Origin of the sequence: Lancefieldella parvula, from assembly GCF_963547875.1 — a bacterium.
Classification (GTDB): domain Bacteria; phylum Actinomycetota; class Coriobacteriia; order Coriobacteriales; family Atopobiaceae; genus Lancefieldella; species Lancefieldella parvula_D.
Window position 1 is genome coordinate 1 of the sequence record NZ_CAUUSI010000011.1, and the last position, 49,860, is coordinate 49,860.

Sequence of the window (49,860 nt, forward strand, 5' to 3'; positions counted from 1 at the left end):
AACTATACGGGGAAGCCCTGTATTATTCAAGCAGAAATACTAAAGAAGCCCGAGAACACCACGAACAAGGCGCTCAAGATCATTTGCGTACTTCTCAGATGCCTCTTGAACACTCTTATGTGTAGTTCCATGAGCGCCAGCTGGATTTGCTGCAAGCGTCAGGGCTAACACGTTCATATCAAGAGCGCGGGCCATAATGACTTCAAGAGCTGTGGAAACGCCAACGTATGAGACGCCAAAGCTACGAAGCATAGCAACTTCTGCAGGAGTCTCAAAGTTTGGTCCCAAAAGACCAGCAAAAACACCCTCATTGAGCTCAATCTTAAGGTCATCTGCTACGCCACGTGCTAGCGTTCTTAGATAAGGCGAGAAGGCATCATTCATATCAACAAATGGGGTCTCAACATCGCGAAGACCTGCCCACTCTGCAAGCGGATTGGTTCCGGTGAGGTTAATCTGGTCAGTAATAACACCAAGACCAGTCTTTGCGTTTCCAGAAACAGCACCCGTTGCACCTGCAAAGATAATATCTTTGCAGCCTAGGTGATGAGCATGCTGAACAAGAGAGGTTACCTCAGCTGCAGAATAACCCTGATAGAGGTGAACGCGGCCAGGATAGACAACTACAGGCACGCCATCGATAGTACCAATGGTTGCCTCAAAGCTGTGACCTGCCATAGGAGAAGCGTCAACAGGGAAACCTGGAATGTCACGATAATCAATACGACGAACTGGCTTTACCAGATCGGCAAGATGGCCAAGTCCGGTTCCCAAAATAAGAGCAACAGGATGCTCAACAGATGGGCTTACATTCTCAATGGTTTTCTCGGTAACCACGCAAATCCCCTCCTCTAAGAGGTGACGAGTAAGTGTTCCCTCGCCAGAAACAAGCTTTCCTGAGTACGTACCATCATAAATCTCATGCACGCCACAAGACGGGCTCTTTGCCTTCAAAACGGCGAGCGTGATGTCAGAAGACGTAACGGCACTAAGAGCAATCTTAGAGCCACGTTCAAAGTCCTCGGTGACATCTGAGCCGTCCTTGAGCCAAACACGTCCTTCTCGCTGTTCCGCGGGTGGACGTGGCACAGGCAGGCCCGAGGAAGTCTCGGGGCAAATCTTTATAACGTTTACTTTTTGAGCCAATCTTTGTACTGCAGAAACAGGCTTGGCCCCTCCGTCATATCTGACGGGGAGGCCAAGTAAACAAGCGCTAATAGCAACTTTCATTGCTTTTCAAATCCTAGAGAGCAAGAGAGTAAACAGCAATAGATGCCTTACCAAGAATCTCGTTAATCTTCTGTGACCACTCCTGAGATGCCTTGCTTGCAACAGCAGAGTACTTGCTCATTGCAACCTGATAAGCGGTCTGAGCAGCTGCATAAGAAGCAGAATCGTTGGAGATTGAGTAAGCAGAGAGCTGCTTGTAGTAATCGCCATCCTGGGAAGCCCAAGTGTTGTTCTTAGCATCCCACTCATCACCAGCAAGACCAATGATGTACTGAGCGTACTCCTGGCTTGTAGTCTCAGAGTTGCCGTCCTCAGGTGCAGTTGGTGCCTGTGGAGCATCTGGAAGGGTTGTAGTCAGAACGCTATCACGATACTTCTTCATAATGACAGCATCATGGATGAGCTTCTTTGCAACGTCTTCAGAGAGCTTGTATGCAGAAGCAACCTGGCTAACATCAGTAGTCTTGAAGTTGGTCTGCATGTAATTGTTGACCTCGTCATCAGTGACGGTAATACCCTTGCTCTGAGCCTCAGCAACAACAAGAGCATTGCGAACATAGCCAATGATCTTATCGGCTGCTGGAACAGCATAGGTGCCGTCAGACTGCTTTGCTGCGTCAAGACCGGAAGTATTCTCAATAACCTCACGAGCAGTTACTTCTTTGGTCTGACCGTTATAGGTATAAGAAGCAATAGGAGTGTTGAGTTCACCCTCAGAAAGTGTGGTGCGACCGTTCAAAGAACCAGTAGCTCCGCCGCCGCCCAAAAGGAAGCGACCGATGACAATACCAAGAGCAAACAGTACAACTGCGCCTACTCCGATAAAGATCTTTGAGTTCTTTTTTACATCAATAGATGGCATATCCTTGCCTTTCATCGCTTAATGCAACTATGCGTACACAATACAAACCTGTAGTTTACTCTTATTAGCATGCATAAAACATACAACCAGTAAACTCCCCCGTTTGTACACAGTCGTTTACAAGCAAATCAAATTACTTGGTAGCTGCAACAATCTCTTCCGAATACTGCTTAATGTATCCCGTGGCATTTTCCGCATCAAACTTCATACGCTGCGACAATGCCTTCTTCACGTCCTTAGAAATAGTTCCATGTGCTAAGGCGAGAAGACCCTGGAGCATGTCATGGTACTCAGCATCTCCGTGATAGCACTGGACTGCCTCATCCAGAAGTGGCCATGCCTCATCAGAATGCTTTGCAGAAGTTGCGCCGTACTGGCAGAGGAACAAAAATGCTGCTAGACGCACCGTTGCCGAGTCGTCATCAAACAAAGAAGCCTCAGCAGCATCAAATGCTTTGAAGACCTGGTCACCAAAATGCTCGCTCAAATGAGCAAGAGCATCAAGCACTTCCCAACGAGTCTGAGCCTCTGGTCTATACAGTGCATCAATTAGAGAATCGATGTGCTCTTCAAAGGCAAGAGGAGCAACATGAGCAAGCTCTGCAAGCTCATGAGACGCATCTTGACGAGTGCGCCTACTAGCATCAGACAAAGCGATGACCAGTGCATTCACTTTTTTCATCTGTGCCATAGTTGGCTTTTTTGTAGCCTTCTTAGCAGGTTGCTTTTCTTGTTTTGGCGCCTTTGTAGAGCCCGCTTTTGCGGTTGCCTTAGTTGAAGCCTTTTTTGGCTTCTGAGCAGTTTCTTTCTTCTCTGCCATGAAACCTAAATCCTTCCTAAAACACCCTTTATTCTCTAAATCCGTCTACGACAACGGTGCCGCTTTTTTGATCCTCATGAATTTTAATAAATCCAAGGCTTGATGCTTCACGTAAAAGAGAAGTAAACGAACGATATCCATAAGTTGCCTCAGCAAACTGTGGACGCTTCCTTCGCATGGTCTCCTTTAAGCGCGATGCATAAATAAACGTTTCGCTTTCGCGTTCCAAAGACTCAATGGTCTCAAATAAAAGCTGATAGCAGTCGTGTTTCTCGACAGGTACCTTCTCTTTAAAGTCTGGAATTCTGCCAGAACTCAAAATATCCTCGTAGAAGATAAACTCGTCACAAACTTCAGCAAGAAGCGAGCTGGTAGATTCCTTCATGCCAACGCCAATAACTGTTTTACCAGCCTCTTTAAGCTTTGCCACAAGTGGCGAGAAGTCCGAGTCACCAGAAAGCACAGCGAATGTGTCAATGTGATCTTTAGTCAGACACATCTCAACTGCATCTACCGCAAGTCTAATGTCAGCGGAGTTCTTGCCGGTATAAGCTCTATCGGGAATCTCAATGAGCTCAATGCCAAGCTCATGCAGGGGTGTAATTGCATTTGGAAAGCGCTGCCAATCGCAATATGCGCGCTTAGCAGTAATACGGCCCTTATCAACCAACCTCTCCATAATGAGCTTCATCTCTGGAAGATGACCTGGTTCTTGGTGGCCGTTTTTCTTTCTTTTACCTGTTCCTAGTGCCAAATTTTCATAATCGATGAAAACCGCAATAGAGCTCTGAGGAGTAGAAATATCACTCATAACCTGGGTTCCTTTGCGGCTAGCACTTAGTGGCAGCAGTGGCCGTCATGACCGTGCTCGTGACCTTCATGCTCATGATGATGCTCATGATGATGTCCGTGACCATGGCACTCGCACTCGTGATCACCATCTTCGTGGTCGTGGCCACAGCAGCACTCGTGCTCACCCTCATCTTCCTGGCTCTCAAGAAGAGACCAGTCAAGACCAGCTGCAGTGCTCGTAGCCTCATCAGCATAAAGCAGCGAGATTGCCTGAGTGCCCTTGCGAGCGCCACCAATCTGGCAAAGCATGTCATACAGGGTAAAGGCGGTCTCTGCACCAGGAAGGGTAATCTCAAGGTCCTCAGACTGAGCAAGAGCAAGTGCAATATCCTTGCGGAAGTGCTCAGCCAAAAATCCTGGTTGGAAGTCTCCCTCAAGCGACTTAGGAGCAAGCTCTTTAAGTGCGCGAGAAGAACCCATGCCACTAGCAACAACCTCAAGCATCTGCTCAACGTCAAGTCCACCCTGCTCTGCCAAGGCCATTGCGTCTGCATAGCCAATCATGCATGATGCAAGAGAAACCTGGTTGCAAAGCTTTGCAGTCTGGCCCTTACCAGCGCCGCCCATGCAGAAAATCTTTGACGAGAAGGTCTCGAGAAGAGCGCGTACTGGTTCAACATCATTCTCAGTTGCGCCGACAATCAGCGTAAGAGTACCGTCCTGGGCGCCTTTCTGGCCGCCCGTAACCGGACAGTCAAATGCATGTTTTCCCTCAATTTCAGCAGCATCGTGAATATCGCGAGCAAGCTGAGATGAAGAAGTGGTCAGATCAATAAGGTACGCACCCTTCTTAGCAACGCGGATAAGACCATCTGTTGCCAAGTAAACGTCTTCAACGTCAGTTGGATAACCAACCATAGTAAAGACAACATCAGCGTCTTTTGCAGCATCTGCCACACTCTCTGCAGTGTGAGCACCCAATGAGACAAGCTTTTGTGCTTTCTCTGGTGTTCTGTTGTAAACAGTAACGTCATAACCAGCAGAAATAAGGTGCTCGGCAATAGGAGCGCCCATAATGCCTGTTCCAATAAAAGCAACCTTTGCATTCTTGCTCAGTGCCATGTATGAGTCCTTTCAGACTGAAATAAATATACAAACTGGGGCCGCTCCAAAGAGCGACCCCATACCTTGTACCCGTTAATTAGATTTACGAACCCTGTTAGCAATTCGGTCAGAAAGCGAAAGCTTCTCGCGGCGGTCAGTTCCCCAGAAGACAATAGCCACCATGCCTGGTCCAACGTGAGCACCAATGACTGGTCCTACCTGGCTGTGAATAATGGTGAGTCCCTCACAGCCCTTCTCTTTACGAATCTGAGCCTCTAGCCAATTAGCGTCCTTCTGTGCGTCTGCAGAAATAATGCCAACAGGAAGCGAGGTGTCATGAGAATAGCTATCTCTAAAGTCCTGGATAAGAGACTTGAGCGCCTTCTTGCGGCCTCTGCACACTGTCTTGACGGTAAGAGCTCCTGTTGAGTCATAGGTAAGCTCTGGCTTTACATCAAGCTTGCCGCCAATATTTGCTGCAGCAGCAGGAATACGACCGCCCGCAGCAAGAGCATCCAAGGTCTCAAGCGTTAAGTAGCCATGAATATAGTTACGTGCATCTGCTGCCCACTCGGCAATCTCTTTTGCCGAGAGACCCTTGTTGGCTTGGTGAACTGCCTCAAGTCCAAGCAGCTGGGCTGCGGACGAAGGCGCACCGTTGTCAACTACGTAAATCTCAAAGTCTGGATATTTCCCTCTTACCATATCTGCTGCTTGTTCAGCTGCATAGTAGGATGAAGAGAGCGCAGAAGTAAAGCAAAGATACACCGTTGGTGTGCCCTGTTTTGCAGCACGCTCAAAGACCTCAAGGTAATGACCAGGAGTAATCGCAGAGGTGGTGTAGTGCAGCTTTTTGTCTTTGCGCATGCCCTCAAAGAACTCATGTGCGCTAATGCTCTTCCAGCCGTCATCATAGTGCTCTCCGTCTGGTCCCACATAAGGGAACTGGATGATATCAACACCTAACTGTTCAGCAATTCCTGGAGCAAAGTCTGCGCAGGAGTCCATGATGATTCGAACGTTACTGGGCTTATGATATGCAGCTGAAAGCTCAGTAGGCTCAAGGTCTTCAAAGGCAACCTCGCTGATTTCTTCTTCGGCCTTATCTTTTTTATTGAACATCTGGTTCCTCAATCTTAGGTTTGATAATTCCGTATCCACCATTTTTACGATGGTAAATGACATTAGTCAAACCAGTGGAAGAATTAACAAAGACATAAAAATCATGGCCGAGAAGGTCAGTTTGGACAAGCGCCTCCTCTTCTGTCATTGGCTCAAGATCAATGTATTTCTCGCGAACAAGCTGGTCATCAAGGTCTTCAGCTGGAATCTCAATGAGATTGGCAAGATCTTCTTGTGTAAGAGCAACTCCGCGCTCAGACTTTACATGATGACGGCGCTCAACAACTTTTGTCTTGTACTTGCGTAGCTGTCTGGAGACTTTTTCTGCTGCTTCATCAATAGCTACATACATATCGTCAGAGCTGGCAGTGACACGAACAACATTGTTACGAACAAATACCGTAACCTCAGCTGTCTTTCTATCTGGATTTGAAGGGTTTTTGTCTACTCTGAGAACAACATCGCAAGACATAGGAGTGATGTCAAATACCTTAAGAGCATCACCGATTTTCTGGTCTACGTGTGCGCGCAAAGCCTCAGAAATACTTACCTTGCGTCCCGAAATTTTGATGTCCACCATGGGAGCCTCCTATCGGATACACGAGACATCTTCTATCTGATGTCTGTATAACAACAATACCCATTTGTCGGTCAATCATTCCATAAAAAGTTGAATTGAGCGGTAAACGGTTAGAGACTATTTCTCTTTATGTGCAATTAATTTTGCTCAGAGGAAGATGTAGCTGAATCAGCACTGGTAGATTGTGTAGAAACTTCTACAAGACCAGAAATCTTGTTGGTAGTTGAGAGGTGTGGCAAGGTACCAATCCACTTGTTTCTAATAACTCCCTCGACACCGTTAGATTGAATAGCTGAAAGAGCTTGCTGAATTTGTGTAGCGAGAGCTTTGTTACTAGTTGCAACAGAAATACCAATCGTGGATGGAACGTCAACGACACCAACCATAGAAATATCTTTGTTTGCTGCTAAATAAGCACCAGCATATGCATCACAGGCCACATAATCAATGGAACCATTTTCAAGTGCTTCAAAAGCATCATTTAAGTTAGAAAAACCTTGCACAGACATACCGGTGAGCACCTGACCCATTGCTCTCTCGGACAAAGAACCCGTTTGAACGCCAACAGACTTTCCACTCAAACTATCAGCAGTAATGTCTGTTTCTGAACCCTTATGGAAAAGCGCTGTTGTGGACTCAGCATAACCAGAAATGAGCGTGCTTGTTGAATCTTCGCCGCTTCTGACATCCATGACAATATCGCAGCCTGCTTGCAGACCATCTACTGGACCATTGACTGACACAAACTTAACGTCTACGCCCAACTGATCTGCAATCGCAGAGGCCACTTCAACGTCAATTCCTTGCAGCGTTCCGCCTTCCGAGGCCACAATCATAGGAGCGGTCACTGACTGTGTGCGCAAACCAACCGTAAGAGTTCCAGCCGTATGCAATGCAGAATCAGGAATCTTCTGCTGACGGGCTTCTCGCTTCTCTTGAATTGCCTCTTGCACCGACTTGACGTGGAACCATTTGTCCAAATCAATGTTGATAGGACCAATGGAGCATCCTGTTAAAACAACAGCTAGTGCTATAAGAAGTAACACCTTAAGAGAGCTTTTAACGCGTGTCATCAGAACTCCTTCTTCTAAACAGGTGTCTTTTCAGCTGACCTGGTATTTGACCCCACACTCGCATACTGGAACGTTTGCTTTGCTACCGCAATAGCTCCACTACTAGTTCTCTCGCCTGCGAGACCCTTTGTCTCTTTGATATAACAGGCGGTATGGCTTACTTCTAGGACGAGCCATGATCGTTTACGTGCGCACACGTAAACTTACGTGGATCCCTTTGACCTCGTCTGTCATGGACTAAAAGCTCACAGAGAACTTCGCAACCACAGACCTGAAAAGACTTATCAAGTATAGCCGTTTGCAACCATAGGTAACTCACCATACGCGAGCTAATGCGCCTACGGTTACAGATTGCACGCCTGCGGCACAAAGTACTCTTGTGGCTTCTCTAATTGATGCTCCGGTAGTTACCACATCATCTAAAAGTAAAATATTTGATTGGTTAACTGGTACGGTACAAGCAATACTTCCTTTCAAATTGATTTGTCTTTGAGCAGATGAGAGCGTTCTTTGATCCTTTGCGTGTGGGCGTATAAGCACGTCATACAAAGGCAGACCTGTAAGCTGGCAAAACGATTGAGCTACCAGCTCCATATGATCAAAGCCTCTGCGCGCGTATGCCTCTGCAGTTGCTGGAATAAAGCAAACGCCATCAATTTTTGAACTATCAAAGCGAGAAGTGCCATCACGAGCACTCCATGCTGAAGCTTCTTCAAGCGCACATAAAATAGCTGCGGCAATTACCGGCGCCAGTCGAAGTTCATGGCCGTCTTTGAGTGTCAAAATCAACCGTGCAGGAGGGCCTTTAAATCCCATGGCACAGATAACTGCCCTACTCTCCCACTGAACGGGACGCTTCTTTTTATCAGCGCACTCTGAACAGACGAGTTTCCCATACGGAGCACCGCAATTAGGACACGCCCATTGCTGAGAGATCCACGGCAGCTTTTCCCGACACTCATCACAGAGAAGCTGACCGGGTTTCTCGCACACAACGCAGCGTGTAGGAGCAAGCAGCTCAAGTGTTGAGTTTGCCGTTGCGGCAAGGATAGATGTAGGTTGCATTTTTACCCCCAAATCTGGGGGCTGACAGTGAATACAGTCTAGGTCAAAGGTCGCAAAATGGAAGGTATTTTAGGTAAACGGAAAAAGATGGATTATCTAAAGCTCCTACCAGTGAGATTGTATTTTGTGAGGATTCGGCTAACGGATGTTTGCCACGGAAGCCATAACAAAATCAAGAAAACAAGCGTTGCCACGCCGTGTGTTAGATCAAGCGGAATCGAAGCCGCAAACGCGAGAAGAGCGGATTCAAGCGTTAAAGGATGTACAAATCCAATAACAAAGTACACATTCATTACAAGGCCAAAGAATGGTCCAGAGATAAACGCCCAGATCATAAGCAAGAAAGGTGGAAGTTTGTGGGGTTTCTCGCCTTGTTGGACGGATGTGCGTTTAGAAGATGCAGGGCGAGCTGAGGTAAAAGTTGCAAGAAGGCCTCCCAGATAGCCAACAAGACCCCACGCATACATCTGCCATGGCGTCCACGAGCCCTGGCCAAAGAAAACGTTTGAAAGAAGCGCAGATAAGGCGCCTACTAAAAAGCCCGCATGCCTGCCAAGAAACGCTCCCGCGAAGATAGCAACTGCGGAAACAGGCTTTACATATGCGAGAGGTGCAAAGGCAATTCTTCCCGCAGCCCCCAATGCGCTAAAGACGGCAGTAGGTACCAAATTGGCAACTGAAGGCTTTTGGGTCTCAAAACTTAACATAAATAATGCAACTGAAATGATTGCTAAAATAATTGAAGATATCGCAGTAAAATCGGGAAAATATATCATTTCAACAGCAAGGATAATAGGAGTAGCAAGGAGTGCTACAACCTCTAGAAGAATTGATAACGTGTGCCGATTACCCACGAGAACCTCACGCTTACCGTCAAAATAAAAATATCGAAAAGGTCTGTCTTATTTTGGCATAAGATGATTTGAAACTACAACAAGGAGGTCTCATGATCTATCTGGGAAACTTTAGTTATAACGACGAGCTTGATGCTACTGACAACTACTGCCTTATGCCTTGTATTGTTGAGGCAGATTCCACAGATCATGCGCTTGAGCTTTTCTCAGAGCACCTTATTGAGGTTGCAAAGACATCTGACCTGCTTGATGGAGCAAAAGAGATTTTCTTAGATTCCATTGTTGAGCTGGGAGAAGTTCCTACCACTCCTCTGATTGCTCAGTGGCAAAAGATTATGCCTGCAGGAGTTGGTCTGTGCAGCATCACCAGCGCTCTTCCTACACTTGAGTTTGATGATGAGACGGCCAATGCCTACGGCTTCAATGAGCATACTCACGATCATGAGGAAGATGAAGAAGAGCATGAACACGAGGAGTTTGGCGACATCAACGATCTTGACGATGAGCTTCTTGAGGAGCTTGGCCAGGATGAGGAGCCGTTCTTAAGGTTCTAGCCACCTACTCCGCCGACCACACCCAAGAGTTCTCAAAGAACTCTGAAGTTGGCTCTGTCAGAGAAATCTGACCATCAAAAACTAGAGAAACGTTATCAGCAACGCGCGATATCAACTGCATGTCGTGCGTTGCTATTACTATGGTTGCACCTTCTGACTGAGCGCGAGAAAGCAAATTGACAACAGCATCTTTGGTTGGGGCATCCAGGCCTTTTGTTGGCTCGTCAAGAATAAGTAGGCGCGCCTTTGTGAGCATCACTTTTACCAGCGCCAATAGTTGCTGCTGTCCCCCAGACAAGTCGTATGGATGAGAAGACATTAGCTTCTGATATGTTGTGCGAGCAAGAAGTCCCGAAGCTTCCAGAAGCTCTTGAACATCCTGGTCAGAATAGGCACCGCTCTGCTGCCACTGGGTAAGCTCCTCGCCCACACTTTGGCAGGTAAAGAGCAGCTCGGGATCTTGCGGGATGTATCCCTGGGATTGCTGGAGCTGGTTGTAGACGCGGCCTCTCCTTGGACGAAGAATACCTGCTGCAAGCTTTAACAGCGTTGACTTACCAGAACCGTTGCCGCCTACGAGCGCACGAATTTCTCGCCCCGTGACCTCAAGTGAGCACTTGTTGAGTACCAACTGCTCTCTCTGAGGATATGCAAACGTCACGGCGCTGAACTCGAGCACGGGCGAGTTGTCGGCCACGGTGGATGCTTGGTTGGGCGCGGGGCTGCGAGGACAGAACGCCTGGCGAGAAGGGCTGTCTGCTTGGAGTGCATCGGGTTTCTCGCCGTCGAGGCAGATGCGGGTATCTGCGAGGTGCTCAAACGCGGTGACGTCGTGGGTGGCAACAAGCACGGCAACATTGAGCTCGCGCGCCACTCGCTCCAGGAGCGCGGTGAAACTCTTCTGCGCAAACGGGTCTAGCTGCGAGGTTGGCTCATCCAGCAAAAGCAGCTTTGGCCGCATGACAAGCGCTGCAGCAAGGGCCACTAGCTGCTGTTCTCCCCCGGAAAGCTCGTTACAGCGCTTGTGCAAAAGCGATTCCATGCCAAAGAAACTGACCGTCTCAAAAATACATCGGCGCATTTCTTTCTCTGAAACGCCTCGATTTTCCAGGCCAAAAGCCAGCTCTTTCAAAGGTGTCTCACACACAAGTGCTTGTGAGGTGGCTTGTGGCACAAATGCAATGGTGTCTACGGATTGCGCCTGCGTCATCGTAGAAACCTCTTGGCCGCAAACAATAATTGAACCATCACGTCTACCTTGAGGCGCAATCTCGGGCTTGATAAGGCTCAAAATGGTGGACTTGCCTGAACCAGTTGGTCCCAGTAAAAGACTAATTTGACCAGCACAAACCTCACAGGAAAAATCTTCTACGACGTTGCGGTCTGGAGTTAGAGCATACGCAAACGAGAGATTTTGAATAGCAAGAACTACTTCTTTACTAACTGAAGTAGTAAGTGAATTCTGAATATAGGAAGAATGCTCACTCATACAGACTGCTCCCATAAGACAGTATCAATACGCACAAAAATTGCTGGTAAAACGGTAAACAGCACTACGCCCAGATACCAAAAGCTCACTTGGAACTCTGGCATAGTAGGATAAAACTGCCAGGCTTGTACCAGCATATACAAAGAAACCGCAGCTATAACGCTTAAGAAAGTAAATACCAGCAACGCCACAGTATCATAGGCGTCAAGCACTTCAGCGCTCCATCTACTCCTGTGCCCTGCCATTCCCCAACCTCGAGACACAATAGACTGAAACGTACTTATCGACTTCTCCAGCGCACTCATGCACACTGCGTTAATGGTGGTAGCTGATTGCGCAATAGTTTTTCTCGCGCTCAACAGACGGCTTTGACTTGGAACACGGCTTTGCTGATGTGACTGTACGGCAGAATCGCACCTTCTAGCTGCGGTATTTGCTGACTGGATTTGGCGGGCTGTTGTCAGATCAGAAAGTAGCTGTGGCATAAGCTGCACAGAAAGACTCAAGACCAGCTGTAATCCTGGAAATCGCACGCTTGATCGCTGCAACATCTCGAGCGGCGACACTACTGCAAACAGGCACTCAAGCCAGCTCAAAGTACTTACAAGCACCAGACCTGAGGTAACTCCGTACACCAGACTTTCTGCGTACAGCTGTGTGTGTCCAAAAGAATACAAAACGGTAGAGCCAGATGCCGAGAAAAACGGATTGATTATCGCCATCAATATAATAATTGGAGCATACCAAACAAGCTGTTTAGCAGCATGTTTGGTGCCAAACAACTGGATTGTACAAAGCTGCGCCCCTAGAAAAGCAATCAGCGCACAGAGAGGTTGAAAAGAAAATGCGGCAAGCACAACCTCGCATCCAAACAGCACAACCGTAGCAAGTGGATGAAGACGAGAAAAGCTTGTGCGCGCGGGATTCATTAGTTCACCGCGTTAACGTACGTCCAAACAACCGAATCGCCATCATGCAGAACATATGCATCTGACGTGTAGTTAGGCTGAACACCGTTAACTGAATATACCCAACCGCTCTGTGGACCGTGGTCACGCTCTGCAAGCCCATTAATAGCCGCAACGTATATACCAAACGACGTGCTACGTGCATTTACCCCGGCTCCACTTGCAAGCAACGCGTCATAGACTGACGTACCCTCTTGCACCTGGAGGTTGACGGTAAATGAAGGCCCTTTGGCTGCAGAGCCATCAACCGTAACACTTACAGAAAGCGCACTATTCTCTTTATGAGGAGCAGCTACAGCGTTTGTTGAGTTACCAGTGTTAGAAGGTTCCGACGTTTTCTGATTAGAAGAATCCTGCGTTTTAGACGCATCAGCATTTGATTGAGCGTCTGAACTAGAGCTCCCTTGCGTCTGTGACGTCTGAGAGTCTGTTTGCGTGCCAGAAGTACCTGCTACCGTCTGACCTTGTGCGGTAGGAGCTTCTTGAGCAGAAGTGCTTGAAGCGGGCGTAAAGAAATACTGGACTAATGTCCATGCAAAGAAAAGCATGAACACAAAAGATACTATTGATGCTGCCAAATAGAGAATCCGTTTGGATTCTCTTGTGAGCTTAACCACTATCTCACCTGGCCTCGGCCATTGGAAACATGGTGAATTGCAGCAGTTTCTTTCTTAAGCAACACTACAAACACTGCAAGAACTGCACCAGAAGCAAAGAAACCAAAGACACTCAGAAGTGGAATGGTAGGCGCAGAGGACACCTGCTGTGGGGCAGCGGCCTGCTTATTTGAGTATTCAGTAGGTGGAAGCTGCTTCTCGTCAGAGTTAGTGTCTGCAGTCTTGTTCTCAGATGGAGCCTTTGTAACCTCCTCACCAGCACTCGCAGCGGTGGTCGAGGAAGTTTCATGCGCAGCTGGAGATGAAGGATCTTGAGCTGGCGCGTTTGTAGATGTGGAATCTGTCCTGCTAAAAATGTCTACAGATGGCTGGGTATTCTCGCCAGAAGGTTTCTGATTAATAAGCGAGAAAAGCGTGCCGGAGTCGTTGGTGTAGTAAAGATTGCCCTCAAAATCTGCAATGACCGACGATGTGGTGTAGTTCTGGTGATCTTTATCAGGAGTGTAAATCTGAGCTGCTCGGCTGGTGCCCAACTTGTATACCCATACGCCACCAGGTAGACCGTTTACCGTGAAATAGGCATAGGTACCGTTTTGCTGAACAGAAACAAGAGGAGTGCTCTGAGACTTACCCTTGCCAGCACGAGCCTGGTCAGTCACCGTAAAGGTGTCAAGAGAAATCACAGAGATAGTTCCGTAGCCCTCAGCATCAACGCCGTTAACAAAGACGTTAGAACCGCTGATAGTTGGTGTAGAGGTAGACTCTGCTGCAAATTTGACTTGCTTCTCCTCAACAAGAGAAGAACCGTTTCTTCTAATCAGGTGCAGCGTACCGTCATTTCTGGTTACAGCAAGATAGGTTCCATTACCGTTTTGATCAACGGAAACAGGAACAATACCTGCGCGAATTGGCGAGCCAAGGTTAAGCTCAGCCTCAATGGCACCGGTTGTACCGTTGATAAGCCTGACAGAGGAGGACTCGTCGCCAATCATAAAGTCAGAGCCAGAAGCCGCTGCGCCAGACCAGTAATAACCTGAAGGCTGACCAGAGGTTGCTCCAGGAATATTTGCAGGCTGTGCATTCTGCTTCCAGCGAAGTGCGCCAGTTGTAGCGTCAACAGCAACCATGTAACCACCAGCTGCGTCAAATCCGCTCATCTTAGTAAACTCAGCCAAGATGGTGCCGTTATTAACCGTCAGGCTAGAAACAGATTGCAGCGCATTGGTGGTATCCAGCGGCTCTGTCTTCCAGATGCACTCCATAGTTGTTGCCGAGAATGCGGTAAGGCATCCATCATCGGTAGCAACAACAATCATGCCATTAACGTACAGAGGACGTGCAAAGTACGAGACCTTGGAGCCAATCTGTGCCTCGGCAATAAGGTTACCTGTTGCAGCGTCAACTGCTTTGAGAGTAGAACCGCTTACGTAATAGACCGTATCATGAACAATGACCTGATCAGAAACAAATCCAGGTGTATTCTGAGTTCCTTCAGTCACACTCCAACGAAGAGCTGCAGAATTAATGGGGGTACTCTGCGTAGTAGTGGAACCGTTTCCGCTACCAAAACCGCTCCAAGATGCCTCGTAGTTAGGGTGCTCAGCAAATGGATTGATGACCAACTCATGTTGAGGAGTTGGAATGGAGCTATCCTGACCACCATATGTCCAGGTAATGGTAGTGTTTTCGTCCAAGGTAACATTGTTTGCCATCTTGTCCGAAAGCTGACCGTTTACAAAGAACTGCCACCATTTATAGGCGCCATCTACCTGCGCTGTTGCAAGCGTAAGTCCCTGTGAAGGCGACGTAATAGAAGACAAATAACCGCCTGCTGCATCATAGGTTAGGCCATTATTCTTCAGGTAGTCATACGTTACCTTGTCAGCAGTGGTACCCTTACGAACCTCAATAGTCTGAGTAGGAGCCCAGTGCTGAGGCTTACCGTCTTTATCAAGACCTACTACAGAAAGAGTGACGGAAACAAGCTGACTTGGATCTGGGTCTTCCTCTACAGGTCGAGCGCCCTTCTCGCCTGCCACGGTAAAGGTAGCAGAGACCTTCTGATTAGTAAGGGCCTGGAACTGCGCATTATCTGGATACAAGCTTGCATAGCGAGAATAGCGAGCACTTGAAAGAAGTGCCGAAACCGTAACAGACGTGTTGTACTCAGGAGTCTGTGCGAGAACAAGATTCTCGTTCTGAATGATTGTTGGCTGAGAAGAACTGTACGTGCGCGCCTGATCAGCAGGGCCCATTGGGTCGTATGTTGGGAACTCTGAAGGCACAATACCACTTGCGGTCTTATCGGTATTGTTAACATCATAAGACCAGGTCAAAGAGCCGTCAGCAGCACGATAGAACTTGTTTGGTGTAGCCAAGGACTCAGAAACGCTGTCTTGTTTATTCTGCTGACCAGAAGGAGTAGCAAGTGCATCCCAGAAATGAGCCTTAGACTCATTCATCAAAGTAAGCTCTGCATCAATATCAGCCTGATTAAGCGGGCTTACCGTAACCGTAAGAGTCTTAGAGACTGATACCTCAGGATTTTCTTTATCGGTAACGGTCAGAGTGATGTCTACCTGCTGCGCAGAAGCAGAAGGTAGAGGCTGGTACACCGTTCCCCTATAGCCATTGAACGTAATAGCAGCATTGGAGGAAGTATACGTAAACTGATAGCGCTTTCCATCTAAGCCAAAGTTCTTTGGCGTAGGCATCTGCAGGTCGTCTGTAACTGCCTGGGCATTAATGGAGTGATTGGTATACACATCTTTAATGCTTGATGTCGAGAAACGCCTGTTAATACGCCTCAACAGATTATTCTGTGCATCGGTAATAGCCGAAGGATCTCCGGGAACCGTTATGGTAAAGGTTTTCTGATAACTTGTCTGAGGAGCGTCGGAGCTGCTCAAAGAGACATTTGCAGTCAGCGTTACCTGCTTATCACGAATGCCGCGGGTAACTGTTGCCTTATAAGGCTCAGTACCATATCCATCAATGCGAACGACAGAGGTATCTGAGCTAGTCCAAGTGACCTTAGACCATGAAAGTTGATTTCCATCTGCGGAAACAAGCTTATGCGGAAGAGTAAAGTCTGAAGTTACAGAAGATTCATTCTGTCCTGCCGCGTATGATGGCGCAAGGTTTTGAGATACGTCAGCAAGTTGCGCCTGAGATTTTGCCTCATCCCAAGGAATTAAAACATTGCAGGTATATTGGACGGTCTTGCCATCTTTGGAAAGTTCAAAGGTAACTTTTGCCTGACGGAGGATAAGAGTGCTTCTCTGGTTAGTAAAACCGGCCGCATCCATCCAGAAGTACTCAATAGAACCATTAGTCGCAAAATCAGTAGAAATGCCTGCGTGAGCATATGAAGCTGTCGAAGACATCTGAACAGATGCCACTCTAACGTTAACCTCTCCAGCACCAATGCGACGCAGCTCTTCTGCAACCATGGTGTTGAGGTTAGTATCTACACCATAGCGAGGTTTTGGCTTATAGAAGGAATTAGTCAGAGTTTCTACTGCCTGGTCCAGCGTTTTGTGTGGATAGTCAGTCTCATTTGTGGTTGCTGCAACGCCAGAGCCTGTCTCTTCAGAGGTTGTGGTTGCACTACTTGTAGCTTCTACCGTACCAGAAGCAGCTTCCGTACCAGAAGCGTTGTCCTGAGCAGTAAGGGCATTCTCTGCTGAGGAGGTTGCAGTAGCAGCAGCAGTAGCAGTAGTGGTCAACTCCCCCGCTGCTTCTGCGAATGCAGGAGCTGGTAAGAGCGCAAGCACTAAAAGTATGGAGAAAAGGCTATTGAGCGTCTTTTTAAACATGCTTCTAATTCCTTCCAACTTGTGGTGAATTTAGCCTTCTTGCCAAAACAAGCACCACAATTCCAAGTACAACTAAAGGCAGACTGAGCAACTGTCCCATGGTAATAAAGCTGCCAAAAAGGTAGCCAAGCTGCTCGTCTGGAACACGAACAAATTCCACGACAAACCTAAAAATGCCATAGAGCATCAAAAACGTTCCAATGAACGTTCCTTGTGGACGAGGAGGGTACTTCCTAGAAAGGACGTACAAAATGACAAACATCACAAGGCCCTCGAGAAGGGCTTCGTAGAGCTGAGAAGGATGACGGTAGACCGCTCCTCCTGTCTCAAACATTACTCCCCAAGGCAGATCTGTGGGCTTTCCCCAAAGCTCACCGTTAATGAAGTTTGCGCAGCGTCCAAAGAAAAGACCAAGTGGTGCGCCAATAACTCCCAGGTCACAGATGGTAGGGATAGAAAGACCTGATGCCTTACAGACAATAGAGCCGCCAACAACAGCGCCTACAAGGCCACCGTGGAAGCTCATACCACCTTGACTTAAGGCAAATGCATCAAGTGGATGAGCCACGTAATAACCAGCGCCGTAGAAAATAACGTAGAACAGACGGGCGCCCACAATAACGCCAAACGAGATGCCTACCATCAAATTAAGCACGTCATCAAGGGTAACGTTAAGTTTCCAGCGCTGAGCAGTTCTGTACATAACTACGCCAGCAAGCACAAAGCCCACGAGATATGCCAGACCATACCACCTGATAGATAGCGGACCCAGTGAAAGCGCTACTGGGTTTAATGAATGATAAAAAGCATCAAGCCACACAATACGTCCTACTTACTAAAACTACTTTGAAAGAACATGCGAAGGAGTTGCACCACGCTGGCCCTGATAATGGCTACCAAGATCTTCACAGCCATAAGGACGCTCAACAGGAGAACTCATGCGCTCAAAGGAAAGCTGACCAATCCTCATGCCAGGATGCAAAATGATTGGAAGGTTAGCAACATTAGAAAGCTCCAAGGTGAGCTCTCCGTCCCAACCTGGATCAACATAACCTGCAGTTGAGTGAATCATAAGACCTAAGCGACCCAAGGTAGACTTACCTTCAAGTTTGCCAAGGATATCGTCAGGAATAGCAATGCGCTCAAGCGTAGTACCAAGCGCAAACTGACCAGGGTGAAGAACAAAAACTTCTCCCTCAGGAACATCAATTGACTCAGTAAGACCCTCTTGAGCTACAAGTGGATCAATTGAGGTGTGCGTAGAATTGCGGAAAATTCTAAAGTTTGAGCCAAGACATACGTCAACCGATGCAGGCTGCACATTATTCTCGCATAAAGGCTCAATAACGATACGACCAGCAGCAATCTCGGCTTTAATGTCGCAATCAGAAAGAACCACAACGTCCACCTTTCTTACGTCATACAAATGAATGGTCAGAAAACCTAGTTATCCGTTTATATAAAATATCACGCCCTACACAATAATGTGAGGGGCGTGATATATAAGATTTGTAAATACGCAGGTTAGTCATGGTTCACCACAACTTCTCTGCATAAAAAACACGTTTATGCGCATGAAGCTCACAACCGATAAGCGCCAAACGTTCACTTTTTGGCGCTAAGCGGCAACTTACAGCATTGCAGGCTGAACGCGCTTTACACCAGGAACGTGCTCAATCAGGATGCGCTCAATACCCTCAGACATGTCGTATGCAGACATTGGGCAGCCAGCGCAAGAACCAGTCATCTCAAGCGTAACGGTGCCGTCATCGCTTACATCAATAAGCTCAACGTCGCCGCCATCGGTCTGAAGGCTCTGACGGATAACATCAAGGGTTGCATTCAAAAGGTCACGATTAATGGCCATGTTTGCTCCTACTCAAATCTACTTAAAGCGCGTCCGCGCTCAAAACTTACAACAAAGGTATCCTACCCAAAATTCCAAACTTATTTCTGCACTATCCAATTGGCGAGAAAAGATGTCCAACTGACGCATCTTTCAGACGTGCAGGCAATGATGCACCCGACGCTGTTGCCGCAATCGCAGCAGCCACGCGAGAGGTAGCCTCCTGTGTCTGCTCCGTGCTCAAAAGCGTTGCATCTACCATAAAGCGCTTCACGCCAGCAGAGAGCATCTCGGCAATCTCTGGCACGCCGTCAAAGAGCTTAGGGCTCCAAATCTTAGAGCGACCATGTCTGTCAGTCCTGACCGGCATGTAATCGTTGTCAATGCCTCTGAGCGTGTGCTCCTCAAGACGCAGCTTGCAGGCATCACAATCGTGGATGCACTTGCCCGTAGACATCAAAATACAGTGCTCGGTTGTCATGGTGCGAATACGACCGCTGACCATATAACCCACAGGAATCGAGGCGTTTCTCGCCAGGTGACAAATCTCTTGGAGAGTCAGCTCGGAGTTGAGCCAAACGCCTTCTGCACCCATGTCGGCCAGCGCCTGCAGGGCGTAATCGTTATGAACTGGAATGCACTCGCGCACCTCAGGGATGGCTCCACGCTCAACGGCCAGCGCCAGCTCAGAGATGTTGCCCACAGCAACCGATTTACCTGGAGTAACGTACGGATCCAGGCGATTGTGGTCAATCTCGCGACATACCTCATCAAGCCATGGGGTTACCTTGGCGAGAAGATCTTCTGGCCATGAAGTCTCTGCGAGCGCATCGGTAGTTGCATACAGACGATTTGCTCCCGCCTTGAGCGCAACACGTGCCTGCTCGGGAGTCTCAACTAGAACACGGACCTCTGCCTGCGATGCATTTGTTTTTGCAGCCACCTCATCAAAGACAAAAAGCTTCTCTTTGTCCTGGGCTTCTCGCTCCTTTTGATAGGCAAGACGAGAAAGCGGAGCAATCTTCTGCTCGCGGTCCTGGTACTCCTCAAGAAGCGCAGCCTCCAACTGCTCACATGCTGCAGCGCGGACCTTGTGAACGGCGCTAAAGCTCATGCCGCAGGCATCGTCCATCTGGACGTCAAAGCTTACCGCCTCAAATGGAGAGGTTCCCATGCGACCAACGTGCTCAATGAGCTCGTCAGAGGTTACCGCCTTAGTGCGGGCCTCCTCCACCACAAAGCCCTCGGCAGACGCGGTTGCAGCACCGTCTGCGGTAGTGAGTACCACCGTAAAAGGTTGGCCAATGCGGGCAATAATAACCACGTCAACGGCACGTTTGCGAGGATATTCCAGCGAAGAAATCTGCTCTGCCGCCACGCGCGCTGCCTCGGAGCGAATAATGCGCACCGTAGATCCAGTCTGCATAACGCGAGAAGTACGGACGGTAACCGTCTGACCAGGCTCAACGTCAACAGGGCAAAGAGCGGTCAGGAACTTGTCAGGCTCATCCAAAGGCCTAATCTCAAGCAGGTCATTCTTGCCAATGGGAGCGTGAGCAACAAGGTCAACATCTGCCTGCTTATAGCGGCGCAGCTTCACACGGCCGCCATTGAGGCCACTCTTGCGCTCAAGAGCATCCTCAAGTGAACGTCCGCCAGTAACCTCACCAACAATCTCTCCGCGGTTGTTGGAGCGCTCATAGCTCATCATCTCATTGCCAGCGGTGCCATGCAGGTACGCGTTGGTCAGGCCGCGGTTAAATGAGCGCTTGAGCAAGCGGTGGCGGCACGCCACATCGGCTTGGTTGTCCACGCCCTTCTCGGCAGCATCAATTGCCTGACGATACGAAGACACCACCGAGTACACGTACTCAGGCGCCTTCATGCGGCCTTCAATCTTAAGCGAGCCAACGCCCGCCTCAATCATATCGGGCACGTCATCAATAGTGCAGTAATCCTTAGGGCAGAGCAGTCTATCAATGCCACCCATCGAAACAACTTCGTGCTTAGAGTTGAGCAGCTCATAGGGCAGACGGCACGGCTGAGCGCAGGCTCCGCGATTAGCAGAGCGATCTCCTCGCATAGACGACATGTGGCAGATGCCCGAATAGCAGAAGCATAAGGCGCCGTGACCAAAACACTCCAGCTCAACGCCAAGCTTGGAAATGGTAGAGATCTCTTCTTTAGTGAGCTCTCTAGACAGGGTGACACGACCTACGCCAAGCTTTTTACAAGCAGCAACACCGCGCGTATCGTGGATGTTTGCCTGTGTTGATACGTGGCATTCAATCTCTGGCCAGGTTTGTCTGACCTGAGCCATAAGGCCCCAGTCCTGGATGATAAAGGCATCTGCGCCAAGGATCCACGCGCGGCGAATCAAACGCAGGACACGCTGCATCTCGTCCCACTTAACAACAACGTTAACGGTGACATACACGCGAGCGCCAGCTAGATGGGCCTGTCTGCACGCACGCGCAAACGACTCGTCGTCAAAGTTGTCCGCACCACGGCGGGCGTTGAAGCTGTTGCCCAAGCCGCAGTAAATAGCGTCCGCACCACCAGCAAGAGCTGCGGTAAATGGAGCAGGGCCTCCCGCTGGGGCGAGAAGTTCCATCTGGGTTGCACGAGGGAGCGGCTGTGTTGAGAGCTCTTTATCAGAGGCTTCCTCAGTCCACTCTGGCTCGTTCATGCGATTTAGCTCGTGAGCTGTAGATTCTCGCTCACGACGATTACGTTCGTTCATACTACCTAACTTGCCGCGTCGCTTACTACTTCTTAAGTGAAGAAAGTGCTGGATGAATCTTATCTTTGTCGGAAAGAATAACCTTTGCAGGATCTAAGGTTTTCTCGCCAAGAAACGCTGGCCACTCAACGCCAAGCTCTGGATCATTCCACATAATGCCACCCTCATCACCTGGGTGATAGATGTCGTCGCACTTGTAGCAGAACTCCGCAGTCTCGGAGAGTACCAAGAAACCGTGAGCAAAGCCGCGAGGGACAAAGAACTGTCTGCGATTCTCCGCGGACAAGACAACGCCTTCCCACTGACCCCAGGTTGGACTTCCCTCTCGCAGGTCAACCGCAACGTCAAAGACAGTGCCGGAGATTACGCGCACAAGCTTTGCCTGTGGATGCTCAATCTGGAAGTGAAGACCACGGAGCACACCTTGAACGGATGAGGACTGATTGTCCTGCACAAATGAAGCGTCAATGCCGCCAGCAACAAAGTTTTCTTCACGGTAGGTCTCCATAAAGCCACCACGAGCATCACCGTACAGCTTTACGTCCACAACCTTTACACCTTCAATCGAGGTGTCATAAAACGTAAAATTGCCCGATTGAGTAGGGTTTTTAAGCTCTTTTGGAAACTCCATAGCGTTCACCTTTCGATTTCTTTAGGTAATCTACTATATACGAGTCAAGATTAATTCGGCTTTTGAGCTATGATATTCATGCAGTTAACGTGTAATTTGCAATTCAAAGGATGCTTGTGAGAATTCTTGCAGTCGTTCCCGCTTACAACGAAGAAGCCTGCATTGCTTCAACTATTACAGAGTTGTGCCAGGTAGCCCCTCAAGTTGATTACATCATAATCAACGACGGCTCCGCTGACCGCACGCTGGATATCTGTAAAGAGCGTGGATTTAACTACCTCAATTTGCCTGTTAACGGAGGCCTTTCTGCAGGCTTTAGGGCTGGTATGCGCTACGCCAAAGAACATGGTTATGACGCTGTGGTGCAGTTTGACTCCGATGGTCAGCACAGGCCTGAGTACATTGCTCCTATGGCTCAAGCAATGGTAAACGAGGGAGCAAATATCGTCATTGCTTCTCGCTTTGTCACCAAGGCTCGCGGAAACTCTCCTCGAGAGATTGGCTCCAAGCTGATTTCTTGGCTTATCAAGACAAGCACTGGTCAAACCATTACTGACCCTACCTCAGGCATGCGTATGTACGATCGTGGTCTTATTGAAACGTATGCGCGCTCCTTTGATTTCTCCCCCGAGCCAGACACTATCTCGTTGCTGATGCGTCGAGGAGCTAAGGTTGTCGAGATTGAAACTGAGATGCGTGAGCGTCAAGGTGGTGAGTCCTATTTGAGTTTCTATAACTCAATAATGTATATGGCTCGCACGTGCCTCTCGCTTTTGCTCTTCCAGTGGTTTAGATAAGGTGACACCATGACTTTAGTTCTCAGAATTCTGCTGCTTATTGGCGCCCTATTTGCCATGGGCATTGTCATCAATAGCGTCCGCAAATCAAAGATTCGCATCTCCGACTCTGTCTATTGGGTTGTTTCTGCAGGAATCCTTGTTTTGTTTGCGCTTATCCCCCAGCTTGCGTATTTCTTTGCTGGGCTTTTTGGCTTTATGAGTCCCGCAAACTTTGTCATGCTACTTGTTATTGTGCTGATGCTTATCAGGATTTTCCATCAGTCCTGTGCAATTTCTAAGCTTACTTTTAAGGTTGAACAGCTTTCAAGCGAACTTGCCCTACGCGACAAAGACGCACGTGACGAGAAAAACCTTGATTTTGTAACTGATCTTAACCAGCGTACGCGCGTGTAAACGACGCGGCGGTCCTCTGGCAGCATGCTCATCTACCTGCGCTTTATTTAAAAAGTCCGCCTATGCAGTGGACTTTTTCTTTTGGTCTTTAAAGCCCAAGAAGCAAAAAATGCCAAATACCAGAGCGAGAATTGCAAGCGAGGCATCGTATAGAATGCAAGCTCCCATAATGCCAAAGCTGCCTACAAACCATCCTCCTGTAAGCGCAGCAAAACCTGCACCTGCAGCATAGCTCACAAACACCGCAACCTGCTTACGCATGGTTACTACCGCGTAGTACAAGATAACCGTTAAAGCATTAAGCAAGCCACCAAAGAGCAGCATCAAAAGCTCTAACTTATACGGTTCAAAATCAAGGCCGTACAAAAGTCCAAGAACTGGAGCTCCTAGCGGCCAAGCCAGCGCCATAGAAACAACAGTAGCTAAAGCAACTACGGCAAAACCCTTAAGGATCAGGCCCACAAACTGCTTGTCTTGCTGATTATTCCAATATTCAGCCATCTGAGTAAGCAGCGGCTTAAAGACAAAGTTACTTAAAAGATTGATAACCATAGCAGGCATGGCTAATGCGGTAAAGAACGTAAGAAGCGCCTGATTGCTCAAAGCGCCCAGTGCATAGCGAGGAGCGCCAACAACGTATGTCAGCAAGAATGAGCCAGCAAATAATGGAGCGGTGGTAACCAACAGCTTTGTAATTTGCTTAACGTCAAAGGTGGGCTTAAGCGTTGCCATCTGCTTAGTAGGAGGAATAACAAGCGCAATCATAACTACCAGCGATGCAATAAAAGAAAGAGCCGCACCAACAAGCAAGTTCTTTGTAAGAAGCACGCCTCCTGCAAAGCCAACAACGGTTGCAAGCACGCGGTAAAAGAACGCTCTGCCGGCAATATCTAAACGACCATGTTGTTGGAACATGCCGTGGAAAACATCTTCTACAACGTCAAATAAACGAAGCGAAGCAATGAGGGCATATAACACTCCCTCGTAGCTCCATCCCTGGGACTGCAGGGTAAAAATAATGATTCCCGCAATCATCAAACCAGTTGTGATGATTCGTGACGCAAGATACACACCAAACGAAAATACTTCTTCTGTATCGGTAACCTGGTACGTTCTAATCTCAAAGTGACCAATGACCATCAGCTGCTGAGCCACAGCATACGCAAGCGAGAAGACACCACCGGCAGCAGCTCCCATGGTACGCGTGACCACCATCAACATAAGTACCGTTGAAGCCGCGTTCATCAAAGAACCAAGCGTATTCCAGAAGTAGTTTTTCTTAAGCTGTTCCGCAGAAGTATCAATAGTCATAATTAGCTTTTCTGGCCAAAATCTTCAAATGCCTGACGACTTCCCTTGGTAACATCCACATCTTTCCACTTACCAAAATCAAGCGCGCCAGGATGGTGATTCTTTCTATCCTTTTCTGGAGGAAGCTGCATGTAATTACCATATCCTCTGGTTAAGAGCTTGTCGTATTCCTTTGGAAGCGTAGTAGTAATGTCCTCAAAAGGAACGCGAACCATTGGGAATACATCCTCTTTGTCCATTGACCAGTTCTCTGGATCAGGTTCAACAAAACTTGCGTAATGAGTGGTATTCTCGTCCTCTGCAGTACGAGCAGCCTCATCCCACTTACGCTGAATCAGCGCGGATGAAACCTTAAAGAGCTTCAAGGTATGGTGAATGACAAAGCATCCCGCAAGAGCAACTTTTTTCTTCCAGCCAGTGAGCGGTACGCGTGGAGTTGGAGTAACCAGAAGGAAGTTCAGACGACCCCAGAACCATGTCTGACGTTTAATCTTGGCAAGCTTCTTAGGATCTGCAGGAATCTTATCAAAAGGAAAAATGCCAATAGAAATAGCGTACGTAAAGGGGCAGGTCATAAACTCATCAGGAACACACACTGTTCCCTTTAAAGAAAGGTTTGTATTTACTGCAGGAAAGTAATTGTTCGTCCTGCCGTTTTGAATGCAAAAATCTGGTCGAAGAAGCGCAGGTGCTTTCTCCAAAAAAATCTCATAATCCTCGCGGAACATCGAGATATCTACGTCATCATCCCAAGGAATAAAGCCTTTGTGTCTCACAGCGCCAATGGCTGTTCCACCGTACGCCTGGTACGAAATGCCAAGCTCCGTGCAGACGCGGTCAAGCTCATCCATCAAAAGCGTAGAAAGAATCTGGATCTTTCTTAGCTCATCGGGGTTCTCGTATGTCTTATATCCGTCAGACTCCACAAAGGCTCCCATTCGCCATCGTCCGATAACATTCTTATAATACTAGACATCGGAGCTAATCGATTGGATGTAGCAATGTATACACCTCAGGATCACACGTTTGCTGTCTGCGCTTATGGCGAGAGTCCCTATCTAGAAGAATGTATTCTCTCGCTCAAGGAGCAGACACTATCTACGAATATTCTTTTGGCTACTTCAACACTAAATGAACTCATTCAGTCTCTTTGCGAGAAGTATGACATTCAGATGTACGTCAATCCTGGACCGGGAGGTATTGCCGGCGACTGGAACTTTGCCGTGAGCGTTTGTACAACTCCGTTGGTAACCATCGCGCACCAAGATGACCTCTATAAACCTAACTATGCAGAGTATATGCTTGAACGCGTCAACAGTTCTTCTCGCCCGCTGATTTATTTCACCAATTACGGCGAGTTGCGTGACGGCGAGGAGGTTCTTGAGAATCGTCTACTTAAGGTAAAGCGTCGTCTCTTATACTCGCTCTCAAAGCAAGAAAATGCAGGCAAGTCATGGGCCAAGCGCCGTTCGCTTGAACTAGGTTGTGCCATTTGCTGCCCAAGCACCACACTGGTCCTTCCCAATATTGACGTCCCTGTTTTCAAAGCTGGATTTGGCTCCAATTTAGACTGGGAAGCATGGGAAACAATTAGTAAGCGTGAGGGTGATTTCTTGTACGACACCCGTGTGCTGATGCTTCACCGCATTCATGAAGACTCTGAAACCAGCCACCTTATTCACGACAATCGTCGTGAAAAGGAGGACCTTGAGATGCTCAAGAAGTTCTGGCCAACTCCCGTTGCTAAGCTTATCAACCTGGCTTATAAGAGTGGCCAGAAGAGTAACGGCTAACGAAGATAGAATAAAGACAACGATATACAAGCAGTATTGGCATCTTATTGCGAGCTTCTTTTTGATAAAAAGATAAAATAAGTTCTGTTAAATCCATTCCACTTAAACAAGGGGTTTCGTTGACTATGACCACATCGTCAGCCAATAAAATTCTGTTCATCATCCATGGCTCACTCTACACGCTTGCGTTGACGTTGATTTGGTGGGCACTTCTGCCAGCAACAGCCCAGGCTTACGTTGACCCGTCAGTTATGACCTACACCATTCAGGCACTAGCAGCGGTCGTAGTTGCGCTCTCTGCAGTGCTTGGCGTTGCGTTTAGGCGTTCTCGCAAAGTACTGTTCCGCATCCTTAAGATTGACGAGAATGCAAACAAGATTGTTGAAGGCAAAGTTCACAAGGTTGACGCCAAAGGTGCAGAAGCTGCAAACGCTCAGATGAAAGAGATCCTCGCAGCAGAAGCCGTTCGACTTAAAGAGCAAAAAGAGGGCACCCTCAAGCCCAAAGGTCGCATTGGTGTCGCATTTCTTGTTTCCTTCTTCACCGTCTTTACTATCTTGATTGTAGCCCCACTTGAGCTGGTGGCAAGCAATGCAAAGGATTTATCGTTTAGTCTTAATGACGTAGCAGGTCCTGTATTTTTATCTGGTCTTTTACTAACGCTTGTTTCTACTGCAGCGCTTTCACTCCTGCGTAAGCGCGTGTTTAACGTTGCAGTTGCACTCGTAGGCGCCATCGGCGTGGCATCGTATGTTCAAGCAGTGTTCTTGAACGGTGGCATGCCACTTGCTGATGGTCATGAGGTTATTTGGTCCAACTTCACCAGTCAAATGATTGTCTCTGGCCTCATTTGGCTGGCAATCATTGCAGCTGCAGTGACCTTCTCGCTCCTAAAAGCACGTCAGCTCCGAACTGGCCTTTTGGTAACTGCGACTGCACTTATCATTGTTCAGGCAGTTGGCGTTGCAAGTCTCTGGGGACCAGCTGTATCAGCTTTTACAGATGTAAACACAAGAGAATCTCAGCAAATTTATGCAACAAGAGATGGTCTCTTTAATGTTTCTTCCAAGAAGAATGTCGTGGTGTTTGTCCTAGACACCACCGACACCGCCTTTGTACAGCAACTTTATAACGAATATCCCGAGACATTTACTCATATGACAGGCTTTACCTGGTACAGAAATTCCGCGGGTTCAATGATTCCAACACGCTATGGCATTCCTTCCCTTGTCTTTGAAAATCGTCTGCAACCTGGCCAGTCATTTGGTGACTTTGTTAATGGTTGGGCAGATAACAGCCATTATCTTGATGACATCAATAAGCTTGGCTATTCCGTTGGCCTGTATACCGATAACTTCAATTCAATTTATACCGACTATATGCACAACCGCACTATCAACTATCACGAGCTTCGCGGTCGTGGTTCAGAGAATCAGCTCAACGTTCTTGGTGCGCTGCGTATTCTTTATAAGACGGCTTTCTGCAGAGATATGCCTTGGGTAATTAAACCTCGCTTCTGGTATTACACCGAGGACCTTAACATGCGTATGATGAGGAAATTTACGTATGACGAGGTTGACATGTCCTCTCAGCGCTATAACGAAGACGATCTTAAGTATTACCAAGAACTCCAGCACTATGGTTTGTCTGTTCATGATGAAAACGATACGGGAAGTTTCCGCTTCATTCATCTTATGGGCTCTCATGGTCCTTTCATTCTTAATAGGAACCTTGAGCGCCCTAAAGATCCAAGCGAAGAAAATGAGATCGAGCAGACACGCGGTGCTTGGAAAATCGTAGATGCTTATATTGCAGAACTTAAGCGCCTTGGTCTCTACGAAAACACCTCTATTATTGTGACTGCTGACCATGGTCGCTGGTATCTGACGCCAAACGACATTACAGAGACTTCTGCTCCAGCAATCTTCTATAAACCTGCTGGTCAAAGCGCAGAAGAAGCGGAGCAACCAATGCAAATCTCAGATGCTCCTGTCTGGCACTACGATATCTTGGCTCAAACGCTCAAGGATATGGGAGCAGATTCTCAGATGCTCTCTAACTACACCACTCCTCTTGATGAGTCTTATGAGGGAGAGAATCGTCCTCGTTACTACATTGAAACTATTACCGAGAATAACCGCGATGCAGAACTTAGAGAGTTTGTCATTAATGGTGACGCAACCGACTTTACCACCTGGAGTTTGACGGGAAATAACTGGCGACTCGTTTCCGATAAATAGCCATTGTAAATGTAGGTTCTTACTTTTAGATAAACAAAAACGAGTCATTCTTACCACAGAATGACTCGTTTTTTAAGACATCTAGAATTGCAGAAACAAACTAATCTCTCTTGAGCAGCTCACTCCAATTTGGAGTTGCAGAAAGAACCGTTCCTACAATAATGACAATGCAGCAAATTACAACCAGTGGAGATGGAATTGCTTCAGGCATAATTGTTGGCAGGATAATACCTGCAAGAGCTGCAAAAATGACCGACCATGCAGAGTAAGAAATGTTCAGTGCCATACCGCGAGAAGCGCCAATGGCGTCAATTGCCTTGTAGTAGAAGAGATACGAGGCAGTACCAGCAAGTGCTGCAATAAAGACAACGCCATTTGCAGGAGTGAGTGCAACCTGTGCAGCAAAATCAACGGAACCAGCCAATGGCAAGATGAGAAGACCGTATGCAAATGCAGAGGTGGTTTCCCTAATCTGAAGAGCAGTCTCATTATCAACAGCATCGTCTTGCATACCCCAAGCCAAAATAACCGCCTCAGATCCCCAGCCAAAGACACAAGCAGCAACGCCCAAGATACCCACAAGAACATTTCCGTTACCCTCGCCTGCTGCTGTTGAGAGACCAATAACCATGACGCCAACAAGAGCAACGATAAGGGCAATAATCTGCTTTAAGTTCATCTTTTCTTTGAGCAAAAGCCATGCTAAAAGCGAGCCGACGGCTGGATAAAAAGCTGAAATTGCAGCGGTGTAACCAGGTCCAATGGTGTTAATAGCAGCTAGGTAGCCACTCATACCAATTGGTCCACCCAGAAGTGCGCCAAGCATAACTACACGGCCACTCTTTGTTTTTGCTGCCTCAAGGGTGTCTTTAAGTCTGCCTTTCTGAGCCATCATGACTAAAAGAACTGCAGCGGCAAAGAAATCGTGCATGAATGCGCTGACAAATGACGCCTGAGCTGAATCAACATAAGGACTCATACCAAGAGCAACGCCAAGAATAACGGTATCAACCGCCCAAAGAATACCGCTTAAAAGACCGTAATACATAGTTTCTCCTTTTGCTCTTAGTTCTGAGCGTCTTCGTACCAAGAAAGAACACGATCAATATTGTTTGCAGCGTAGCGATAGTAAATGAAGAACCACTCGCCTACGTTCTCGCCCTCTGCTTCCTTAACCAGAGACCAGAGATACCAGCACCAACCAGCAAAGACTACATAGCTCCAGAAGTGTCTGCGCTGCTCAAACGTTGCCTCTTTTCCAAAGTAGTAATCAATAGCAGCATTAGCCTCATCGTCAGTAAGCTCACAGCAAACTGCGAAGGTACCAAAGTCATTAGCCTCATCTGACATGCCTGCATATTCCCAGTCAATAAGGCTGTAGGTACCGGCCTCATCAATCAAGAAATTCAGATAGAAGAAATCATTGTGTGAAATAACAATTGGATACTGATCTGCGTCTGCAAACTTCTTCAAGCGCAGGACCTTCTCACGAAGCTCGTAGTAGCCAGGAATCTCAATAGGACCCTCTTCAAGCAGGAGTTTCTCGTAATTAAGACCCTCGTTGACAAAGTCAAAAGAACGATCAAGTGACGCGCCGCTATGATGCAATTTATAACCCATTTCCATTGCGCGCTTGAGCTGCTCAGGATTATGAGGATCAAGATTCTGAGCGTTTTTCACAAACTTGGAAATCTTCCAACCTTCTTTTTGGTCCTCGTAAATAAAGGTGTTGTCTAGGCCAAGCTCACGAGCAAGTCGAAGACCAGCTTCTTCAGCTGCACGATCAACGAGTTTCTCGGTACCAACACCTGGATGCCTGTAGACATACTCCTGAGCATCATCACCATATCCCACAATAAAGTGAGCAGATAAATTGGTAAGTCCCTGTTTTAGAGGATAGAAACCGTGGATATCCTTCTTCTGGCAATGAAGCACCGAGACAATGTTGTCAAAAATCTCTGAGTCGATGTTCTCAATAAATGCTGGGTCAAACTGACGAAGCTCATCAAGGGAATCAAACTCGTAAATAACACCATCAGGATACTTTCTAATGGTCATAGAAAGCTCTTTGATATGACGGACGTAAATCTCTTCCCAGAGCATATCAACAGTTTCTGGCTTGTCGTAGACAGCCTCAAGAATATCTACAAACTTCTTTGAGAATTGTCTGTCAAAGTAGACGTGGCCCAGCATAATCCAGGAATTTGAACCGCCAATTTCTACGCCGGTAATACGTCCACCACGTCCTTCTTTAAGGCACCACTCATCAGTTTCTCCTGCGACATACGTTGCTGAGTAATAAGCCTCATAGACATAGTGCTCAAATGGATTCTGAGTAAAGTAGTCATCTGACGAGCAGATATACGTATTATCAAGCTGATCTTTTACATACCACAGCGTGGAATTGTTATTTCTTGTTGCATAATCTGGATTAACAACAATCTTGACGCCATACTTCTCCTCCAAATAGAAGAAGTACTCCTTCTTATAACCCACAACAACGGTGATGTCAGTAATGCCAGCTTCAAGCAACTGATGAATCTGACGCTCAATCAGAACTTCTCCACGAACCTTCAGGACACCCTTTGGCTTCTCATATGAAATAGGTGCAAAGCGAGAAGACAGACCAGCTGCCATAATAATGGCATTCTTAACCTCATAAGGTTTCAGAGCTTCAAGACCCTTTGAAGTAATTAGACTATCCTCAATAAGACCCTGATCCTCCAACGTTTTGACTGCTGAATTAACTGATCCCAAAGAAAGCTCAGTCTCTTCTGCAAGCTGTCTCTGATTGAGTTTCTCGTCAGAAAGGGCAATGGTTTTTAATACAGAAAACACGTTATTTGTTAGTGCCACGGTTCCTCCAAATGAAGACCAATTAACTGCGAAATAAACTTCCAAACCAATTTACGTCAGTCATAATACTCCTGTGTTCAAATTTTGACAAGTATAATAGTATTTTGAACATACGAGCTTCAGAGGATTGCCAAGGACTGCCGATCTAACAAAAAAACGGCAGGAGATGCCGTTTTTTCCTTTTATCTATTGCTTAACAAACGAGAAGACCCTAGTAAGGACCAAAATCCAAACGCGCTGGATAGTGGTTTTTACGCTTCTCAACTGGTGGCATTTGCATGTAATCGCCGTAAAGCATCCTAAGGAATTTATCATTTTGATTAGGGAACGCTACTTGAATTCCATCAAAATCAAGCTTATCGACAGGAAAAACCTCATCAACTGGATAGGTATTTACAAACCTATCCGTATCGTGCAGGTAGGCAATTCTTTTTGTCTTAACGTGAGCAAAGCGGTTGCGGGCTTCCTGCTCACGCTCATACATTTTCTGAGTAGAGAGATGCAGCAGTTTGCAAACTCCCCTACCCATAGTAACTGCTGCCTTTAAGAGCTTTCCTTTGATGCCGTCGGCCAAAATAACAGGGCGAGGAACGTCAACGAGGATGCGCATATGTGACCAGAACCACGCATCAAATGCCTGCTTCTGATATTCCTTCTCGTCATCCGAAACGTTATCAAAGCAGTAGACATCTAGGAAAATACCAAGGTTAAGAGGAAGTGGCGCAAGTGCTTCTTCGCAGAACTGTGTTCCTTTGAGCATAATGCGCGTGGTTGGGAATGGATAGTTGATATCCCTCTCAGTATTCATGATTGAATACTTTTCTGACCACTCTTTATCATAGATATCTAAGAGTTTGTTGAAGTCTTCTGCAGGAAGACAAACATCAATATCATCGTCCCAAGGAATAAATCCCTTATGACGAAGGGCGCCAATCGCGGTGCCACCAAAACCAAAATAGCGGATGTTGTTGGCCTCGCACGTGTCTACGAAGTCCTTTAAAATCATCAGCTCAACTTGCTGGAGATGCTTAAGCGTTTCTGTATCGTATGTGCGCATTATCGACCTTCATACATCTTCTTGTAGTAATCCTGATAATCACCGGAAACTACATTCTTAACCCACTCGCGGTTCTCTAAATACCAGTTGATAGTGGTAACAATGCCCTCTTCAAATGGAGTTTCTGGATACCAACCAAGCTCTTCTTTAATCTTATCGGGTGCAATACCGTAGCGACGATCGTGACCCTTGCGGTCAGTAACGTAAGAGATTAGATCCTCAGTAATCTGAGTGTCACCAGTGATTCTTGCAACTTCACTGATGATGCGCTTAACAATGTAGAGGTTATTGCGCTCGTTATGACCGCCAACGTTATAGACCTCACCAAGGCGTCCTCCTTCAAGAACCATGGCAATTGCCTTACAGTGATCATCAACGTACAGCCAATCGCGAACATTAAGTCCGTCGCCATAGACAGGAAGAGACTTGTGTTCCAAGCAATTCTCAATCATCAGAGGAATGAGCTTCTCAGGGAACTGATAGGGGCCGTAATTGTTAGAGCAACGGGTAATTACTGCTGGGAATCCGTATGTATCATGCCAGGCCTTTACAAACATATCTGCAGAAGCCTTAGATGCAGAGTAAGGGCTATGAGGGCTCAATGGTGTAGTCTCACGGAAGAACGCCTCTGGATCATCAAGTGGCAACGAGCCGTAGACTTCATCAGTAGAAACCTGCAGATATCTGTGGTCTCCGTAGGAGCCCTGGCCATCATTCCAGAAAGACTCTGCAACACTCAGAAGAGCGACAGTACCCATAACGTTAGTGTCAGCAAAGGCACCTGGATCTTCAATAGAACGGTCTACGTGACTCTCTGCTGCAAAGTTAACAACGTAATCAGGATGATAGGTCTCAAACAGCTGTGTCAGAGCCTCTTTATCCCTAATATCTACATGAGCAAAGGTATAGCGAGGATCTTGATCATATTCCGAGAGGTTCTCAAGGTTGCCTGCATACGTCAGAGCATCCACGTTCAAAATATGAATGTCCTGATTTCTTCTAAGCATATAGTGGATAAAGTTAGATCCAATAAATCCAGCTCCACCAGTTACTAAATAGGTCTTCACACTAACCTCTTTCTACCTTCGAAAGATATGTCGCAAGAGCCTCCTGCCAAGGTCTCATACAATTTCCAATGGTACTCTCAAGATGACCGTTTACTAAAGATGAATACGCAGGGCGAGAAGCACTTTCTGGGTGCATCTCTTTCCACTGAGCAGAGGTTACCCTGGAAACCTTACAGTCAAGATTGCTGCCAGCCATAATAGCTTCAGCAAAATCTGCCCATGAACATGTTCCTTCATTAGTTGCATGGTAGATGCCATAGTTCTCAGTAGCTGCAATGCACAAGATTGCGTGAGCTAGGTCATTTGCGCTGGTAGGATTACCCACCTGATCATCAACAACGCTAATCTCTGGATACTTTGCGCCGAGGGCTCGCATGGTTGCCACAAAGTTCTTACCAACATAGCCATAAAGCCATGCAGTTCTCACTACAAACGTTTGAGGATTTGCCGCAAGCGCAAGTCCCTCTCCCGCCAATTTGGAGCGCCCATACGCAGAAACAGGATAAGGAGCATCTTGCTCTGTACGAGGAGAGCTTTCTTTGCCACTAAAGACATAATCAGTAGATACTTGAACAAGCTTTGTCTGCGTAGAGTTGCAAGCTCGTGCAAGATTCATTGGACCAAGTGCGTTTACCGCAAAGGCCATCTCAAAATTGCTTTCGCAGCCATCGACATTTGTTGCGGCCGCACAGTTAATAACAAGGTCATAACGATCATGCTGGTCAAACCATGTATTAACTGCTTCTGAACTGGTAATATCAAGCTCATCTGCGTCGGTATAATCAACATCTGGTTCAACAAAAACCTCTGGAATTGGGCCAATCTCAGAGACACCGGACTCAAAAAGACATTTGAGCTCGTTGCCTAACTGGCCATGCGCACCAGTAATAAGAACGTGCATACTACTCTCCCTTTCCAGAAGGAAGGATACGTCCTTCTGCAACGCTCTTGAGGTGCTCGCCATATGTAGATTTACCGTAGCGTTCTGCACATTCAATGAGTTTTGAGCTATCAATCCAGCCGTTCTCAAAAGCAATTTCTTCTGGAACGCTTACCGGCAGACCCTGAGCTGTTTCAACAGTACGGACAAAGGTTGATGCCTCAAAGAGAGACTCCATAGTTCCTGTATCAAGCCATGCAAAGCCACGACCAAGGGTGACCACGTCAAGTGTGCCATCATCAAGATAGAGTCGATTGAGGTCAGTAATCTCATACTCACCACGTGCGCTTGGCTGAACTTGCTTTACCAGCTCAGTAACACGCTGATCATAGAAATAGAGACCGGTTACGGCATAGTTAGACTTTGGATGGGTTGGCTTCTCTTCAATTGAAATGGCGTTGTAATTCTTATCAAACTCAACAACACCAAAACGCTCTGGATCATCCACGTGGTAACCAAAAACGGTAGCTCGACCAGAAGTTTGTGCCTGTTGGGCAGCTTTTCTGACAAGTCCTGAAAGACCGTTTCCAAAGAAGATGTTGTCTCCAAGAATCAGAGCTGCAGCGTCATCACCAATAAACTCTTTACCAATAACAAACGCCTGAGCCAATCCATCTGGAGAAGGTTGTTCGGCATAGCTGATAGAGATGCCAAAATCAGATCCGTCACCCAAAAGCTTTTCAAAATTTGGAAGGTCACGAGGAGTAGAGATAACAAGAATGTCTCTAATACCTGCAAGCATAAGCGTAGACAGAGGATAATAAATCATTGGCTTGTCATAAACAGGTAAAAGCTGTTTAGATGTAACGGTTGTCAGCGGATAAAGCCTGGTACCGCTACCTCCTGCAAGAATAATGCCTTTCAAAATTACTCCCCATCAATCGCTGTGATTCTATAAAGTTTATACGGTCCTTCTTCAAGTACCAACTCAAATCCTGGAGCACCATTATCAATATTGAGACCAGACCATACTCCTTCTTCTTTAGGCATAGTTGGGTACTGATCATCTGGATACATATTCAAACGAATAAAATACTGTGCGCCAACAGAACGAACGGCATCTTGAACCGATTTTTCATAAAACACGCGATTTAGCTTTTCTCTAATCAGCCTGCTTTCAGGTGACTCATTATCATTGTATTTAAACTTGTAGTACACGTTTAAACCATCTATCGCATAAGCAAGAGATGATCCATCAAATGGATTATTGAGTACAACTGAGTCCCCAACAATTTCTTTTACTCTTTGAACAAACGCCTGTTCAGAAGCGGAATAAGTCCTCCAGTCTTGTGGAATATATGACTCGCTCATCCAATGTAGACTCATCTGAAAACGACTTGGCTCATGTGTCTGAAACTGCAAAGGATCAACTGGGGTCCACAGTGCATATACGACAGGAATAGAAAGTAAAACTGCAAACGCACTCTTAAGAAGAGAAATTCGACTACGCGACAAACGTGGCTTATCGCTTGTAGCGGACTGAGCAGGTCTTACTGCATGTTTTACTTTTTGAAGTACAACTAAAACAGCAGAAACAATATCAATACCACCTTGTAAAACTAATGGCGTAGAGGTGATACACATGATGGCAGCAATACGCTCTGGGTCTGTGTACCAAAAGCCAATAAGAAAACGCTTTACATCTATGTTACCCATAAGTCCCACAACAAAGAAAATAGAAACAAAGAGCAGGCTGCAGGCATACCAACGAGTTTTTTTAACGAGAAGAGCGTGGATAAAGCCAACCCAGAAAAGCACCGTACAAACTGCTTCTGGGACATTCATGATGAACGACTGAGTGGCAATATGCATAATTGAGTCAAGTGGGTTTATATCCCAACCCCAAAGAAAATGCACAACAGATTTCATAAAGCTGCTATTCAAAACAATGGTCCACATACCAATACAAAGGACAATACAGAGCGTCTCAAAAGCAACTAAGATAGCAACTTTATTCTTTTTATCTGCGTATTTATTGGTCACCATGCGTGGGATAAATGAAACTAACACGTAAGGGAACACCATAATTGCCCAGAAAAATGCACCATTTGGATGGCAAAAAACAATTCCCAAAAGTACCGAAATGAGCATGAAGATATCTGAAGCCTTCTGGGGTTTCTCGCCATGTTTATGAGAAGACGATTGCGCAATCGAATCAAGGAGTTGCACAAACAAATACACTGCTATAGGAACACAGCAGAAGGAAAGCATATTTGGAAACGGGCCATGTACTGTGAGCATGCGGACAGGAAATGCCATATTGGCAAATGCTGCAAAGGGTGCAAGTACTGCCGCTTGAATTTTCTTTCCAAAAATCTTTGAAACAAGCGCAAAAAGTCCTAATGGGTACACTAAGCCGGTCCACACCACATTAACGGCATTTTCCGCCATTCCAATTGAGCAGTGTGTAACCAGCACAACTGCTGAAGTAAAGCTGTGAAATGCCAGTGGATAGTACCAAGAGCCCGAGAAAGGCTGTGGTGTAGAAAGTGGCAAACCATCAAAAACAGATGCTCTAAAAGTCGAAAAAACACCTGTTTGAATAATTCTGTTGATGTAAGAGATATGAGTGTAGTTGTCGTCATATTGCAAGAAGTTATTTGGATTTCCAAGACCTCGATAAAACACATAACTTGCAGCGAGTGCGCCAAGACAAATAACAATGCAGACTCCAGGCAACGAAAGCGACAAAGAAGAATGAATCTTTTTGTGTAAAAGTCTCTCTGAGCCAAATCGAGTTGCTGCAATAAGGGCGAGAAAACATGCCGCAAGAGCAAAAAGCGGGATAAGCCCCTTGAGACCAAGAGGATACATTGCAATGCCCGCAACAATATAAAAAACGACGCTTAACGGACCAGCCACGGCAAGTGAAAGTGCTCGTTTACCGCCTGATAAACGAGCACCCAGATATCCTGGAACAAAAACAATTGCTGTTGTAACTATAAGAACAAGAACAAATTGTTTCCACATGCGTATGCGCCCTTAATTAGTGCTTCTGTTTTAGACGAGCTGAGCCCAGCGCTTCTTACCTGCCTGGAGAAGAGCTCCCTCAAGAACTGATGGTTCAACCTTATAGGTCTTTGCTGGAAGAGGTTGCTGATTAATTTTGATACCACCGCCATCAATCAGACGACGAGCCTCACCGTTACTTGAAGCAATCTCTACTTCAACCAAAATCTTTGGCAGGTAAATGAGACCGTCTTCATCTGCTTCGAGGGAAATTGCAAACTCTTTGACATCTTCAGGGACCTCATTGTTCTTAAACTGAGCATCAAAGGCCGCCTGTGCTTTGAGGCCTTCTCCCTCACCGTGATAAAGGTCAACAATATTTCTGCCAAGAGCGCGCTTGAGCTGATAAGGATCAGCAGTACCGTCCTCAAAACTCTTATCAATTGCATCAAGCTCATCAATAGAGAGTGTAGAGCAAAGACGGTAATACATTGGAATAATCTCGTCAGTAATAGACATGACCTTGCCAAACATATCGTTTGGCTCATCAGTCAGTCCGATGTAGTTGCCATAAGACTTACTCATCTTCTTAGTGCCATCAGTGCCCACAAGCAGAGGCATGGTAAGCGCAATCTGCGGCTCCATGTCCATATCACGCATAAGGTCACGACCGGCAAGCAAGTTGAAGATCTGGTCGTTTCCGCCCATCTCTACGTCTGCCTTGATAACAACAGAATCATATGCCTGAAGAACTGGATAAATAAACTCATGGAGGGCAATTGGCTGTTGGTTGTGATAACGATTAGAGAAGTCTTCTCGCTCAAGAATACGGGCAATGGTGAACTTGCTCATAAGACCAAGCATGGTCTCAAGGTTCATAGGCTTAATCCAGTCACCGTTATGAACAACGGTAGTTCTTTCTGGATCAAGAATCTTCATTGCCTGGTTAACATAGGTCTCTGCGTTAGCATCTACCTGATCTGCAGTGAGCGGAGGACGGGTAGAGTCACGTCCAGAAGGGTCACCAATCAGTGCGGTGCCACTACCAATAATTAGCGTGACATTATGGCCAAGGTCCTGGAACTGACGCATCTTGCGCAGAGGAACTGCGTGACCCAGGTGCAAATCAGGACTTGTTGGATCTACGCCAAGCTTGATGTTAAGAGGAGTGCCCTTCTTGAGTTTCTCTTTTAGACCGTCCAAAGGAACAATCTGCATAGTTCCTGAAGTAATAACACGGAGCTGTTCTTCTACTGAAAGCACTCTGTATCCTCTCAACGCAAGCCTGTTAAACCATATAGTTACTGCTACAAATAGTATCAATCAAATATGTTATCTATCAGAATACAACAGAGTTGTAACTCTTTATTCACTGAAACATAAATATCAGACTATAATAGTGAGAGCTATGACAAGGAGGCTCAATGGGTATTAGAACCCGTCGTGCACGTACACACGCAAATACACATGCCGTAGGTTTTGGCGTTGCTGGATTCTTTGGCTTTATGGCTCTTCTCGCGCTTGCACTTGCTCTTTCTTTGGGTGCAGCTGTTTCTTCATGGCTCGAGGACCTGCCTGATTACAACTCTGCTGATGCCTACCTGGTAGCAGAGCCTACCCGCGTTTATGACTCCAAGGGTAACGACATTGCTGACTTCTATCTGCAGCAGCGCCGTTCCGTTACCCTGGATCAGATTTCTCCTTATGTTATTCAGGGCACTATTGATACTGAGGACAAGCGTTTTTATTCCCACAGTGGTATTGACCCCTGGGGTATTGTCCGAGCATCTGTTGGCTCTCTGTTTGGTGGCGGCGAAGGTGCTTCCACTATTACACAGCAGCTTGTTCGTAACACTGTTCTTTCCAACGAGCAGTTTGAGCGTTCTTTGAAGCGTAAGGTCCGCGAGGCTTACATCTCTATTCAAATGGAGAAGAAGTTTACTAAAGACCAGATTCTTAATATGTACCTCAACACCATTTACTACGGTAATGGTGCTTACGGTATTGAAGCAGCAAGTATTATCTACTTCAACAAGCATGCAAGTGACTTAACTCTTGCTGAGGCTGCAACACTTGCTGGTCTTCCAAACGCACCTTCTGCCTATGACCCAACCGTCAATCCAGAGGCTGCAAGAGAAAGACGCAACACTGTTCTTGAGCGTATGCTTCGCGCAGGTGATATTACGCAGGAGCAATACGATGAGGCTGTTGCTGAGGACTTAGTGCTTAATCCTGGTACTTTGACCGACAACATTGGCCAGTTCCCTTACTGGACCGACTACATCCGTAGTCTGCTTCAGGAAGACTTTGATAGCGATACCATTCTTCAGGGTGGATTGCGCGTTTACACCACGCTTGATCCTGACCTCCAGAAAGACGCTGATGAGGCTGCTACAAGGCGTATTGCTGAGCTTGGCAACCCTCGCCTGGGTGCTGCTTTGGTTTCTATTGATCCTCAAACTGGCTACATTAAAGCAATGGTTGGCGGACAGGATTACTCTAAGAGCCAGTACAACATTGCAACCAGTAGTAACCGTCAGATGGGCTCCAGCTTTAAGATGTATACGCTGGTAGCGGCCCTTTCTGAAGGCATGAACCCAGAGATTGTTCTTAACGGCAACTCTCCTATGCAAATTACGCCAACATGGTTGGTCAGAAACGCTGGTAACTACAGCTACGGAGCAATTACGCTGCGTCAAGGTACGGTTTATTCTTCCAACACTGTTTATGCGCAAGTTGCTGAAGCTATTGGTATCGATAAAATCCTTCAGACTTGCTACGCTATGGGCATTCGCACCCAGCTACAGCCATACCTGTCTACCACTCTTGGTTCTCAGGGCGTAACCCCTATTGAACAGTGCACAGCATTTGCGACGCTTGCTGCAGGCGGTGTTCGTCGTGATGCTGTAGCAATTACGCGCATCGAAGACCGTAACGGAAACGTTATCTACGAGCACAAGGACAACCCAGTTCAGGCAATTAGTCCGGCTGTTGCTGCAGCTGCTACAAACGTTCTGAGTGGCGTCCTTACCTCCGGTACTGGCCGCTATGCTTACAACTTGAAGACCTTCAACCAACCAGTTGCTGGTAAGACAGGTACTTCCGATAACTCTGAGGACCTTTGGTTCTGCGCTTATACCCCACAGCTTGCAACAGTAGCTTGGTGCGGATATCCAGATAGTCGTGACCCTGTTATCATCGGCGGTGGAGAGTCCTCTACCTTTGTTACTGCTCAGTATGTTTGGGCGTACTACATGAACGCAGCTCTCTCTGGTGTTGCTCGTGCTGAGTTCCCTAAAACTACTGAAACTATCTCTTACAAGCCTGATAGCTACTGGAAGTTTGTTGGTGGCTCTGCTAATGCCAAGCAAGAAAAGAAAGATGACGACGAAGAGGAAGAGGAAGAGGAGGAAGAGGAAGAGGACGATTCAACCACTACTCCTACTACTCCTACCACTCCTACCACTCCAGCCACTCCTGGTACTGGTACTGGTACGGGCACTGGCACGGGTACCGGAACAGGTACTGGAACAGGTACTGGAACAGGAACAGGTACTCCATAAACCTCTGGTTTATCTACGGCAAAAAGGAGTCTGCTCTATGCAGGCTCCTTTTTTGTAAGACTTGTGCCTTGACGGGTTTCTCGCCAAAAGCTTTATGTTTTATAAAACGCTCTCTACATTGCCAAGCTGCGTAATGATGCGCACCACGTCTGCAGCGTGCTCAGTCTTATCCACAATCATCAAAACGGTATCGTCACCAGCAACGGTGCCAACAACGTGGTCAAGCTCAACGTCGTCAAGGGCAAACGCAACGGCTGATGCAGTGCCTGGATGGCATCGAATCACAATAAGATTCTCTGCTGCCGTAGCCCCAACCACGAACTCAGAGAGCATTTTCTGCAAGTGCATGTCTTCAGAAAGCACATAGGCGCCCTCGGGAAGCTTTTGCAAATCCATTTCTGCAGTATCACGAGAAACGGTTGCTTGAGTACAGGCAAAGCCACGATCTTTAAGCATGTCAACAAGATCGCGCTGCGTACGGATGGACTCGCTGCGAACAAGCTCACGAATCACGTCCTGTCGAGCATTTCTATGCTTCACGACGCCTTCTTTCTTTATGCGGCTCACTCACTTTTGAAAACAAATGATAGTGAGTAAAAGAATATACTTAATCAACCCTTATGCGCATGCCAAACCGCTAAACGGTGCAAATAACCCGCTCGTCGGTCGGAATATTGCATTCACCGTTTTCTAAAAGTATTTATGCACTTCTCGCCGTATGATTCATCATGAGTGAAACTATTTTTACGGCTTGGAGGCCGCCATGCCCCTGAATGATTCACCTGATAGAAGACAAGGCTCCTACGGAGATTCTGCAATGCGTCGCCGCCCTCCACAAAATGGCCGCCCTTCTCGTGATGGCGGTTTTTCTGATAGGCAGGCAAGACGTCGCAAGAGAAATACCCTTGGTTCGCAGGCCATTCTTTTTAAGAGACAGTCTCTACTACATCGCATTGATTCTCGTACGAGAACCTATATTGTCATTGGTCTAGCGGTTATTGCAGCACTTTTACTGATCTTTATTGTGTCGAGCTGCGTGCGCGGTTGCGCTAAAGAATCTACTCCAGAAGTAGAGGCCAACTCCGTTGATTCTCGTGTTGCTGTGGGAACTTCAGAGGAACTGACTAAAGCTCTGGCAGCCAAGCTAGATCAGAACAAAAACCTTGCCTGGATTGCAGAACACGCTGATAAATACAGCGATAAAAGCCTCATTGAACTGGCACTTGCCCACCCTGAGGCTATTGATTTTGTTGCAAACTATCCCGATTCTGACGGCAAAGCCAAAACCTACGACGATTCAATCACCAAAGGCACAGCTCCACAGCTTTATACCTGGGACTCCAGGTGGGGCGGCGTCTCATATGCTGGTTCTGTAATTGCCACCAAGGGCTCTGGTCCAACTGCCCTTTCTATGGCATACATGGGCCTTACCGGAAAGAACAACTGGACTCCAGCAGATATTGCGGGCGCTGTTGAAACCGCTAAAGCAAGCGACACCGACTCTGGAATGAACAGATCATTTCTCGAGAAGAACTTAGCTAACCTTGGTCTTACCGCTGATAGCTATAACATTTCTGCCGACAATATCACCACGCTTCTAGATGCTGAAACCTTCCTGCTTGTTGAGGTTAAGGGTAACAAGCTGAGCTCTGATGGCGATCACTGGATTTTGGTAACCAGCAAGAACGATGACGGCACCGTAAATGTCCACGACCCTCTGTCCCCTGAGGTAAGCGCACGTCCATGGGCGGCAGAAACTATTGCCAGCGCTGCAAATGCTCTGTACACCGTGACGGTAAAGGCCGCGGAGTAAAAACCCAGCATCCACAAAAGGTGAATGCTGGGCTGGACGGGTTTCTCGCCAAAGAATTGCGTAGAAAAACGTTTTAAAGGTAAAGGCGAACTATGAAAGAACCTTCTGTGCGGCCTCGATAAGCTCGGCGATGCGTGCCTCGGCCTCCTCGCGAGTTTTGCCGTTGGCAAAGAGATAGGCCTTGACCTTAGGCTCGGTACCTGATGGGCGGAAGATGACCTTGTTATCTCCCTCAAGCCTGTACTCAATAACGTTAGAAGCTGGCAGCGTCTGAGGAGCCTCTTTCTGAAGGCCCGAAACGCGAGGCATTTCTGCGCACTCAGCGTAGTCAGTTACACCAACAACCTTGTAGTTGCCCACCATTTCCAGTGGATTCTTACGAAGACTGCTCATAATCTGAGCCATCTTTGCAGCGCCCTCGGCACCTGGGTAAGCAGCGTTGACAACGCCATTGAGGTAGTAGCCATAGCGCTGGTACAGGGCATCCATTGCCTCGTAGAGGTCCATGTTGCGAGCGGCGTACCAAGAAGCCATTTCAACGCAGAGCATGGTGGCAACAATAGCGTCCTTATCGCGAGCATGTGTACCAACAAGATAGCCGTAGGACTCCTCAAAGCCCATGAGGAAGCGATCCTCCTCACCAGCATCCTTGAGCTGGTCAATTTGGTCGCCAATGTACTTGAAGCCCGTGAGAACGCGGCGCATCTCAAAGCCGCGAGCACGTGCCAAAACGTCGGGCATAGCAGAAGATACGATGGTGGAAACAGCTACCTTATCCTGGGGTTTCTCGCCACGTTCTTCAGCCATGGTAAGAAGCCAGTCCATAAGCAGGACACCCATCTCGTTGCCGGAAAGCAGCACGTAATCGCCGTTATGAGGGATTGCAGTACCCATACGGTCTGCATCTGGGTCAGTTGCAACCAGGAGATTTGGCTTTACCTTGTCAGCAAGCTTGAGGCCCAGCTCAAGTGCCTCACGAAACTCTGGATTTGGATAGGAGCATGTGGGGAAGTTTCCGTCTGGCTCTGCCTGCTCTGGAACAACGTCAACGTCATTGACGCCAATCTCCTTGAGAATGCGCGTGACACACTCCATGCCTGTACCATTGAGCGGCGTGTATACAACCTTGTAGCCGTCGGCAGCCTTAAATCCTGGAATAGAAACGCGCTTGATAGCCTCAATAAAGTTGTCCAGAACCTCTTCTGGCGTCCAGACAATCAGGCCCTTCTCCAAGCCCTCTTCAAAGTCCATAGGCTTGACGTCAAAAGGATTGACGCGTGCGATATTTGCAGAAATCTCTGCTGCAGCCTCGTCAGTTATCTGACCACCGTTATCGTTGTATACCTTATAGCCGTTGTAAGGCGCAGGGTTGTGGCTTGCAGTAAGCACGATACCTGCGGAAGTCTTGAGGTAGCGGACGGCAAATGAGAGCGTTGGAACAGGCTCAATACGTGGGTAGACATATACACGGATTCCATTAGCTGCCAAAACACCGGCTGCAACCTTCTGGAAGTCCTCGCCCTTAAGGCGAGAATCCCTTGCAAGAGCCACGGTAGGATTCTGGTAGTGAGCGTTGAGATAATCCGCAAGACCCTGGGTTGCCTGAGCAACAACGTAGACGTTCATGCGATTAGTGCCCACGCCAATGGTGCCGCGCAAACCAGCAGTACCAAAAGCAAGCGAACGATAAAATGCGTCGTAGAGCTTATCTTCTGCTTCTGGTTTAGCAAGCTCACCGAGCTCTTCTACCAGGTCTTCTTCGGTGACGTTTGCACGCCAGGACTCAAATGCTTCCATAACTTTTGCATCCATAATGACTCCCAAACCTCAAACAGCTCTCTGTATTTCTTAATAAAAGATACTACGCGTATTTTAAGCGAAAAATAACAGATGATTTGGGACATTATGTATGAACTTCCGCTCTTCGGTGAGTGGAGGGTGGTGCGTTCTGCGGGCGCGCTGCTCGAAGTCACGCACAGCCGAGCGCCCACGGGTTCTTGTCGGAGATCGACCCACGAGTTCTTGATGTATTTTCTTCTCCCCACCCATTTGGCGAGAAAAACATGGGAAAATGTTACGTCAGTATGTATTCAATTCCTACGGGCGAAAGGTGTCCCGATGTCTCAAGAACTTGAGTTCTTTGCAACATGTCCAAAGGGCTTTGAGAAGCTTCTTGCGCAGGAGCTTGATGGCCTGCGCATCAAAAAGGTGCGCCCTCTTGGCGGACAGGTTGCGTTTTACGGCTCATTGGCCGATGCTTACCGCGTCTGTTTATGGTCTCGCCTCACGTCTCGCGTCATTTTGGTACTTGATCGCGTTGGCGCCGCAACTTCAGACGCTCTCTACGAAGACCTCTCCCACATTGCTTGGGAAGACCATATTGGTCCGCATGCCACCATTGCAGTCAGCGCTCACGGCACAAATGACCAGCTCAGAAACACCAACTTCATTGCTGTCAGAACAAAAGACGCAATTGTAGACCGACTTGCAGCAAAGCGCGGAAGCCGTCCTATGGTCAACACGCTTGCACCTGACGTAACTATTGTCGTGCGCGTCTCACGCAACCGCGCCACAGTTGGCATTGACCTTGCTGGTGAAGCGCTCTTTAAGCGCAGTCTGACTGGCGGTCGAGGGCCGGCACGTGAGTTTGCGCCGCTCAGGCTGGACTACGCTGCTGCCCTTCTGTACCTGCAGGCGCAAACTGCTGCGAGCGCACCGGGTTTCTCGCCAGACGCGCCGCTGCCGGCGCTGCTGTTCCCGGGAGCAGGCGCGCTTGCACAGGAGGCAGCGGGCATGGCGCTGGACGTGGCACCGGGCATTCTGCGCGCTCGCTGGGGCATGACGGGTTGGGCTGGCCACGACGACGATGCTTGGCAGGATTTACTTGCCGAGGCCGATGAACGTGCCGAGAAGGGCCAAGAGCGCCAGGTCACGCTCTATGCAGCAGATCCTCGCCCAAAGGCTAAGGAGGCCGTGCTCTATACGCTTCGCGCAGGTGGTCTCAAGGCAGACGTGCAGTTCTTACCTGCATCTGAGCTCCTCGAGCACGCGGAGCACTTCACGGGCATTGTTGCCGACCTCTCATGGACCAAGGAAGAGCCTACACTTCAAGGCTCTGCTTACGCCACACTTGGACTTTTTGCTGGTCAGGCAAGTACGCTTCTTACCAGCGATACAAATACTGATACGGTACTCAGAGCAACTCCATCGCAGACACTTTCTGTCTACGTGGGCAACTCCATTGCCACCATGCGCTGCTACCCTGCCGCAGTCGTTGAGGAAGCAGGTGGCGGCGAAGCTGATGCCACTGCACCTGCAAGCAACTCTGAGTCAACCTCGATTCCTGCAGGTCCCACTGTCATGGTTAACGACCAGCCGGTAAGCGTACTGGTTCCTGCATCAGATCAGTTTGTTGCACGCCTTGCTAAGGTGGCCAAGCAGCGCGCTAAGTGGGCTCGTAAAAACGATGTCTCGTGCTACCGCGTATACGACGCTGACCTGCCCGATTATGCTGTCAGCATTGACATCTACAAGGGCGCCACAAAGCCAACTACCTGGCTGCAAATCTCTGAGTACGCCGCTTCTAAAGAGATTGATCCAGACCTTGCAAAGCGCCGCCTCCTAGACGTCTTAGCTTTGGCTCCTCGCATTCTAGACGTACCCAGCTCAAACGTAAATCTACGAACAAGAACGCGTGCAAAGGGTGGCTCTCAGTACTCTGATGAGGGCAGTGCAACCGACAACTCAAGAAAAGAAATGCTGCTCATCGATGAGGGCGGCCTACTCTTTGAGGTCAACTTTGCATCCAGACTGGACTGTGGAATCTTCCTAGACCACCGCGATACGCGCGCAGAGATTCGCGAGCTCATGAAGAGTGCCGGCGCAGCTAAGAGCTTCCTCAATCTCTTTGCCTACACAGGTACCGCTACCTGCTACGCAGCAGATGGTGGTGCACTTCACTCCACAACCGTTGACCTCTCCAAGCCTTCGCTTGAGTGGGCCAAGCGCAACATGAAGCGTAACGGCTTTGACGGCGAGGAACACGAGTTTGTCCAGGCAGACGTCCTGTCTTGGATTACCGAGATGCGTCACACCAAAAACCGCTGGAACGTCATCTTCTGCGACGTCCCCACCTTCTCCAACTCATCGCGCATGAGGCAGAGCTCGTTTGATGTCCAGAGAGATCACACTGAGCTTATCATTGGCATTTCTCGTCTTCTGACTCGCGGCGGCGTTGCCATTTTCTCATGTAACCTGCGTACCTTTAAGCCAGATGTCGAGAAAATCCAGCGAGCTGGCGTCGACATTGAAGACATAACAAGTGAAACTATTCCGGAGGACTTCTCAAGAAATCAGAAGATCCATCATGCATATAAAATCTCGAGAAAACCGCGGGAAAATGAGTAAATTTTTCCGCTTGCAGACAAAATAAGTACGTTTGTACATTCGTCTAGTTATAACTAGGTATATGGACTAACATATGATGACGAACTGTACTAATCATCTGTTGAGAGGATTAATAGATGAATACAAGTAAAGCTGCATTTCATGCGCTTTTCTCTAAGAACAAAGCCAAGAAATCAACTGGCATTCCTCTAAGTGCTGGCATGGTACTTGTTACCCTTGGCATCGTCTACGGTGACATTGGCACTTCTCCAATGTACACCATGAAGGCAATTATCGCTGGTAATGGTGGACTTCTTACCATGAGCACCGATGTTGTTTTGGGTGCTCTGTCCCTCATTATCTGGACGCTAACACTCATTACAACCGTTAAATACGTCATGGTTGCAATGAAGGCAGACAACCACAATGAGGGCGGAATCTTTGCGCTCTACAGTTTGGTTAAAAAGTGCGCCAAATGGCTGATTATTCCTGCCATGATTGGTGGCGCAGCTCTTCTTGCTGACGGTATTTTAACCCCAGCTGTTACGGTAACCACCGCTATTGAGGGTTTGCGTACTATTCCTGCAGCTCATGCTATTATTGGTGATAATCAGCACATTGTTGTCATGATTACCATCATCATCCTCTGCACCCTCTTTGCCTTACAGAAGGCAGGTACTTCTACCATTGGTAAGGCCTTTGGCCCTGTCATGACGCTTTGGTTCTTGTTCTTGGGTGCCATGGGTGTTATGAACATGTTTGCTGACATTAGCGTTGTTCGAGCTCTTAACCCAGTCCGCGGCATTCTGTTCCTCTTTGATGGCAAGCTCAATGCAGCTGGCCTCATGGTTTTAGGCAGTGTCTTCCTTTGTACCACTGGTGCAGAGGCACTTTATTCTGACATGGGTCACGTTGGCAAGAGCAACATTTACGTAAGCTGGCCTTTTGTTAAGGTCTGCTTGATTCTGAACTATCTTGGACAAGGCGCATGGCTCATTACCAACCACAATAACACCGTGCTAAATACTATCAAAGACCTCAATCCTTTCTTTGAAATGCTTCCTGGTCAGCTTAGACCATTTGCCGTTATTCTCTCTGCGCTTGCTGCAATTATTGCCTCTCAGGCACTGATTACCGGCTCTTACTCCATTGTCTCTGAGGCTATTAAGCTTGACCTTATGCCTCATATCAAGATCAACTACCCCTCCACAACTAAGGGCCAGATTTACATTCCACTTGTAAACAACATCATGTGGGTTGGTTGCATTGGCGTTGTACTTCTCTTCCAGAGCTCTGAGCACATGGAAGCAGCGTACGGTCTTGCAATTACCGTTACCATGCTCATGACCTCAATCTTGCTCTACACCTACCTGGCTGTTATCAGAAAGCGCCTATGGGCGGCCATTCCATTCATTCTTTTCTTTGGTGCTATCGAGGCTATGTTCTTCTTCTCAAGCCTTACCAAGTTCTTCCACGGCGGCTACTTTACCGTTCTTATGGCTACCGCAATCTTTGTTGTCATGTTTGTCTGGCGGCGCGGTACCGCTGTTGAGAGGACGCAGAGCGTTTATCTCCCCGTAGATAAATACATTGACCAGCTCCGTAGCTTGAGCCACGATGCAGATTATACAACCCTCGCTGATAACCTGGTCTTCTTGACCAATGACTCTTCATTTGACAAGCTGGATCGAGACATCCTCTATTCCATCTTGGATAAGCGTCCAAAGCGTGCTAAGGCCTACTACTTTATTAACATCTCGCTGACAGACGATCCAAATACCCGTGAGTTTATCGTCAATGACTTTGGTACAGACTTCCTGTTCAAGATTACCCTGCGTCTTGGCTTTAGGGTAAACCAGCGTATTAACACCTATCTGTATCAGATTGTTGGTGACCTGATTAAGAACAATCAGCTTGCTCCACAGAATCACAAGTATTCCATCTACAAGGAGCACTCCGAAATTGGTGACTTTAGATTCTGTCTGCTGCGTAAGGTACTAGCTCCAGAGACTGACATCAACGGTTTTGACGCTCGTTGCCTTGAGCTCAAGTACTTTATTCGTCGCATCTGCGGATCTCCTGCTCGCTGGTATGGTCTTGAGAACTCCAACATTGTCTTTGAATACGTTCCTCTGTTCTCCAAGGTTAAGCGCGGGCAGAAGCTTACTCGTATCACGCTTGATGACGCAGCTCAGACGGGTTCTATGCCACTTGTTGAGGCTCCTATGAAAGAGCGTATTGCAGAGATTGAGGAAGACGAAGATATCTTTGCAGAAGCGCTGCACAAGGAGCGCGTTGAAAACGCAGCTACTGTTGCAGACTACGTTGGTGGCGATACCGCTAGCTTCCGTCCTCTTAAACTTGACGAAGAAGAGGCTGATGAAGATGTCTTTGAGGAGCAACAAGACTCCAATCACTAGGCCTAGCGCGTAGTAGTTTTACTTCTCATAACAAAAGCCGACAGATTGTATGAACTGCGTCCCAAAACTTGGACGAATTTAATAAAGAGCTAGGCCTCCAAGGA

40 protein-coding genes are annotated in these 49,860 nt (G+C 47.5%); 9 read left to right on the plus strand and 31 right to left on the minus strand.

Annotated elements, in window-relative coordinates:
- Nucleotides 1-39: 39 nt before the first annotated feature.
- The 10 genes from RWJ96_RS04995 to RWJ96_RS05040 form a co-directional block, all read right to left on the minus strand.
- On the minus strand, nt 40-1,230 hold the full coding sequence (locus RWJ96_RS04995) for a purine-nucleoside phosphorylase (protein WP_314019275.1): 1,191 nt from the start codon (nt 1,228-1,230) through the stop codon (nt 40-42).
- A gap of 13 nt (nt 1,231-1,243) precedes the next feature.
- Entirely contained in the window at nt 1,244-2,092 is an 849-nt protein-coding gene (locus RWJ96_RS05000) for a hypothetical protein (protein WP_035427820.1), read from the minus strand.
- A 133-nt stretch (nt 2,093-2,225) separates the two neighbouring features.
- Nucleotides 2,226-2,912: a hypothetical protein gene (locus RWJ96_RS05005; protein WP_314019276.1), complete on the minus strand. Its 687-nt coding sequence runs from the start codon at nt 2,910-2,912 to the stop codon at nt 2,226-2,228.
- Between the two features lie 28 nt (nt 2,913-2,940).
- Complete coding sequence (locus RWJ96_RS05010; protein WP_035432328.1) at nt 2,941-3,723, minus strand: NYN domain-containing protein; 783 nt, start codon at nt 3,721-3,723, stop codon at nt 2,941-2,943.
- A gap of 26 nt (nt 3,724-3,749) precedes the next feature.
- On the minus strand, nt 3,750-4,826 hold the full coding sequence (locus RWJ96_RS05015) for an NAD(P)-dependent oxidoreductase (RefSeq protein ID WP_314019277.1): 1,077 nt from the start codon (nt 4,824-4,826) through the stop codon (nt 3,750-3,752).
- A 75-nt stretch (nt 4,827-4,901) separates the two neighbouring features.
- Nucleotides 4,902-5,930 carry a DegV family protein gene (locus tag RWJ96_RS05020; RefSeq protein ID WP_314019278.1) on the minus strand — a complete coding sequence of 343 codons (1,029 nt, stop codon included), beginning with the start codon at nt 5,928-5,930 and terminating at the stop codon, nt 4,902-4,904.
- Nucleotides 5,920-6,510, minus strand: a complete 591-nt coding sequence (gene hpf, locus RWJ96_RS05025) for a ribosome hibernation-promoting factor, HPF/YfiA family (protein WP_035427824.1) — start codon at nt 6,508-6,510, stop codon at nt 5,920-5,922. Before hpf ends, RWJ96_RS05020 begins: the two co-directional genes overlap by 11 nt.
- A 137-nt stretch (nt 6,511-6,647) precedes the next feature.
- The gene (locus RWJ96_RS05030; RefSeq protein WP_314019279.1) at nt 6,648-7,583 is read right to left on the minus strand and encodes a transporter substrate-binding domain-containing protein; all 936 of its coding nucleotides are present in this window, start codon (nt 7,581-7,583) and stop codon (nt 6,648-6,650) included.
- Nucleotides 7,584-7,898: 315 nt separating this feature from the next.
- Entirely contained in the window at nt 7,899-8,648 is a 750-nt protein-coding gene (locus RWJ96_RS05035; RefSeq protein ID WP_314019280.1) for a double zinc ribbon domain-containing protein, read from the minus strand.
- A 92-nt stretch (nt 8,649-8,740) separates the two neighbouring features.
- Complete coding sequence (locus RWJ96_RS05040) at nt 8,741-9,502, minus strand: ECF transporter S component (protein ID WP_314019281.1); 762 nt, start codon at nt 9,500-9,502, stop codon at nt 8,741-8,743.
- A 92-nt stretch (nt 9,503-9,594) separates the two neighbouring features.
- On the opposite strand from RWJ96_RS05040, the gene RWJ96_RS05045 reads away from it, so the two are divergent.
- A complete protein-coding gene (locus RWJ96_RS05045; RefSeq protein WP_314019282.1) occupies nt 9,595-10,056 on the plus strand; it encodes a hypothetical protein in 462 nt (153 codons plus the stop codon).
- Between the two features lie 4 nt (nt 10,057-10,060).
- On the opposite strand, the gene RWJ96_RS05050 is transcribed toward RWJ96_RS05045, so the two are convergent.
- The 9 genes from RWJ96_RS05050 to rfbC form a co-directional block, all read right to left on the minus strand.
- Nucleotides 10,061-11,545 (minus strand): ATP-binding cassette domain-containing protein, encoded by a 1,485-nt coding sequence (locus RWJ96_RS05050; protein ID WP_314019283.1) that lies wholly within the window; start codon nt 11,543-11,545, stop codon nt 10,061-10,063.
- Entirely contained in the window at nt 11,542-12,402 is an 861-nt protein-coding gene (locus RWJ96_RS05055; protein ID WP_314019284.1) for an energy-coupling factor transporter transmembrane component T, read from the minus strand. Before RWJ96_RS05055 ends, RWJ96_RS05050 begins: the two co-directional genes overlap by 4 nt.
- Nucleotides 12,403-12,473: 71 nt before the next feature.
- Complete coding sequence (locus RWJ96_RS05060; RefSeq protein ID WP_198013754.1) at nt 12,474-13,091, minus strand: DUF4430 domain-containing protein; 618 nt, start codon at nt 13,089-13,091, stop codon at nt 12,474-12,476.
- A 38-nt stretch (nt 13,092-13,129) separates the two neighbouring features.
- Nucleotides 13,130-16,948 (minus strand): PQQ-binding-like beta-propeller repeat protein, encoded by a 3,819-nt coding sequence (locus tag RWJ96_RS05065; RefSeq protein ID WP_314019285.1) that lies wholly within the window; start codon nt 16,946-16,948, stop codon nt 13,130-13,132.
- A 4-nt stretch (nt 16,949-16,952) separates the two neighbouring features.
- Nucleotides 16,953-17,768 carry a prolipoprotein diacylglyceryl transferase gene (lgt, locus tag RWJ96_RS05070; RefSeq protein WP_314019286.1) on the minus strand — a complete coding sequence of 272 codons (816 nt, stop codon included), beginning with the start codon at nt 17,766-17,768 and terminating at the stop codon, nt 16,953-16,955.
- A 21-nt stretch (nt 17,769-17,789) separates the two neighbouring features.
- A complete protein-coding gene (gene dcd / locus RWJ96_RS05075) occupies nt 17,790-18,347 on the minus strand; it encodes a dCTP deaminase (RefSeq protein ID WP_314019287.1) in 558 nt (185 codons plus the stop codon).
- A gap of 231 nt (nt 18,348-18,578) precedes the next feature.
- Nucleotides 18,579-18,815 carry a NifU family protein gene (locus tag RWJ96_RS05080; RefSeq protein WP_035432351.1) on the minus strand — a complete coding sequence of 79 codons (237 nt, stop codon included), beginning with the start codon at nt 18,813-18,815 and terminating at the stop codon, nt 18,579-18,581.
- Nucleotides 18,816-18,906: 91 nt separating this feature from the next.
- Nucleotides 18,907-21,537, minus strand: a complete 2,631-nt coding sequence (locus RWJ96_RS05085; RefSeq protein WP_314019288.1) for a U32 family peptidase — start codon at nt 21,535-21,537, stop codon at nt 18,907-18,909.
- Nucleotides 21,538-21,562: 25 nt separating this feature from the next.
- Nucleotides 21,563-22,168 (minus strand): dTDP-4-dehydrorhamnose 3,5-epimerase, encoded by a 606-nt coding sequence (gene rfbC / locus RWJ96_RS05090; protein WP_314019289.1) that lies wholly within the window; start codon nt 22,166-22,168, stop codon nt 21,563-21,565.
- Nucleotides 22,169-22,284: 116 nt separating this feature from the next.
- Here rfbC and RWJ96_RS05095 point away from each other — a divergent pair, with 116 nt between their 5' ends.
- The gene (locus RWJ96_RS05095) at nt 22,285-22,965 is read left to right on the plus strand and encodes a glycosyltransferase family 2 protein (RefSeq protein WP_035434906.1); all 681 of its coding nucleotides are present in this window, start codon (nt 22,285-22,287) and stop codon (nt 22,963-22,965) included.
- A 9-nt stretch (nt 22,966-22,974) separates the two neighbouring features.
- A complete protein-coding gene (locus tag RWJ96_RS05100; RefSeq protein WP_035432356.1) occupies nt 22,975-23,361 on the plus strand; it encodes a DUF2304 domain-containing protein in 387 nt (128 codons plus the stop codon).
- Nucleotides 23,362-23,421: 60 nt separating this feature from the next.
- Here RWJ96_RS05100 and RWJ96_RS05105 read toward each other — a convergent pair whose 3' ends face one another.
- Both RWJ96_RS05105 and RWJ96_RS05110 read right to left on the minus strand, forming a co-directional pair.
- Nucleotides 23,422-24,672 (minus strand): lipopolysaccharide biosynthesis protein, encoded by a 1,251-nt coding sequence (locus RWJ96_RS05105; protein WP_314019290.1) that lies wholly within the window; start codon nt 24,670-24,672, stop codon nt 23,422-23,424.
- A 2-nt stretch (nt 24,673-24,674) separates the two neighbouring features.
- Entirely contained in the window at nt 24,675-25,598 is a 924-nt protein-coding gene (locus tag RWJ96_RS05110) for a LicD family protein (protein ID WP_314019291.1), read from the minus strand.
- A 75-nt stretch (nt 25,599-25,673) separates the two neighbouring features.
- Between RWJ96_RS05110 and RWJ96_RS05115 the strand changes: the two genes are divergently transcribed.
- Together RWJ96_RS05115 and RWJ96_RS05120 are read left to right on the plus strand one after the other, a co-directional pair.
- Nucleotides 25,674-26,465: a glycosyltransferase gene (locus RWJ96_RS05115; protein ID WP_314019292.1), complete on the plus strand. Its 792-nt coding sequence runs from the start codon at nt 25,674-25,676 to the stop codon at nt 26,463-26,465.
- 125 nt (nt 26,466-26,590) lie between these two features.
- Nucleotides 26,591-28,705 (plus strand): hypothetical protein, encoded by a 2,115-nt coding sequence (locus RWJ96_RS05120; RefSeq protein WP_314019293.1) that lies wholly within the window; start codon nt 26,591-26,593, stop codon nt 28,703-28,705.
- Nucleotides 28,706-28,805: 100 nt separating this feature from the next.
- Here the strand turns inward: RWJ96_RS05120 and RWJ96_RS05125 are convergent, their stop codons facing one another.
- The 8 genes from RWJ96_RS05125 to tyrS all read right to left on the minus strand — a co-directional run bounded on the left by RWJ96_RS05125 (nt 28,806) and on the right by tyrS (nt 38,837).
- A complete protein-coding gene (locus RWJ96_RS05125) occupies nt 28,806-29,753 on the minus strand; it encodes a DMT family transporter (RefSeq protein WP_314019294.1) in 948 nt (315 codons plus the stop codon).
- A gap of 17 nt (nt 29,754-29,770) precedes the next feature.
- On the minus strand, nt 29,771-31,561 hold the full coding sequence (locus RWJ96_RS05130) for an NTP transferase domain-containing protein (protein WP_314019295.1): 1,791 nt from the start codon (nt 31,559-31,561) through the stop codon (nt 29,771-29,773).
- Between the two features lie 211 nt (nt 31,562-31,772).
- Nucleotides 31,773-32,618, minus strand: a complete 846-nt coding sequence (locus RWJ96_RS05135; protein ID WP_314019297.1) for a LicD family protein — start codon at nt 32,616-32,618, stop codon at nt 31,773-31,775.
- Complete coding sequence (gene rfbB / locus RWJ96_RS05140) at nt 32,618-33,685, minus strand: dTDP-glucose 4,6-dehydratase (protein WP_314019298.1); 1,068 nt, start codon at nt 33,683-33,685, stop codon at nt 32,618-32,620. Before rfbB ends, RWJ96_RS05135 begins: the two co-directional genes overlap by 1 nt.
- Nucleotide 33,686: 1 nt before the next feature.
- Nucleotides 33,687-34,586, minus strand: a complete 900-nt coding sequence (gene rfbD, locus RWJ96_RS05145) for a dTDP-4-dehydrorhamnose reductase (RefSeq protein WP_314019299.1) — start codon at nt 34,584-34,586, stop codon at nt 33,687-33,689.
- A gap of 1 nt (nt 34,587) precedes the next feature.
- On the minus strand, nt 34,588-35,490 hold the full coding sequence (rfbA, locus tag RWJ96_RS05150; protein ID WP_314019300.1) for a glucose-1-phosphate thymidylyltransferase RfbA: 903 nt from the start codon (nt 35,488-35,490) through the stop codon (nt 34,588-34,590).
- 2 nt (nt 35,491-35,492) lie between these two features.
- The gene (locus RWJ96_RS05155; RefSeq protein WP_314019301.1) at nt 35,493-37,595 is read right to left on the minus strand and encodes a DUF6541 family protein; all 2,103 of its coding nucleotides are present in this window, start codon (nt 37,593-37,595) and stop codon (nt 35,493-35,495) included.
- A 30-nt stretch (nt 37,596-37,625) separates the two neighbouring features.
- On the minus strand, nt 37,626-38,837 hold the full coding sequence (gene tyrS, locus RWJ96_RS05160) for a tyrosine--tRNA ligase (RefSeq protein ID WP_314019302.1): 1,212 nt from the start codon (nt 38,835-38,837) through the stop codon (nt 37,626-37,628).
- Nucleotides 38,838-38,998: 161 nt separating this feature from the next.
- Between tyrS and RWJ96_RS05165 the strand changes: the two genes are divergently transcribed.
- Complete coding sequence (locus RWJ96_RS05165; protein WP_314019303.1) at nt 38,999-41,137, plus strand: PBP1A family penicillin-binding protein; 2,139 nt, start codon at nt 38,999-39,001, stop codon at nt 41,135-41,137.
- 99 nt (nt 41,138-41,236) lie between these two features.
- Here RWJ96_RS05165 and RWJ96_RS05170 read toward each other — a convergent pair whose 3' ends face one another.
- Nucleotides 41,237-41,677 (minus strand): ArgR family transcriptional regulator, encoded by a 441-nt coding sequence (locus RWJ96_RS05170; protein WP_314019304.1) that lies wholly within the window; start codon nt 41,675-41,677, stop codon nt 41,237-41,239.
- A 223-nt stretch (nt 41,678-41,900) separates the two neighbouring features.
- Here RWJ96_RS05170 and RWJ96_RS05175 point away from each other — a divergent pair, with 223 nt between their 5' ends.
- Nucleotides 41,901-42,950 (plus strand): papain-like cysteine protease family protein, encoded by a 1,050-nt coding sequence (locus RWJ96_RS05175; RefSeq protein ID WP_314019305.1) that lies wholly within the window; start codon nt 41,901-41,903, stop codon nt 42,948-42,950.
- A gap of 90 nt (nt 42,951-43,040) precedes the next feature.
- On the opposite strand, the gene RWJ96_RS05180 is transcribed toward RWJ96_RS05175, so the two are convergent.
- On the minus strand, nt 43,041-44,762 hold the full coding sequence (locus RWJ96_RS05180; RefSeq protein ID WP_314019306.1) for a phospho-sugar mutase: 1,722 nt from the start codon (nt 44,760-44,762) through the stop codon (nt 43,041-43,043).
- A gap of 306 nt (nt 44,763-45,068) precedes the next feature.
- On the opposite strand from RWJ96_RS05180, the gene rlmKL reads away from it, so the two are divergent.
- Together rlmKL and RWJ96_RS05190 are read left to right on the plus strand one after the other, a co-directional pair.
- Nucleotides 45,069-47,357, plus strand: a complete 2,289-nt coding sequence (gene rlmKL, locus RWJ96_RS05185) for a bifunctional 23S rRNA (guanine(2069)-N(7))-methyltransferase RlmK/23S rRNA (guanine(2445)-N(2))-methyltransferase RlmL (protein ID WP_314019307.1) — start codon at nt 45,069-45,071, stop codon at nt 47,355-47,357.
- A 116-nt stretch (nt 47,358-47,473) separates the two neighbouring features.
- Nucleotides 47,474-49,756 carry a KUP/HAK/KT family potassium transporter gene (locus RWJ96_RS05190; protein ID WP_035434728.1) on the plus strand — a complete coding sequence of 761 codons (2,283 nt, stop codon included), beginning with the start codon at nt 47,474-47,476 and terminating at the stop codon, nt 49,754-49,756.
- Nucleotides 49,757-49,860 lie beyond the last annotated feature (104 nt).

Coding starts and splice junctions, on each gene's coding strand:
- RWJ96_RS05155 (WP_314019301.1), bottom strand. CDS start 37,595: ATGTGGAAACAATTTGTTCTTGTTCTTATAGTTACAACAGCAATTGTT.
- RWJ96_RS05020 (WP_314019278.1), bottom strand. CDS start 5,930: ATGTTCAATAAAAAAGATAAGGCCGAAGAAGAAATCAGCGAGGTTGCC.
- hpf (WP_035427824.1), bottom strand. CDS start 6,510: ATGGTGGACATCAAAATTTCGGGACGCAAGGTAAGTATTTCTGAGGCT.
- RWJ96_RS05000 (WP_035427820.1), bottom strand. CDS start 2,092: ATGCCATCTATTGATGTAAAAAAGAACTCAAAGATCTTTATCGGAGTA.
- RWJ96_RS05080 (WP_035432351.1), bottom strand. CDS start 18,815: ATGGCCATTAATCGTGACCTTTTGAATGCAACCCTTGATGTTATCCGT.
- RWJ96_RS05005 (WP_314019276.1), bottom strand. CDS start 2,912: ATGGCAGAGAAGAAAGAAACTGCTCAGAAGCCAAAAAAGGCTTCAACT.
- RWJ96_RS05105 (WP_314019290.1), bottom strand. CDS start 24,672: ATGACTATTGATACTTCTGCGGAACAGCTTAAGAAAAACTACTTCTGG.
- RWJ96_RS05180 (WP_314019306.1), bottom strand. CDS start 44,762: ATGGATGCAAAAGTTATGGAAGCATTTGAGTCCTGGCGTGCAAACGTC.
- RWJ96_RS04995 (WP_314019275.1), bottom strand. CDS start 1,230: ATGAAAGTTGCTATTAGCGCTTGTTTACTTGGCCTCCCCGTCAGATAT.
- RWJ96_RS05085 (WP_314019288.1), bottom strand. CDS start 21,537: ATGAACGAACGTAATCGTCGTGAGCGAGAATCTACAGCTCACGAGCTA.
- RWJ96_RS05175 (WP_314019305.1), top strand. CDS start 41,901: ATGCCCCTGAATGATTCACCTGATAGAAGACAAGGCTCCTACGGAGAT.
- RWJ96_RS05030 (WP_314019279.1), bottom strand. CDS start 7,583: ATGACACGCGTTAAAAGCTCTCTTAAGGTGTTACTTCTTATAGCACTA.
- RWJ96_RS05015 (WP_314019277.1), bottom strand. CDS start 4,826: ATGGCACTGAGCAAGAATGCAAAGGTTGCTTTTATTGGAACAGGCATT.
- RWJ96_RS05125 (WP_314019294.1), bottom strand. CDS start 29,753: ATGTATTACGGTCTTTTAAGCGGTATTCTTTGGGCGGTTGATACCGTT.
- RWJ96_RS05100 (WP_035432356.1), top strand. CDS start 22,975: ATGACTTTAGTTCTCAGAATTCTGCTGCTTATTGGCGCCCTATTTGCC.
- rlmKL (WP_314019307.1), top strand. CDS start 45,069: ATGTCTCAAGAACTTGAGTTCTTTGCAACATGTCCAAAGGGCTTTGAG.
- rfbD (WP_314019299.1), bottom strand. CDS start 34,586: ATGCACGTTCTTATTACTGGTGCGCATGGCCAGTTAGGCAACGAGCTC.
- RWJ96_RS05010 (WP_035432328.1), bottom strand. CDS start 3,723: ATGAGTGATATTTCTACTCCTCAGAGCTCTATTGCGGTTTTCATCGAT.
- RWJ96_RS05135 (WP_314019297.1), bottom strand. CDS start 32,618: ATGCGCACATACGATACAGAAACGCTTAAGCATCTCCAGCAAGTTGAG.
- RWJ96_RS05190 (WP_035434728.1), top strand. CDS start 47,474: ATGAATACAAGTAAAGCTGCATTTCATGCGCTTTTCTCTAAGAACAAA.
- RWJ96_RS05115 (WP_314019292.1), top strand. CDS start 25,674: ATGTATACACCTCAGGATCACACGTTTGCTGTCTGCGCTTATGGCGAG.
- RWJ96_RS05120 (WP_314019293.1), top strand. CDS start 26,591: ATGACCACATCGTCAGCCAATAAAATTCTGTTCATCATCCATGGCTCA.
- RWJ96_RS05050 (WP_314019283.1), bottom strand. CDS start 11,545: ATGAGTGAGCATTCTTCCTATATTCAGAATTCACTTACTACTTCAGTT.
- RWJ96_RS05035 (WP_314019280.1), bottom strand. CDS start 8,648: ATGCAACCTACATCTATCCTTGCCGCAACGGCAAACTCAACACTTGAG.
- rfbC (WP_314019289.1), bottom strand. CDS start 22,168: ATGGAGTTTCCAAAAGAGCTTAAAAACCCTACTCAATCGGGCAATTTT.
- RWJ96_RS05045 (WP_314019282.1), top strand. CDS start 9,595: ATGATCTATCTGGGAAACTTTAGTTATAACGACGAGCTTGATGCTACT.
- RWJ96_RS05065 (WP_314019285.1), bottom strand. CDS start 16,948: ATGTTTAAAAAGACGCTCAATAGCCTTTTCTCCATACTTTTAGTGCTT.
- RWJ96_RS05165 (WP_314019303.1), top strand. CDS start 38,999: ATGGGTATTAGAACCCGTCGTGCACGTACACACGCAAATACACATGCC.